Here is a 57,671-nt window from a genome sequence, read left to right on the forward strand (position 1 = left end):
TATCCGATAAGTTCTTATCGCTGGTAGTATGACCAGAATAAGGTAAAATATGTATATCTACATACCGGACTTTTTTCTACACTCAATAGGATAACAACTTGTACTCAAAAACTCAACCGTATTCACCTGCACAATAGTCCATGTAAACGCTTTTTTCCATATTTTTTATAAAAAATTCATTTTTATGCCTCTACAGCGAGCTCATTTCTCACAGCTTGACGAATTTCATCAATATCAAATGGTTTAGCAAAATGCATTAAAGCTCCTAAATCTTTTGCTTCTTGGATCATATCAAGCTCTCCATAAGCAGTCATTAAAATTACTTTAATACTCTCATCAATTTCTTTTACATGCTTTAAAATCTCTATACCATCCATGCCTGGAATTTTCATATCTAACACTACTAAATCTGGATTATCTTTTTTCACGATATCTAAAGCTTGAAATCCATTCGCTGCTTGGAATGTCTGATAACCTTCTTTTTGGAACACTTCATGTAATAACACACGAATCCCATATTGATCATCAACGATTAAAATTTTACCTTCCATAATTCCCAACCTTTCTGTGTAAGTACAAGATTTAAAGCTTCTTATATCTTAACGATTTAATTTCGCTATTCTTTGGCAAATTCCTTCCTATTCTTTCTTATTTTACCGTTTCCTATTTTGTTATGCTACCCTACGATTTCACCTTTCTAAAAAAATAAATTATAATGAAAGCCGGCAAACACGTACGAAGGGAGTAACATTATGTTAAAAATTTTTTCAACTCAATTAAGTGGTTATTTCTCCAGGGTTTCTCAAAAAGAAGAAATGAATATAGAAGATAGCGCTCGTTTACTTGCTCAAGCACTAGTTGGCGATGGTTTCATTTATTTACATGGTACAAATGAAATGGAGGGCGTTGTTGCCGAGGCACTATTCGGTGCTGAACCAATGAAGCAAGCAAAACGCTTATTTGAAAATGGTAAAGAAGCAGAAGTAACCTCTGCGGATCGTGTACTTCTTATTAGCCGTTTTTCAACAGATGAAGCGGTTGTAGAAATTGCAAAAAAACTACAAGAAGAGGGACACTCTATTGTCGGCATTTCTGCTCTTCAAGAAGGTACGGAATCACTCGAACGATATACAGACGTACATATTGATACAAAACTGTTAAAAGGTCTTATTCCAGACGATGAAGGTAATCGCTACGGATTCCCAAGTTTAATAGTAGCTTTATTTGCTTATCACGGGATTAAATTTACAATTGATGAAATGTTAAATGAATATTAAAAAAGCGCCTTATTTCAGGCGCTTTTTTTATTACTTGCTCTCTTTATTCGTAATAGAAGCTCTTACGAAGTCATGGAACAATGGTTGTGGACGGTTTGGACGAGAAACAAGTTCTGGGTGGAACTGTGCTGCCACGAACCAAGGGTGGTCTTTTATTTCAATGATTTCAACTAGACGGCCGTCTGGGCTTGTACCAGAGAATACAAATCCTTCTTTTTCCATATCCGGACGGAACTGATTGTTGAACTCATAACGATGACGATGACGCTCATATACAACCGGCTCATTATAAGCATTGTAAGCATTTGTTTCTTCAGCAAGCTTACATGGGTATAGACCAAGACGAAGTGTACCACCTAGGTCCTCTACATCTTTTTGTTCTGGTAATAAGTCGATGATTGCATATGGTGTGTCAGGGTTGATTTCAGAAGAGTTAGCACCTTCTAAACCTAATACATTACGTGCGAATTCGATTGATGCAAGTTGCATACCTAAGCAAATTCCTAAGAATGGAACTTTGTTTTCACGAGCATATTGAATCGCAACGATTTTACCTTCTACACCACGATCGCCGAAGCCACCTGGTACAAGGATACCGTCTGTATCGCCAACTAATTCTTTTACGTTTTCTGCTGTTACGTGCTCAGCATTTACCCATTTTACTTCTACATCTGTGTCGAATGAGTAACCAGCATGACGAAGTGCTTCTACAACAGAAATATAAGCATCTTGAAGTTCTACATATTTACCAACAAGAGCGATTTTTGTTTTCTTAGAAAGATTACGCACTTTGTTAACTAGAGCAGTCCACTCTGTCATATCTGCAGCTGGATTGTCTAATTTTAAGTGGTCACAAACGATTTGGTCCATGTTTTGTTCTTGAAGAGATAATGGAACCGCATATAAAGTATCTGCATCGCGAGCTTCGATAACTGCTTTTGTATCAATGTCACAGAATAATGCAAGCTTGTCTTTCATATCTTGAGAAACAGGCATTTCTGTACGAACAACGATAATGTTTGGTTGAATACCTAAGCTACGAAGTTCTTTAACACTATGTTGTGTTGGTTTTGTCTTCATTTCACCCGCTGCTTTTAAGTACGGGATTAACGTACAGTGAATGTACATTACATTGTCACGACCGATGTCGCTCTTAATTTGACGGATTGCTTCTAAGAATGGTAGAGACTCGATGTCACCAACAGTTCCACCGATTTCTGTAATAACAACATCCGCATTTGTTTCACGACCAGAACGATATACGCGTTCTTTAATTTCGTTAGTAATGTGAGGAATAACTTGAACTGTTCCTCCTAAATATTCACCGCGACGCTCTTTTTGAAGAACTGAAGAGTAAATTTTACCTGTTGTTACGTTGCTGTATTTGTTTAAGTTAATGTCGATAAAACGCTCATAGTGACCAAGGTCTAAGTCAGTTTCTGCGCCATCATCTGTTACGAATACCTCACCGTGTTGATATGGGCTCATAGTCCCTGGGTCTACGTTAATGTATGGATCAAACTTTTGAATCGTTACGTTTAAACCACGATTTTTTAAAAGTCTTCCAAGAGATGCTGCTGTAATACCTTTTCCTAAAGACGATACTACACCGCCTGTTACAAAAATATACTTAGTCATGAAAAAGCTCCCTTCTATTTTGCTGTTATATAATCACCGTTGCAAAGCGCAACGTATGTAGATAACACTGTATCCATCTTATTGTTAGACTCTTTTTATTTTCTAAACAAAAAACAAAAAAGAAAATTGCTCCCCTCATCACAAAAAGTAATAAGTAGGGAGCAATTTTCTTTTATATTTACACTTTAAAAGTATTATCGTCCTTTTTTAAAGAGCCCAAAAATGATTCTACATGGACGATAATGAAAAGTCAAGAACTACAGTTCTTCCTCTTCTTCTTCTTCAGTTTCGTCATACTCAAGTTCTTCTTCAGCGAAGTCGTCGTCATCTTCGTCTAAATCATCAAGATCGTCGTCATCTCCGTCTTCTTCTTCAAGAACCTTGTCCAAATCTTCTACATCATCTTCTTCTTCATTTACGTCTGCATCGTCGAAGTCATCTTCATCTTCTTCAATGTAGTCGTCAAAACCGTCTTCTTCAACTTTACGTTTCTTCTTCGGTTTTGGTTGAGGCAAGATTTCTTCATCAATTTGCTCGTATGGGTACCAGCTGCGTAGTCCCCAACGATTTTCTCCTAAATTAATGAAACGTCCATCGATGTTTAAGTCTGTATAAAATTGTGCGATTTTCGCATTAACTTGCTCTTGAGATAGTCCCAGCACTTGAGCGATTTCTTGAACCAACTCGTTGAATGTCGTTGCTTGTTTTTTATCCCCTAAAACGCTATGTACAACTTCAATCATTGAACATTCTTTTAGCTCTTCTGGTGAATATTGCTTAAAATCCACTTATGCGGCACTTCCTTTCATCAAATATAACATTATATATAACGGCCTGCTTAAAAAAATCCATACTATTCATTATAAACAAAAGTCGCACAAATATGCTACAAAAAAAACGGGAAACTTTTATAGGGTAGTAAAATTATAATTTGTCTGTTCCTTATTTCGGAAGCATATGGGCCCCTTGCAATACATACCTAATTTGCATTTCTGTATATTCTTCGAGCGTATACAGTTTTTGCAGCGCCCAGCGTCTAAATCCCCACATCTGTCCTTGTATAAAAATATTATGGGCAAGAAGCTGTATTTCTTTTTTATTTAATGTAAATGTTCCATTTTCCGTACACTGTTCTAAAATATTCTCGAACATTCCTACCATTTGAAACTCCTTTTCTAATACATACGGAAGTGATTCTTTCGGTAAAAAGCGTACCTCTTGATACATTATCAATACTTCTTCCTGTAATTCGTCCATCACTTTAAAGTAATTCGTTATTGCTATCTTTAAACTTTCTACACTCCCTTTTTCTGTACAAACTACTTCCTCTAATCTTTCTTTTACATGTTCATAAATACTATCACAAACTAAATACAAAACATCATCTTTTGTACGAATGTACTCATAAAGTGTCCCTATACTAAATCCAGCCGCTTTTGCAATTTCTCTCGTTGTTGTACGCGGAAATCCTTTTTGTTTAAACAGTTGCACCGCACCTTTAATCATTTGCTCACGTCTTAACGCAACTAATTTTTCATCTTTCACCGATGCATGTACATTATGTTTAACCATTCCCTTCACCTCTCTCTATTATTTTTTGGAAGGAAAAAGCGTAGGAAAATACCTACGCTTTCGTTCCTACTTCGTTAACATACGAGAAATTACAAGCCTCTGAATCTCTTGTGTTCCTTCATATATTTGTGTAATTTTTGCATCTCGCATATAACGCTCTACTGGATAATCTTTCGTATAACCGTAACCACCAAATACTTGCACCGCTTCAGTCGTCACCCTCATCGCTGTATCTCCTGCAAATACTTTTGACATCGCTGACTCTTTTCCATACGGAAGCCCTTCTGATTCAAGCCAAGCCGCTTGATATGTTAAAAGGCGTGCCGCTTCTACATCTGTTGCCATATCCGCAAGTTTAAAGCCAATCCCTTGCTGCGCCGCAATTGGTTTTCCAAATTGATGGCGCTCCCTTGCATATTCTACAGAAGCATCTAAAGCCCCTTGTGCAATACCAACAGCTTGCGCCGCAATACCGTTACGACCTCCATCTAATGTTTGCATCGCAACTTTAAACCCTTGCCCCTCTTCTCCAAGTAGATTCTCTACAGGAATACGGCAATCTTCAAACATAATTTCAGTCGTTGGTGAAGAGCGAATCCCTAGCTTGCTCTCCTTCTTCCCAACTGAAAATCCCGGTGTATCACTTTCTACAATAAATGCACTCGTACCGCGCTGCTTTGATTCAGGATCAGTTAGCGCAAAAACGACATAAATATCAGCAATACCGCCATTTGTAATGAAAATTTTTGATCCATTTAAAATATAATGGTCTCCATCTCTCTTTGCGATTGTCTTCATTCCACCAGCATCCGATCCAGATCCTGGCTCCGTTAAGCCGTATGCACCAATTTTCTTTCCTTCAGCCATCGGTCGTAAAAACTTTTGCTTTTGCTCTTCCGTCCCAAATTTAAAAATTGGCCATCCCGCAAGTGAAGTATGCGCGGACAGTGTTACGCCTGTTGAAGCACAAACGCGGGATAATTCTTCAATAGCGATTACGTACGCTAAGTAATCGCTTCCAATTCCACCGTACTCTTCAGGCCACGGAATACCGGTTAAACCAAGCTCTGCCATTTGATCAAATAATTCTCGATCAAATCGCTCTTCCTCATCACGCTCAGCTGCTGTTGGTGCCACTTCATTTTTAGCAAAATCTCGAACCATTTTTCTTATCATTTCATGTTCTTCTGATAGTTTAAAATGCATCTCCGTCTCCCCCTCGCCCTTTTATAAAGCACGGCTAATAACAAGTTTCTGTATTTCACTTGTTCCTTCATATATTTGCGTGATTTTCGCATCACGGAAAAATCGTTCTACTGGATAGTCTTTCGTATAACCGTAACCACCAAAAACTTGCACCGCCTCAATCGCGACTTCAACCGCTGTCTTAGAAGCAAATAATTTCGCAATAGATGCTTCTTTACCGCATGGTAATCCCTGTGCCCTAAGAGATGCCGCTCTATATACGAGTAACCTTGCTGCTTCGATACTTGTTGCCATATCTGCAAGCTTGAAGCCAATCCCTTGCTGCGCCGCAATTGGCTTCCCGAATTGCTCTCTTTCTTTTGCATAATCAATTGCACAGCCAAGCGCCGCTTCAGCAATTCCTAACGCCTGCGCACCGATTCCAATTCGCCCAACATCTAAATTCGCCATTGCCACCTTAAATCCTTGTCCTTCTTCCCCAAGTAAATTCTCAGCTGGCACTTTCATATCTTCAAAAGTAAGTTGTACTGTACGAGAACCGAGAAGTCCCATCTTATGTTCATCTTTTCCAATGATTAAACCAGGTGTATCTTTCTCTACTATAAATGCAGAAATACCACTTTTTCCTGCCTCTGGATTTGTAGAAGCGAATACAATGTATGTACTTGCTTCACCACCATTTGTAATAAACACTTTCGATCCATTAATAATATAATGATCACCTTTTTTCACAGCTCTTGATTTCAAACTCCCTGCATCTGATCCTGCATTTGGCTCTGTTAAAGCAAATGCACCTAAATATTCCCCAGTTGCAAGTTTAGAAACATATTTTTTCTTCTGTTCTTCTGTTCCGAAATATAAAATCGGATTCATTCCAACTGACGTATGTACAGCTAAAATTACACCAACTGTTGCACTTACCTTTGAGATTTCCTCAATTGCTAGAATGTAAGATATAAAGTCCATTTCTGCCCCACCGTATTTTGCAGGCGCTGGAATACCCATTAATCCAAGCTCACCCATCTTTTGCAAAATCTCTTTCGGGAACACCCCTTGTTCCATACTAGGAACAAAGGGAGCTATTTCCTTCTGTGCAAAATCCCGAACCATTTTCCTCATCATTTGCTGCTCTTCATTAAAACGAAAGTTCATATATTCCGCCTCCATTTGCTATATATCCTTTAAATAATTTGGTAAGACCACTATGTTGTAACAAAGGGGGCATTTATTCGTAAACGTAGAATCCACGACCTGTTTTACGCCCTAACCATCCTGCATTCACATACTTACGTAATAACGGACATGGGCGATATTTACTATCTCCTAATCCTTCATGCAACACTTCCATAATGTATAAACACGTATCTAAACCGATAAAATCGGCGAGTGTCAAAGGCCCCATCGGATGGTTCATACCAAGCTTCATGACTTCATCAATTGCTTCTTTCGTCGCTACACCTTCATATAACGTATAAATTGCTTCGTTAATCATCGGTAGCAAAATACGATTTGATACAAAACCTGGGAAATCATTCACTTCAACTGGTACTTTCCCAATTTTTTTCGTAATATCTTCAATTGCTTCATATACCGCATCATCGGTAGCCAAACCACGAATAATCTCAACAAGCTTCATAACTGGAACTGGATTCATAAAGTGCATACCGATTACTTTTTCCGGACGCTTCGTTACCGCTGCAATTTCTGTAATTGGCAGAGATGACGTATTCGTTGCTAAAATTGCGTGTTCTGGAGCAATTTCATCTAGATTCGCAAAGATTTTCTTTTTAATATCCATTTTCTCAACAGCTGCTTCAATAATAAGATCCGCTTCTTTCACACAATCTAAATCAAGCGTTACTGTAAGACGATTTAATGTGGCTTCCTTCTCTTCTTCCTTCATACGTCCTTTTTCTACTTGGCGTGCTAAGTTTTTCGTAATGATAGCCAATCCTCTATTTAATTGCTCTTGCTTTAAATCTTGTACCTTCACGTCATATCCTGCCATTGCACATACTTGTGCAATTCCTGATCCCATTTGCCCTGCACCAATTACAACAATGTTTTGTACACCCATTTTTTCTTCCCCCTTAATTGTTAATAAATTTTATACCCTCGAACTTTAATTAGTGAACTTCAATCATCACTGCGTCCCCTTGACCGCCACCGCTACAAATCGAAGCAATTCCAATTCCACCGCCGCGCTGCTTAAGTGCATGGATTAGTGTAACGATAATGCGCGCTCCGCTTGCTCCAATTGGATGTCCCATCGCTACCGCGCCGCCATTTACATTCAATTTTTCCGGATCAATTCCTGCGATTTCTGTACTTGCAATTGCTACCGCTGCAAAGGCTTCATTAATCTCGAATAAATCAATGTCTTCAATTGTCTTTCCTGTTTTTTCAAGCAATGCGTTAATTGCATAACCTGGAGTTCTTGGGAAATCTTTAGATTCCACTGCAATTGCTGTATGCGCCAAAATTGTCGCTAATGGCTTTCTTCCTTCTTGCTTCGCTCTGTCTTCGCTCATTAATACAAGTGCGGCACCACCATCGTTTAGTCCCGGCGCATTACCAGCTGTCACCGTCGCTGTCTTATCAAATACAGGTTTTAACTTTGCTAACTTTTCAATCGTTGTATCTTCACGTGGCGCCTCATCCTTTGCAACGACAATAGGATCGCCTTTTCTTTGCGGAATCGTTACTGGCACGATTTCCTCTTCAAAACGCCCTTCTTTATGCGCTGAAACCGCACGCTGATGGCTACGATATGCCCATTCATCTTGCGCTTCGCGAGAAATTCCATCTTCCTTTGCAACTTCTCCGCCATAAACGCCCATGTGTGTACCTGAAAATGCGCATGTTAAACCGTCAGCAACGTTTAAATCAATAACTTCGTTGTTGCCCATTCTGTATCCCCATCTTGCTCCACGTAAAATGTAAGGACTGTTACTCATCGACTCCATACCGCCAGCTACAATCAGTGATTGATCGCCAGTACGAATAATCTGATCCGCTAACGTAACCGCACGAAGCCCTGATGCACAAACTTTATTCACTGTTTCCGTCTGCACTTCCCAAGGGATTCCAGCAGCCCTCGCAGCTTGGCGCGATGGAATTTGTCCCTGCCCACCTTGAATAACCGTTCCAAATATAACTTCTTCAACATCACTAGCCGCAACATTTGCTCTTTCAAGCGCTGCTTTAATTGCAATTCCTCCAAGTTCCGTCGCTTTTACATCCTTTAAAGATCCTCCAAATTTTCCAACTGGTGTTCTTGCAGCACTTAAAATAACTGTTTTACTCATGTTTCTTTCCCCCATTTCATTTTTTAACACTGAGCGCTCGCTCGGTATCCCTACGTTGAGAAGAGGTGCAATCATTGCACCTCTTTCTAAAGTTGTATACATTCTTACAAACTACATCGCTTCTTTTTTCTGTCCGATAACAGATCGTTCTAAAATCTCTGTCACATCAAGAGTTTGAACTTTCTCTTCTACCTCTTTCGCTTTCGTTCCATCACTGATCATCGTTAAGCAATATGGACAACCTGTACCGATAATGGATGGCTGTACAGCTAATGCTTGTTCTGTACGAGCAACGTTAATACGAGAACCTGTTGTTTCTTCCATCCACATTAAGCCACCACCTGCGCCACAGCACATTCCAGTTTCACGGTTACGTGCCATTTCTACAAGATTCACTCCAGGAATCGCTTTCAAAATGTCACGTGGCGCTTCGTACACTTCGTTGTATCTTCCTAAATAACAGGAATCATGGTACGTAACTGTTTCTTCAATAGCGTGAACAGGCTTTAAGCGCCCTTCTTTCACCCACTGAGCTAACAATTCTGTATGATGATAGACTTCTGCTTGCAAGCCAAAGTCCGGATACTCATTTTTAAATGTGTTATAAGCATGAGGATCAATCGTAACGATTTTCTTCACTCCTGCCTTTTCAAATTCTTCGATATTCTTTGTCGCCATCTCTTGGAATACAAATTCATTTCCGAGGCGGCGTGGTGTATCTCCAGAATTCTTTTCTTTATTACCAAGAATTGCGAATGAAATGCCTGCTTCGTTCATTAACTTCGCAAACGATATCGCAATCTTCTGACTACGATTGTCGTATGATCCCATTGAACCAACCCAGAATAAATACTCGAATTCCTCCCCAGCTTTTGATTTTTCTTTTACAGTTGGAACTGTTACTTCGTCATCACCTTGGCGCCATGTTTCACGCTCTTTACGGTTCAGACCCCACGGATTCCCTTGACGCTCGATATTTGTCATCGCGCGTTGTGCTTCCGCGTCCATTTTTCCTTCTGTTAAAACGAGATATCGACGTAAATCAATAATTTTGTCAACATGCTCATTCATAACTGGGCATTGATCTTCACAGTTACGACACGTTGTACATGCCCAAATCTCTTCTTCTGTAATAACATCTCCGATTAAACTCGGATCGTAAGCGAGCGTTGTAGACGCTGATTCTTGTTGTCCTTTTCCAGCTGCCATCATCGCTAACTGATTTCCTTGTGTATTATTGAAGGCAACTACTGGAACCCACGGTGCTTTTGATGTTACCGCAGCTCCTTTATCAGTTAAATGATCGCGAAGTTTTAAAATTAAGTCCATCGGCGATAACATTTTTCCTGTTCCTGTTGCCGGACACATATTTGTACAACGGCCACACTCTACACAAGCGTATAAGTCAATAAGTTGATTTTGTCTAAAGTCTTCAATTTTACCAACACCAAATGTTTCTTGCGTTTCATCTTCAAAATCAATCTTTTCAAGCTTCCCTGGGTTTGAAAGACGACCGAAGAATACATTAGCTGGTCCTGCAATTAAATGCGCATGTTTTGATTGTGGAACATACACTAAAAACGTTAACAAAATTAGTAAATGCACCCACCAAGAAAAATAGAACACTGAAATGGCTACGGTTTCATTTATCCCGCTAAAAACGTAAGCGATTGCAGAAGCAATTGGTTCACTCCATGAAAGCTCCTCGCCATGCCATATAAGTCCCATACCGTTACCAAGTAGCACAGAAATCATTAAGCCACCGATAAAGATAAGAACAAGACCTGATTTGAAGTTACGTTTTAAACGAACAAGCTTTTCTACATAACGTCTATGAAAAGCCCAAAATACTGCAATTAAAATAACAAGTGTGACAATTTCCTGGAAGAATGTAAATGCAGGGTATAGTGGTCCAAGTGGAAGATGTGATCCTGGTGCGAGTCCTTTCCAAACGAAGTCAATTGCTCCAAATTGGACAAGAATAAATCCGTAAAAGAACATAACGTGAATGATGCCGCTTTTCTTATCTTTCAGCAGCTTTTTTTGACCGAAAACATTGACCTTAAGGAGATCCCAACGCTCTTTAAAACGACGGTCAAATTCAATTTTTTTTCCTAATTGTATGTAGGCCATTCTCGTCCGTATAAGATATACAAACAAATATCCTGCATAAGCAATAACAGCAATGGCAGCCAGCCAATTAATGATCAGTAAGCTATTCATTTTTATGCTACCCCTCTCTTTGTAAGCCCTCTTTCTTTTTTGAATCTTCAAAAATATATAATTTTCTGAATTATATCCCCTATCCCCATTATATAATGAGTGAGCATTCAGTCAACAGTTTTTTGTTATAGAACAACACATTTTTTCATAAAGCTGTTTATTTCGGTGAAACTATAAAGTGAAACTTTAATCAGCAGGGGTGGTTCATCCCCCGCTGATTATTAGTTGAACCAATCGGGCTTTTACGGGCAGTTGATTTCCAAACTAGCTTCTGCTTATTCATCAATTTTTGAAATAGGAAGCTTACTGCCCGTTAAAGCGGGATAAAGTGAACCTTTAATCAGTACAAGATCTATCCTCTAAAGAAATTTATAATAACAGCCGTGCTACCCGTATCATTTGTAACACACTGAAGGTGAAAAGAATGCGAAGGAGGGAATTCACTAATGCTCTACTTATCTCTTTTGTTAATATCCGTTGCTCTTTGGATTACAATTGACCTTTCATACGGGAGACTTCTTCATTTAAAACGAGTAAGCTCTCGCACTTTCCCTTTACGTCAAAGTGATTTTCACCTTTATACATACGGGAAAGATTTGTATGACGCTTTATTTACTGATATAAAACAAGCACAGCATCACATTCATATTTTATTCTTCATTGTAAAAAACGATAAAATCAGTCGTGAATTTTTAAAATTGCTGATTGATAAGGCTCAGGAAGGAATTGAAGTACGACTTTTACTTGATCGATTTGGCAGCCATTCTTTATCAAACGAAGCTATTCGCTCCCTGCAAAAACATGGTGTATCTTTTTCATTTTGTCATAAGGTAAAATTTCCTCTGCCTTTCTTTTCTGCCAATCAACGAAATCATAGGAAAATTACAGTGATTGATGGGAAAACCGGCTATATCGGGGGATTTAATATCGGTGAAGAGTATCTAGGGCATAATGAATATTTAGGATTATGGCGAGACTACCATTTACGTCTTACAGGAGAAGGGGTTCAAGATTTACAAAAGCAATTTTTGCATGACTGGTTTGATGATACGAAACAAAATTTATTAGATGCTTCTCTTTATTTTCCAAAACAAAACCCAGGTACCATCCTGCATCAATTTATTCCGACTGATGGGGCTTATTTACAGCATACTTTTTTACATTTAATTAACGCGGCAAAAAAAGAAATCTGTATCGGTACACCATATTTCATTCCTGGAAAAAAAATTATGAATGCCTTATTAAAAGCAAGAGAAAGAGGGGTTCAAATCACAATTCTTGTTCCAGAAAAAGCTGATCACCCTCTTGTTCGAGAAGCCAAATTTCCGTACTGCCGAAAATTAATACAGGCTGGTTGCAATATTTATGCATTTCAACAAGGTTTTTTTCACGCCAAAATTATTATAGTAGACGATGATATTTGCGATATCGGAACAGCAAACTTTGATATGAGAAGTTTATATATTAACCATGAAATAAACTGCCTGTTATATAATAAACATTTCATTCAAACAGTAAAAAAGAAATTCCATGAAGATCTAGAGAATGCATCTGTACTTTCCTATAGCGATGTAAACCCGCCTTCTCTTATCGATAGAGGAAAGGAATGGATTGGAACAATGTTTGCTTTCTTTTTATAGGAAAGACAATGAATAAAAGAGGTGTATCTCATATGCTTATACGGTTTGGATATGTCTCACATGCAATGGCACTCTGGGACTGTTCTCCTGCCAAAACAATGACGTTTACAAGCTTTAAGAAACTCAGCAAGCAAGAGCGAGAAGACAAACTGTACCATGTTATAAGGCAAAATTTAGAGCACACAATACGTATCCTTCATTACAATATAGCGCATGAAATCCCACTATATCGCCTATCGTCTTCCATCGTCCCACTTGCAACACATCCCGAAGTCGAGTTTGACTATATTGGGGTATTCACACCACTTTGGCGTAAAATAGGGGCTTTAATTAAAGAACACAATTTACGAATAAGTTTTCATCCAAATCAATTTACGCTATTTACAAGCGACAAGCCACATATTACTACTAACGCTATTACGGATATGACTTATCATTATAAAATATTGGATGCTATAGGCATTGCAGATTCTTCTTACATTAATATTCATGTAGGTGGAGCCTATGGAAATAAAGAAAAGGCAATTGAGCGCTTCCATGAAAACATAAAAAAACTTCCTACACATATAAAAAAACAAATGACTCTTGAAAATGATGATAAAACATATACAACCGCTGAAACTTTATCAATTTGCCAAAAAGAAAATATTCCATTTGTATTTGATTATCATCATCATATGGCCAATCTTTGCGAGGAACCACTAGAAGAGTTGCTTCCTGCAATTTTTGAAACTTGGTCACATACAAATATTTCTCCTAAAGTTCACATTTCCTCCCCGAGATCGGAAAAAGAATTTAGGGCTCATGCTGAATATATCGATTTAGAGTTTATTAAGCCTTTCTTACACATTGCAAAAAAACACAATCATAATTTCGATATTATGATTGAAAGTAAACAAAAAGACTTAGCATTATTCCAATTAATAGATGAACTTTCTGCTATAAGAGGAATTAAAAGAATAGGTGGTGCAATGTTACAGTGGTAAATTGTAACTTTGCACCATTTTTTCAAAAAAGTAATTTTTATAGTAAAAAACATCCTATTTTATATGCTATTATTTAAATTAGCATTCCCTCGAGATTCAACTTTATTGAAACGGAGTCATAATATGATTAATCAAAAAAAATATGTACAATTTGTCATAATATACATATCTATATTTGCTCTTTGGATACTCTTTATTCCAAATGAGTCGCATATAAAGGAGATTGGAATTCTTTTCTTATTCTGTTTCGCTGCACTTTTTTCTTGTCACTGTTTATATAAAGCTATTAAGAGAATGAAACGCAGTGATAAACTATTTTGGATTTTATTACTATGTACTTGCCTATGTGGGTTAGTTATGGAGATAACCCTATTTCTTAGTTCACTTTCTATACATGATCAATCTATATTTTCATATAAAGCATTACCTTTTTTTATCATACAATATATTTTGCTCTTTGTTGGATTTGCTATAAAGTTTATAAAAAATTATTCTATTAAGGGGCTTTCTCAATTTTCATTCGATAGCATCTTTATTATTATTATGAACATTTATTTCACCTTAACTTTTATCTTAGACCTTTCAAGCTTCCGCATGTTAACAAAGGATACTTGGATTTTAATTGGGTATTTCATTGCACAATCATTAGTAATTTACGCCGTTATTAGCCTATATAGAAGAGAACAATATTCTTCTAGTAGAATTGCATTAATTATCGGTTTCACTATTATACTCGTATACGGTTATATTCATCTGTTTCAATTGAATTTTGGGATGAAAACTTCTGCTGAAATTAATTATTTAATACACACTGCTTCTATTTTATTAATTGGACTTTCTTCCATACTATATATTTTAGATAAACCAATGCAGCATGAAACGAAAACAAAATATTATCGATTCGATTATGTACGTTTTATACTACCTTATTTTAGTATAATTATTACTTTTTCTTTTATTATCATTCAACCTTGGGATGATAAATTCATGTTAATCGGTCTCGTATTATCACTTATTTTGTTATTCTTGCGGCAACTTTACATGTGGAAAGATAATCAAGCACTAATTCATACATATGAACAGTTGACTACACAACTAGAGGACGAAGTTGAAGAAGGTGCATTTGCATTATCAAAAAGTGAACAACGTTATAAATCTTTATTCGAGGACCATCCCGATGCCGTTTTCTCTTTAAATATGAATGGCATTTTTCAACAATCTAATAAGGCGTGCGAAAGCTTATTTACTGCCTATTATTGCGAAGTGGCAAGCTATTCTCTGGTACACTTCATTGATTCAAAAGACCACGAACTACTAAAGAAGGCTTTACAAATTACAAAGGAAGGTAGGCCACAAACGTTAGAAGTTCGTACAAAAGAACAAGAAGGCTATTATTATTATCTCCATATTACACTTATCCCTACTTTTATAAACAAAGAAGTGGTCGGAATGTTTGGGATAGCACGTGATATTACCACCTTATATGAAAAACAAAAACAAGTAGAACATTTAGCCTTTCACGATGCACTTACTGGATTACCAAATCGTCGAAAGTTCGAAAAAGATTTAAAAGCCATTTTAAATACAGCCCAAACTAACGCAAATGATGTCGCCGTCATATTCCTTGATTTAGATCGATTTAAAAAAATTAACGATAGACTTGGCCATGACGTTGGAGATTTATTATTAATTGAAGTAGCAAAAAGATTACGCGGTTGCTTGCGTTCAAAAGATATCGTCGCTCGCCAAGGTGGAGATGAGTTTACAATTCTATTACCAGAAATGTACTCAGAAAAAAGTGCAATTTTTATAGCTGAACAGATTTTAACTATTTTAAACAAACCATTCTTCATTCAAGGCGAAGAACTTTCTATTACACCAAGTATCGGAATTGCGATGTACCCTGATTATGGAACTGATGTAAATGAGTTAATGAAAAATGCTGATATGGCTATGTATCGTGCGAAAGCAAATGGAAAAAACAGATTTGTTTTCTTCTCAAAAGAAATGAGTATCGCTCAAAATGAAATTCAATTCTTAGAAGGTGAACTTTCAAAAGCATTACAACAAAATGAATTTTTCCTTGAATACCAGCCACAAGTAAGCACAAAAACAAAACAAATTATCGGTTTTGAAGCATTAATACGTTGGAAGCATCCAAAACTCGGTATCGTATCTCCTGCCCAATTTATCCCTCTAGCAGAGGAAACTGGTTTTATTATTGAACTTGGCAATTGGATTTTACGTACTGCTTGTTTAGAGGCAAAAAGATGGCATAATCAAGGTTTCTCTCATTTAAAAGTTGGTGTAAATTTATCTGTTGTTCAATTTAACCATGCAGATTTAATCCCAACTATTTCAAAGGTATTGGAAGAAACAGAACTGAAACCAGAAGCACTAGATATTGAAATTACGGAAAGCATCGCAATTAATCAAAATCAATCTGTAGTTGCAAAACTAGAACAACTTCAAAATCTCGGTATTCAAATTTCAATCGACGACTTTGGAACTGGTTATAGTTCTTTAGCTTATTTAACAAAATATCCAATCAACACATTAAAAATCGCTCGAGAGTTTATTTGTGGAATTACAACTAGCCCTTTAGAAGAAGCAATTGTCTCTTCCATTATTACACTATCAAAACAACTAAATTTAGAAGTGATTGCAGAAGGTGTAGAAACGGAAGAAGAATGGGAATTTTTACATAAACAAAATTGTGATCACATTCAAGGATTCTTTATTAGCAAACCTGTTTCTAGTAAAGACGTTTGGATGTTACTCCATAAAAAAACAACCGCCTAAGTAAGACGGTTGTTTTTTAATATTCAAAAGGTAAATCTTTAGCTAATTGTACCTCTTGATCGTTATGAGAAATTATATGGCTTTTCTCTAATGCCGTATCGCCTAATGAAATACCCCATGCCATCGCTAACGTTAATAAACTACCAATAAGTAATTTCTTCATATTCCATCACCCACATTTTTTATTTTAATATATCATGAAAATTTATATCTATTATATGCAATTATGCATACCCATTTTTTAGGATATTTATCTGCTGATCTTATTTACGAGCGCTTCTTTATATGCATGCATTTCTAATATATCAAAAAAGAAACTTGCCTTTTTATATGCATCTTCAACCTCTGCCCCATCGTACTCCAACTTCCCTAGGCATTCACCTTTTTGATAATATAGCTGTCCAATTAATGCCATACTATTAATTCGGCATGATATTTCAATCGCTTTATTTACTTGATAAAGTGACTCTTCATATTGATTATCTAAATATAATGCTTTCGCATGATTATATCTTACCTTCACTTCAAATTCTTCATTATCATGCAATACCTCTAATTGTTTTAATATATCTTCAAATAACTCAATACTCTTCTTAAAATAGCTATTTTCAGCATAAATATTTGCAATCGCATTTTCTATATAAAGATTTTGGTATACGTCTATTCCAGCTAACTGTTGATTTAACAATTTTTTTAATTCTAAAATACAATATTCGTAATCGATTTTCTTTAATATGTAAGCTGCTACATGATATTGCCATTGAAGAAATTGCTGGAATTCAGGATGATATTCTTCCTTTTTCAGCTCATTCCATACTTTATTATAAATTTCTTTATATTTCTTTTGCTTACAAAGCATAATGATTTGATCTTTAAACTGTTTTTTTCTTTCAATATCGGAATAAATGAGTACCTCATAAAAATGAATAATAGGAACTTGTAATTTTGCTGCGATACCTTGCAATATATCCATACTTGGGTATACCGCACCCGATTCAATTCTACTCACTTCCGATTGATGACATATATTATCGGATAACTGTTTCTGTGTTAATCCTCTCATCACCCTAATTTTCTTAATTTCACTTCCTAATTTTTCTGCGTGCATACTTACTCACCATCCCATTAGAACAATCTAATTTTTTGAGTTGTCATACCACTACAATAATGTGAATTCGACAATTTTTGATATGAAATAATGCATAATATATATAAAATTCGGCAAATTTTTCATACAATTCATCTCACATACAATAATAGATTAGGAGTGTTATAGATGAATTATAGAAAACTTGCTAGTGCTTTCGTTACATTCGGTCTTCTTTGCCCTTTATCAACAGAAGCTATTCATGCTCAAGAATTAGACAAAAGTGCAGTCAAAGTTGAAATTGCTCAGCCTGGTTTAACAATCGGGAAATTAACACAACCTCAAAATGATACGAAAGAAAATATTGCTAAAAAGTATTTAAAAGGTGAGGTAAATGGGGCGAAAGCTCAACAAGAACAAGTCACTACTGAAAAAAATGTAGATTTCCAACCTACAAATAAAGAAACCAAAGAAAATCAAACCGAAGTTCGCCTTGCACAAACATATAAAAACTATAAAATATATGGCCAAGATCTCATTGTAAAAGTAGATAAAAATGGAGTAATCACAACTGTTAGTGGTAAAGTTGTTCAAAATTTAAATCAACAACCTAATCTTACTATAACAAATTTTTTGTCGAAAAATGAAGTAAAATCTAAATTACGCGATATAGTTCAAATTCCAAGTGATGCAGTTGAGACAGAATTCTCTAGCGAAACCGTTGTTTATAAGAAAAAAGATGGCTATTATACATTCGCAACTGTTATTACATTTACTTATGAAAACAATGAACAAATTATAAACGGCAATGCTATCGTTGATTTAAAAACTGGCGAAGTACTTTTCCAAGAAAAATTCATTAAAAACAAAGAGAATAAGACTATAAATCAAGTAACATCACCTAGATTATCCCCTGCAAGTGAGCAAGGAACTGGGAAAAATGCACTTCAAGAAAACATCTCTTTCAATATTGCCAAAGGAACTGATGGAAAATTTTATTTAGCGGATTTATCACGCGGAAATGGTATTTATATTTATAATGCAAACTACGCCGATTCCCTTGGAGGATATAGTCAAGCTGGTTATCCAGGGACACTAATTTCAAGTAGTACTCCTAATTTTGCAGATAAAGAAGCCGCGGGCGCTATGAAGAACATGAGTGATATTTACGATTACTTTAAGAAAGAACATAATCTAAAAAGTTACGACAATAAAGATTCAAAAGTTGTTGCTAGTGTACACGGTTTTGATTCTACTGAAGTTAGTGATGGTGTAAAAGAAGACTATGTAAATGCATTTTGGCATCCCGCTTGGAACCAAATGGTATTTGGTGATGGTTTAGACGGAAAACTAACATCCGCTCTTGATGTAACAGCTCATGAATTTGGACATGCTGTATTCAGTGGCACGACGAAAAATAAAGTCGTGAGATATCCAAGCGCTGAAACATCTGCACTAAACGAGGGATTAGCGGATTTCTGGGGTACACAAATCGAATATTACGTAAAGAAAGATAAAGGAAACTGGATTATGGGCGATACATTAGGTGGCCTAACAATTCGTGATATCCCAAGGGAAATTGGTGACGGCGGTCATAAACTATATACAAATTTACAAGATTTCTATAACGATGGTAATAATCAAGAATCACACGTGAATTCTGGTATTATCAGTCACGTATTATATCAATTAGCTGAAGGTAAAACATATAACGGTGTTGCTGTTCAAAAACAAGGAAATGAAAAAGTAAGTAAAGTTGTTATGCGTGCATTGCAAAATTATGCAACTTCCGCTGAAGACTTTGAATCACTTCAATCTCATATCGTACAAGCTGCAAAAGATTTATATGGCACTGCCTTATCAAATGAATTTGCAAAGGCATTTGAAGCACACGGTTACAAACCATTACAAAAAGTAAATCAAGTAATAGAAGTACAATAATTATAAAAAGAAGGTTACCTCTCATAGGTAACCTTCTTTTTATATCCAACCCTTTTCTTCCGCAATTGTAATTGCCTCAATTCTATTTTTCGCATCAAGCTTCGCTAATACTTCAGAAATATAATTACGTACTGTACCCGGCGAAAGATAAAGTGCCTTCGCAATTTCGTTTGCCGTCTTTCCTTCTTTCGCAAGCAACAGTACTTCCTTTTCGCGATCTGACAACGGATTTTGCTCCTGCCATAAGCCAAACATTAAATCTTGGGAGACCTCTCGTTTCCCCTTCATTACATTACGAATTGCTGCCGCTAAATCTTCACTTGGGCTATCCTTTAATAAATAGCCGTGCACACCAGCTTTCATTGCTCTTTCAAAATATCCCGGCCGTGCAAATGTTGTTAAAATCATTACTTTGCATGATGATTTTTCTTTCTTTAAAGTCTCAGCGACATCCAATCCACTTTGAATCGGCATTTCAATATCCATAATACTTACATCTGGCTTTAACGATTCAATTAATTCTAACGCCTCTTCCCCGTTCGCAGCTTGCCCAATTACTTCGATATCATCTTCTAGATCAAGCAGGGCCCCTAATGCACCACGAAGCATCCGCTGGTCTTCTGCAATAATAATTCGAATCATGCCCTCACCTCATCTTTTCCTGTTCTAATAACAACTGGAACTTTTACCGTTAATAACGTCCCTGGATTGATTGTACCTAGTTCAACAAATCCATCAATAAGAGCAATTCGTTCTTTCATGCCGCGAATACCATTTCCATCATGATTTTGATCTGTTAAACCGATTCCGTTATCTTCTACTTTCAAAATCAGTTCACCTTGTGATTCTAATACAGAAACTGCGCACCGCGTTGCCTTACTATGTTTTACAACATTTGTAACGGCCTCACGTAAACACATCCCGACAATATTTTGTTCAATTGGTGATAACGAGCTCGATCTTGCTTCTTGCCTCACTTCTAATTCAATATTAGCTGCTTGTAAGATCGCTTTTATTTGCTCTAGCTCTTCTTCTACCGTAATCATACGCATATCAGAAATTAATTCTCTCAGCTGTTTTAAGGCTGTACGAGACGTTTGTGTAATTTCCTTCGCTTCCGCACTTGCACGCTCTGGATTTTTCACAATTAACTTCTCTACAAGCTGGCTTTTCAAAGTAATAAGAGATAACGTATGCCCTAATGTGTCATGAAGATCTCTTGCAATCCGCTGCCGTTCTTCACGTTTTACTAAGTCTTTAATTTGCTCGTTCGCCTGATCCAATTGATTTCTTAACATCTTTTTCTGATTAAAATTGCGCATACCAAATGGCGTAAGAAGCATTAAAATAAACATTGGAACGATATTTACTAAACTTGTAGTTGTTAGTTGATTCATATTTACAAATAAAAATGCTCCAAGCATGATAACTAACGAACATAACAGCACTCGAAATACTTTCTTATTTGGCGCAAATCCCATCGCACTTGCTGTGAAAAAGCCAAAAAATATCATAAAAGGATTATAAAATAAAGCAAATAAAAAGATGAGTACCATTTGAATACACGCCCAAAAAACAAACGTCCTCTGAACAAAATAAAGCTGACGGTATGTGACAATAAAAATTATCAACATACCGCTTCCTATTACAAGCTTCCATCCTGATGCCTGCGCTAAGTGATAAATTGGAAATAATAGATAAACAAACCACATATACGGGAAGAATCCCATATGTTTCGGAAAAATCTCAATCCTCTTCTTCTCTATCATTTATACCGCTTCCTGTCTTTTTCTTATATATATTGATACTACAACAAATATAAGGAAATAACCTCCTAATACCGCTATATTTTCCCATCCAATTGATTTTCCAGCTACAATATCCCACGCACCACTTCCGAAATGGTATGTCGGTGTCCATTCACCAATCGTTCTTAATATTTTGGGGAATACTTCAATCGGCATCCATAACCCGCCAACTATAGCTAAACTCATATTTAAAATATTTGCTAAGCCAGCAGCTGCGTCCGCCTTCTTAATGGAACCTATTACTGTTCCTAACGCTAAAAATGGTGTTACCCCTAACAATAACCATAATCCCGCACCAATCCATTGCCCTATCGTTAACTCAACATGATTAATTAGTATCCCTGCAATAAAGATAACTAATATTGAAAAAGCATTTACTACTGTTTGAGCGATAATTTTTGCTGTTAAATATGCTCCCTCTGGAAGCGGTGTAATTTTTAGAAGATGTGTCCATCCTTGCCCTCTTTCCTGAGAAAGTCTCACACCGAAACTAAAGAGTGCAGTCCCTACAATACTGAAAGTTGCCATCGAAATTAAATAATGTGCTTTCCACGCATCTCCGTTTTGTGGTACTTGAACAACATTTGTGAAAATGTAGTAAAACATAACAGGCATTAATAATGAGAAAAAGATAAATAATTTATTGCGGAATGTACGTAAAATTTCTATTTTGCATTGCATCCATAATGCTCTCATGCGATTTCCTCCTTCTGATTTGCGACAAACTGTTCGAATGCTTCATCAAGACTTCCACGTTCAACTGAAACATCTGTTACAGGTAAACTCTTTTGATAAATGGCTTTTAAAGTTGCATCCGTATCCTCCGTTGTTAAAATGAAGCGTCCTTCGCTTGACTTTACTTCTGTTACATTTGGTAATTCCTTTAGTAATTTTGTAGGAATGCTTTCCTTCGAGTAAAATGTGATTGTTTTTCGCGAAATCGTCGCTTTCATTTCGTCTGGTGTACCATCTGCGATAATCTTTCCGTTCGCAAATAATAAGATACGATTTGCTAAAGCATCTGCTTCTTCTAAATAATGCGTCGTTAAAATAATTGTTTTCCCTTCACTTGCTAACTTTCGAATCGTTTCCCAAAACATTCTTCGAGACGTAATATCCATTCCGACTGTCGGCTCATCTAAAAATAACAAATCTGGATTTCCCGCAAGTGCAAGCGCAAAATTCAACCTTCTTTTTTGCCCACCTGATAACTTCTCACATCTTTGCTTTCGCTCTGATTCTAAATTTGATAACTGCATTAACGTTTCTTTCGCTATAGGATTCGTATAATAACTACGGAATAACTCGATTGCCTCTTCCACCGTAATACTATCAATGACACTTACTTCTTGCAGCATCGCACCGAGGCTATTACGAACATCTCTATGCTTTGGACTCTTTCCAAATATAAAGACCTTACCTTCTGTCGGGTCCTTTAATCCAAGCATCATCGACATCGTCGTTGTTTTCCCCGCACCATTCGGACCAAGTAACGCTACTATTTCCCCTTTATTTACATGAAATGAAACATTATTTACTGCGTTTTTATGTTTAAATGTTTTAGAAACACCATTTACTTCAATAATCTTTTCCATCTCTCCACCCCCGCTGTTTCTTATATTTACATTGTATTACTTGGAAAACTTAGGAAACAGTATGATGCGTCATGACATCGATATGACAATTGTCATGTATTCTTTATGAGAGGAATCAACCCGCATACCGCAAGCGAGTAGCAGGACGAAAATAAACATGATACAATCGGATAAGATATATATTCGAGGAAGGACAGTGGTTTTCATGATTATTCGTAATGAACAAGATTTAGAAGGCTTACGAAAAATCGGCCGCATCGTTGCGCTTGCACGTGAAGAAATGAAAAAAGAAGCGAAGCCAGGTATGACAACGAAAGAGCTTGATTTGATCGGTAAAAAAGTATTAGATGAGCATGGTGCTATTTCTGCACCTGAAAAAGAATATGATTTCCCAGGTGTAACTTGCATTAGTGTAAATGAGGAAGTTGCTCATGGTATTCCAGGAGATCGCGTATTAAAAGAAGGCGACTTAGTAAACGTCGATGTATCTGCTGCACTTGATGGCTATTATGCAGATACAGGTATCTCATTTGTTCTTGGAGAAGACGAAGCAAAAGAAAAGCTTTGCCAAGCAGCAGTTGATGCATTTTGGGCAGCAATGAAAAAGGTTAGAGCTGGCTCAAAACAAAATCAAATTGGTCGTGCTGTTTCAAACTTCGCACATAAAAGTGGATACAATGTTATTCAAAACTTAACTGGTCACGGCATTGGTCTTAGCTTACATGAAGCACCAAATCACATTTTAAGTTACTATGATCCAATGGATAATGCGCTTCTAAAAGACGGTCTTGTTATCGCTGTAGAACCGTTCATCTCTATGAAAGCTGATCATATTATTGAACGTGGTGACGACGGCTGGACATTCGTTACACCTGATAAAAGTCTTGTTGCACAATGTGAACATACGGTTGTCGTAACGCGCGGCGAACCAATAATTTTAACAGAAATCTAATACCAAAAACGGCTGTTTTGTAGATTTATTCCACATAAAACAGCCGTTTTTATTTTTGGGAAAATATGTGAACTACTGTTGAACTCTTTATCATTTAAGTATATAATCTTTAGCGGAGGTTACTTAAGCTTATCTTTACTAAAAAGATATTGTAACTAAAAACACCTTCTTTCTTATTGTTTAAACAGTCTCAAAAATGACCGTAGTAACGTGTTAGTCGAATATTCTGTAATTCTTATATTCCTCTAACAATGTAAGAAACTATCATCTTTCAACTTCGGTCCACTAATCGCACAACTCTCTTTAGACAAAATAAATGACTATTTTCAAAGTACATATTGTCTTCATTCTGACCAAAACCAACCCTATCTAGCTTTTTATCTCCACATAACTTTAAGGCAAAAATAAGCCTTCACAAAGGGATACACTACATTGGTTAGTATGTATCGTAAAACTTACCTTTATAACCATTCTTTTTTACTAGATATACATGAAAACTATCTCACATATAAAGGTCTGATATCATTCTTTATATCAGTATTTTTTTCGACATTTTTTGTCGAATTGTGTATATTTCCATAGAACTGTGTAAATATACATTTTGTTTTACGTTAAACAATTTTACTTTGAACATAATCCTGTTTGTCTGAGAACGCGTATAGAAACGGAGGGATAGCAAAAATAAATAGCTTATAACAAATACTTTTAATATTCCATTTGTTCATGTGGAATAAGTCCCCAATGGACAAATGAATGTTCAGAGGAGGAAAAATGAAAAAACTTTTCAATGTATGTTTAATTGTATTCGTACTATTTTCGCAACTTGCTAGTTTTCCATACAATCAAGTAAAAGCGGAAACCTTAACAGGAGATTCCTTATTTGACACTGTTGAAATGAAAGATGCAACGAATCATATTATTGACGAAGCAAAAAATCCTAACAATTTAATAAAGATAGGATCAATCATTCAAGTAGAATACGCTTGGTCAATAAAGGATCAACAAGCTGCACACGCAAATGATACAGCAGTAGTTCAAATACCACTTGCATTAAAAGTATCTAAAGATTTGCAAGGAGATTTAGTAACAGATCAAAAAAATATTGGTCAATATTTTATAACAGCTAAAGATAATAAATTAAAATTAATATTTAATAATCAAGTAGAAAATTTGAAAGACGCTAAAGGAAAAATTAAAGGTAACTACTCAGCCACCTTTCGGTGTCTTTTTTAAATTTTACTAGTTTCATATGCCTCCCATTTGTAAATACTGAGTATATCAAACAGGGGAGGTGAATCTTATGGTCGATCGAAAAATTATTTTAGATACATATAAAAAAGGACCTGAAGCTGTTATTTCTTTATTTGAAGAAACATTTTCTAAGTTAGAAAAACGTATACAAGAACTAGAAAATGCTTCAAAAAAAAACTCCAAAAATAGTCATAAGCCACCTTCTACAGATGGTTTGGGTAAGCCCGTTACAAAAAGTTTGCGCAAACCGTCTCATCGTCAAACGGGTGGCCAGTTGGGCCACAAGGGACATACTCTTGGTTTGACAGCGACTCCAGATCATACGATTACACATTCTCCTACATATTGTACTTGTTGTCATACTTCCTTGAACCACGAGCCTGTAAAAGGGTATCGCATTCGCCAAGTGTATGACTTACCACCTATTCAGATCGAAGTGACAGAACATAAAGTAGAACAGAAAGAATGCCCACATTGCCATTCTATCCAAGAAGCCCAATTTCCTTCGACAGTATCTCGTCCTGTTCAATATGGTCCAAATATAAAAAGACTGATTCCCTATTTAACGCATTATCAATGCATTTCTTTGAAGCGAACAAAAGAATTCTTTCAGGATTGTTTTGGACATTCTATAAGCGAAGGAACCCTGGTAAATCATACACAGGCTTTCGCTTCTCAATTGCAGCCATTCATAAAAGAAGTAAAGGAAAAGATTCTGCAGTCTCCTGTTGTCCATTTTGATGAAACTGGTATGCGTGTAGAAAACAAAACACAATGGTTACATACTGCCAGTACACCGGAGGTGACATTGCAACATATTCATCAAAAACGTGGAAAAGAAGCAATGGATGCTGGAGAAATCTTGCCATCTTTTTCTGGAATTGCGATGCATGATGGTTGGAAATCGTATGATGCGTATACAGATTGTCGTCACGTTTTATGTAATGCCCATCTCTTACGAGATTTACAAGGAATTATAGATAGTACTGGAGAACAATGGGCACAACAGATGCAGAAATTTCTAACGCAAGCGTTGACGATGAAAAAGCAATCCGAAGGTACCATGCCAAAAGCGACGCAAAAGAATCTGTTTATTATGTATCAATCCATATTGAAAGAACAACAGATTCTTTCCACGAAACAAAAGAAGAAAGGAAAGCAGACGCCTTCTCAAAATTTATGGAATCGCTTCGTCAAGTATTCTGACAGAATTCTAGCGTTTTTAGAACATCCAGCCATTCCATTTGATAACAATCAAGCAGAACGGGATATTCGGATGACGAAAGTAAAACAGAAAGTGTCTGGGACTTTCCGAAGTAAGAAAGGCGCAGAATCTTTTTGTCAGATACGAAGCTTTATGAGTACCATGAAAAAACAAAAACAATCGGTCTTACAAGCGATAAACCAAGTCATAGAAACTAGAACGGTTCCTTGGAATAACACGACTTCATAAGAGAATTTCTCTATTTGGCATAGATTCTTTCTCTGATTGGAGTATTTTCTTTTCATGTTTTCGAATCGGAAACATGTATTTGGCCTGTTTTTTTATTTGAAGAAGCTGAGTAGTTACAAAAATAGTTTACTTACAGGTGGCGTCACTTTAACAAAAGTTGATGATGTTGATGGCACTATTCTTGAAGGTGCAGAATTTATAATCGTTGACGCTCATGATACTAAAAAGGTAATTCGCAAAGGTTTAACGACTGATAAAAACGGTAAAATTTCTGCTTCTGATTTACGTCCTGGAGACTATCAATTTATTGAAGTAAAAGCTCCAAAAGACTATACCTTAAGCAAAGACCCTATTCCGTTCACTATCGAAAAAAGTCAAAAAGAGAATATTACTGTTACTGCTACTAACAGTTTAAAGAAAGGTGCAGTAACATTAACAAAAATTGACGACATCGATCGTACGATGCTCGAAGGTGCAATCTTTAAGATTGTGGATATGAATGGTAAGGAAGTTCATACGAATCTTGTTACAGATAAAAACGGTAAAATTTCTGTTTCTGATTTACGCCCTGGAGACTATCAGTTCATTGAAACAAAAGCTCCTGAGCACTATGTATTAGATGAAACAACGATTCCATTTACAATTGAAAGAAGTCAAACGAAAGAAATCAATGTTACAGGCAAAAATGCTTTGAAAAACGGTAGCGTTGAACTAACAAAGATTGACGATATTGATATAAATACAAAACTTGCTAACGCCGTATTTAATTTATTAGATGCAGACGGAGAGCTAGTTAAAGAAGACTTAAAAACAAATGATGAAGGTAAAATTGTTGTTGAAAACCTACGTCCTGGTACGTATCAATTCGTTGAAACAATTGCTCCTGAACATTACGATTTAGATAAAAAACCTATCGTATTTACAATTAAAAAGAGCCAAACTGAAACTCTTCATGTCACTGCTACAAATGCTTTAACAAAGGGTGCAGTTAAACTTTCTAAAGTTGATGATGTTGATGGCACTGTTCTTAAAGATGCAGTATTTAAAATTGTTAATATGAATGGTGATGTAGTTCATAAAGACCTTGTTACAAATGAACAAGGAATAATCGAAATTAACGACCTACGTCCTGGTGATTATCAATTCATCGAGACAACGGCTCCGAAACACTACGATTTAAACAAAGAGCCAATTCCATTCACAATTACAAAGAGCCAAGCTGATCCTATCTCCGTTACAGCTACAAATAGCTTAACGAAAGGCGCTGTGGAACTTTCTAAAGTGGATGATGTAGATGGTACTGCTCTTAAAGATGCGGTATTTAAAATTACTGATCTGAATGGTAACGACATTCGTACTGAGCTTACAACAGATGTACACGGAAAAATTTCTGTTTCTGATTTACGTCCTGGGGACTATCAGTTTGTTGAAACGAAAGCTCCTGAACACTATAAATTAGATAGTACACCTATTAAGTTTACAATTAAGAAAAGCCAAAAAGAAAAGCTCCAAGTTACTGCTACAAATAGCTTAACTGAAGGTGCTGTAGAATTAGTAAAAGTGGATGATATAAATCCAGATACAAAACTTTCTGATGCAGTGTTTAACATCATCGATGCGAAAGGTAAAATTGTTCGCACTGATTTAACTACTGATAAAGATGGTAAGATTACTGCTACGAACTTACGCCCAGGAGACTATCAATTCATTGAAACGAAAGCTCCGAAAGATTACGATTTAAATAAAACACCTATTAGCTTCACTATCGAAAGAAGTCAACTAACTCACGCTTCTGTTACTGCTAAGAATGGCCTAACAAAAGGTGGCGTGGAATTAACGAAAGTTGACTCTATAGATAAGAAAGAAATGCTAGAAGGTGCGGTATTTAAAATTACTGATCTGAACGGTAACGACATTCGTACGAATTTAGTTACCAATAAAGACGGAAAAATCATCGCTAAAGACTTACAACCAGGAGACTATCAATTTATTGAAACAAAAGCTCCTAAACATTACGACTTAAATGAAGAACCAATTAAGTTCACAATCGAAAGAAGTCAAACAAAGCATGTCTTCGTTACAGCTATTAATAGCTTAACGAAAGGTAGTGTTGAGTTAATTAAAGTTGATGATGCCAAGCAAAACACAACACTTGAAGGTGCAGTATTTAAAATTGTTAATAAGGATGGACACGATGTTCGTACCGATTTAACTACTGATAAAAACGGCCGTTTAGTTGTGGATGAATTACCGCCAGGAGACTATGAGTTTATCGAAACAAAAGCTCCTGAACACTACGACTTAAACAAAACACCTATTAAGTTCACAGTTAAAAAAGGCCAAGAAAAAATCGCCTCTGTTACTGCTACGAATAGCTTAACTAAAGGCGCAGTTGAATTAACTAAAGTTGATGACATCGATGGTACTACTCTTGAAGGAGCAATCTTTAAAATTGTAGATATGGACGGCAAGGATGTTCGTTCTGATTTAACTACTGATAAAGATGGGAAGATTTCTGTTTCTGATTTACGTCCGGGAGATTATCAGTTCATTGAAACGAAAGCTCCTAAGCATTATGACTTAAATCAAAATCCTATCAAGTTTACTATTGAAAAGAGTCAAACTGCTAAAGCTTCTGTTACTGCTACTAACAGCTTAACTAAAGGCGCAGTTGAATTAACTAAAGTTGATATTGATCACCATGGAACACTTGAAGGTGCCATTTTCAATATTTTAGACCAAGATGGAAAAATCATCCGAGAAGGTTTAAAAACAGACCAACACGGAAAAGTAATCGTAAATGATTTGAAACCTGGTAATTATCAATTAGTAGAAACACAGGCTCCTAAAGGCTATCAATTAGATGCATCACCAATAAACTTTACAATTGATAAAGCCCAAGCTACACCACTACAAATTACAGTTTCAAATAAAAAGATTGAATCTTCGTCAGGTGGAGATGACAAGCCAGTTACTCCTCCAAATAAAGAAGAGAACAAAGGCAATGAAACATCTGAGAAACACGAAAACGGAACTTCCGAAGAAACATCGAATAAAACAGATAACAAACAGCAAGATGATCGAAATACGGATAAACACCTTCCAAATACAGGTCATAAAGAAGACCCTACACAAACAGTAGGTATCCTTCTTCTACTAGCTGGATTATTAAGTATTTTGGCTACAAAACGCAAAAAAAATTATTAATAATTTTTTCACATCTAATCAATCTCTCAATTGATTGGATGTTTTTTTATACAAAAAGGACGATACATAAAGTATCGTCCTTTTAACGGGGTGAGGCTGCCCAAAAGTACGGAAAACCTTTGAACAGCCTCTTATTTTCATATGGATGCCTTACATATATCACTGATAATAATTATGAAATGCGGAAACATAATTACCATCAACTGATTCAAACATGAGAAATGAAACCCTACAGTGGTTCCATTTCTCTACATAATCTAAAGTTTGGGTACACTAGATTCATGCAATGTAGGAGCTTTCAGAGTAGAAAGCGAACCTTCGTTTAAAATGATAGCATACATATCTTCCTCAAAAATATACAAATATGCATATATTGTTTTTATTTATCAATGTCAGAATATTGAAAAATAAAAGACTCGAAGGTAAAATAAAGTCATTATCCGTCTTCTTTTGTCAGTCACAGAGAATAGAAGAATAGGAGAGGAAAAAATGAGAAAATCATTGAAACAAAAAATAGTAAGCTCTTTGCTTGCTGTATCACTCGCTGTTAGCTTAGCTCCAATTGGGCAAGCAAAAGCGGATTCCACGTCAGAGGTTACACAAACTCCATCTATTACAAAACAGATTGATCCAAACCGCGCAATTGAACATGTTCGTTTCTTATCTGAAACAATTGGTCCTCGCCCCGGTGGAACAAAATCCGAAGAATGGGCTTCTCGTTACATTGGTATGCAGCTTAAATCAATGGGCTATGACGTAGAATATCAACCATTTCAGGTGCCCGATCAATACGTTGGATTCATTGAATCACCACTATCAACAAAACGTAATTGGCAAGCTGGTGCTGCTCCTAATTCACTAATTTCTACAGAAGCTGTTACAGCTCCCCTTATCTTTGTTCAAGGTGGGACAAAATTAGAAGATATTCCAAATGAAGTAAACGGTAAAATTGTTTTATTTGAAAGAGGAACGACAGTTACAGACTATAATAAACAAGTTGAAAATGCTGTTAGCAAAGGTGCAAAAGGTGTTCTTTTATACAGTTTAATTGGCGGACGCGGAAATTATGGACAAACCTTCAATCCCCGCCTAACGAAAAAGCAGTCTATCCCTGTCTTTGGTCTTGCTTATGCGCAAGGAAATGCATTTAAAGAAGAAATCGCTAAAAAAGGGACAACAATTCTTTCCCTAAAAGCGAGACATGAATCTAAATTAACATCTCTAAATGTTATCGCCAAAAAGAAACCAAAAAAGAGTACAGGTAATGAGAAAGCAGTCGTTGTAAGCTCGCACTATGATAGTGTTGTCGGAGCACCTGGCGCAAATGATAATGCTTCTGGAACTGGATTAGTATTAGAACTAGCTCGTACTTTTCAAAATGTAGAAACTGATAAAGAAATTCGCTTTATTACCTTTGGTTCTGAAGAAACTGGATTACTTGGTTCGGATTATTACGTGAATAGTCTATCCCAGAAAGAACGCGACCGTATTTTAGGTGTCTTTAACGCCGACATGGTTGCAACAAATTATGATAAAGCAAAGAATTTATACGCTATGACACCTGATGGCTCTACAAACTTTGTAACAGACGCTGCCTTGCAAGCAGGTAAACAACTAAATAATGACCTCGTCCTACAAGGTAAATTCGGTTCTAGTGATCATGTTCCATTTGCTGAAGCTGGTATTCCTGCTGCTCTATTCATTTGGATGGGTGTCGATAGTTGGAATCCATTAATCTATCATATTGAGAAGGTATACCATACACCTCAAGATAACGTATTAGAAAACATTTCACCTGAACGAATGAGAATGGCATTAGACGTTATCGGAACAGGAGTTTATAACTCGCTTCAAAAACCTGTTCCTCAAACTGAACAGAAAGCTGCTTAATCATTTAAAAGACCACTGATTTTATCAGTGGTCTTTTATTGAGAAAAAATATATATGCATAAAAGCATATTTTATCCTACCCATTATCGTATACAATATTAAATGTAACAACACCGATTACAACTAATAAGGAGGCTTTTTCTATTATGAAAAAAATGATTTTAGCAGGTGCATTAACTTTAGCAGGAATTACTGGAGCTACTGCGTTTATTCCTGAAACAAAAGTCGCTGCTGCCGCTCAAGAACAAAGCTTTACAAAATTTTATTCTTTGCAAACTGGAGGTAGTTCTGAACAAGAACCTATTTTCCTTCAAAAAGGACAAGAACTAACAATTCATCCTAACAGCAAAACTCCTAGTTACAGTGTTTATGACTCAAATCATAACCTAATTGGACGTTATTCTGATGGTTACGGCCGAATTTTCACTGCAAAAACAGATGGAAATATGTATGTTCAATTTCATGCACCTTACGTTTACTATAGTCCTGTTAGTTTTTCTGTTACTTATACTATTCAATAAAAAAGAGGTCCTTTATAGGGCCCCTTTTATTTCTCTTGCCAATTCACTTTTACGAATCCATCTTTCACTTTTAATCCACTTATATTCAATACATACTCTTCATTTGCTTTTAAAGTAACTGTAAAACTACCTTTTTTCGATTCACAGATTTCCTTTAACTCTTTTATGCCTTCTCCTCGTCTTTCATACACGCTAAAGCATAAGTTCCCTCGTTTTGCATCTGTCTCATAAGAAAATGTCACTTCTGTGTCCTTCTCATACTGAAGTTCAATATCTTTACCGGCAATATCCCATGATGAGAATTTCGCCTCGTAACTTGTCTCCCCTTGCTTCTCATTTTCTAAATATATATCTCCTGCTTTCCACGCGTCATCTAACGTTTGTGCAAAAGCAAAACCACTAAGTAATACAAACATTGTACTTGCCAATATCGCAACTAATGTTACTTTCTGTTTTTTAACAAAGTTCATCTTATATTCTCCTTCAACTTTCTTTTTACTTCTTCTTACCATATATAACAAAAAACCGATAAAAAATGGAAATATAACCGCTAAGACACTCCATCCTTTACTCATTTGATGTGCTTTAGCATCTGTATATACCCATGATGCAACACATATTAAAAGTGCTATAAAAGCTAAAAACATCGTCACTCCAGCTACTTCAAATAGTACAAACGGATTAGCGAACTCTTTCATGTAATTTATACTCCTTCTTTAAAAATGACTGTATTACAACATATATCGGAATGTATACATGCATCATAATCACAATGGCTATTAACATAGGAATTTTATAATCCAAATGAGTGACAAATTGTTCTATAACAATTGTTAACAAAACAATCCAAATGGTGTGAATACAAATCATCCATTTCCTCTCTAACTTCTGAGCCTTTCGCACGCCCTGCTTCGTGTTATTTATTAGCTCTTCGCTTGGGGTTATCTCTTCTGCTAAACTGCTCTTTATTTTCTGTTCAAATTTATCTTCCTTCATGAACGAACCCCTCCAAATGTTCTCGCATTTTCTTTTTCCCATAATTAAGCCGATACTTTACCGTACCAATCGGTGTATTTAATATTTCGCTCATTTCTTTATAAGAGTATTGTTCATAATAGTAGAGTACGAGCACGGTTTTATATTTTTCATTCAATAGCTGTATAAATTCCCGTATCATTTCCGCTTCCACTTTTTGAATAAATTCTTCTGATATATTCACATCATCTGCGAAATCTATTTCTCCACCATCCTCTTTATGAAACAAATCCAATATTCGATCTTTCCACCTTTTTTTCTTACGATAAAAATCATAAAACGTACGAACACAAATTGTAGTAATCCATTTTTTATAATTCTCCACGTAAGAAAGTTGGTGCCGCGATGAAAAAACTTTTATCCATGTCTCTTGAAAAATATCTTCCGCGTCTTCTTTCGTCTTTGCTAACTTATAGCATAAGGAATATATTTGCTTCTTATATATATCAATTAATTCTTCTACCTTTTCTTCCATCATAAGCCTCCTGTCATTTATATAAGACGACGCAAATTCCCTTTTTGTTTGATAAAATTTTATTTTTTTATTATCTCCACATAAAAAGGCAATCACAACATCGTGTGATTGCCTTTTATTTAAAAACGAAAGTCCGCTTCCGCTTTTCTTAATTACATTTTTTCTGGTGCAGATACTCCTACGATTGCTAATGCATTTTGAAGTGTAGTGCGTACTGCTTTCATTAACTCGTAACGAGCTTTACTTAATTCTAAATTATCTTGGTTTAATACTTTTTCTGCATTGTAGAAGCTGTGTAATGTTGCTGCTAATTCAAATGCATAGTTTGTAATACGGTGTGGTAGACGTTTTTGTGCTGCATCCGCAACTACCGCTGGGAATTCACCAAGTTTTTTCAGTAACTCTACTTCTTTTTCAGAAGTAACAAGTTTGTAGTTAACGTCTCCGCCTGTAGCTAATCCTAATTCTTCACCTTGGCGAAGGATGCTGCATACGCGAGCGTGAGCGTATTGTGCATAGTATACTGGGTTTTCATTAGATTTTGATACAGCTAAGTCCATATCGAAGTCTAAATGAGAGTCACCGCTACGCATTGCGAAGAAGTAACGCATTGCGTCCACGCCTACTTCTTCCATAAGCTCACGAAGTGTAACTGCTTTACCCGTACGCTTACTCATCTTCATTTTTTCACCATTTTGGTATAGTTGTACCATTTGGATGATTTCTACTTCAAGCGTGTCTTTATCGTAACCAAGTGCTTGAATAGCAGCTTTCATACGTGGAATATAACCGTGATGGTCAGCACCCCAAATGTTAATTAACTTATCGAAACCACGCTCTAATTTATCACGATGATACGCGATATCTGGCGTTAAGTATGTGTAAGAACCGTCATTTTTAATTAATACACGGTTTTTATCGTCACCGTAAGTCATTGAACGGAACCAAGTTGCACCGTCTTCTTCAAAAATCTCGTCGCGCTCTTTTAATACAGCAAGTGCTTGATCAATTTTCCCGTTTTTGTATAATGATGTTTCTGAGAACCATACATCAAATTTAACGCGGAAGCTTTCTAAGTCTTTTTGAAGTTTTGCTAATTCATATTTTAAACCGTACTCACGGTAGAATTCATAGCTTTCTTTTTCATCAGCTTTCGCATAACGATCACCGAATTCTTCTGCTAAACGTTTACCAATTCCAATGATATCCGCACCATGGTATCCGTCTTCTGGCATTTCTTTTTCTAAGCCTAAAGCTTGCATGTAACGAGCTTCAACAGAAAGAGCTAAGTTATGAATTTGGTTACCAGCGTCATTAATGTAGTACTCACGAGATACATCGTATCCTGCTTTTGCTAATAGGTTACATAAAGTGTCACCTACTGCCGCACCTCGTGCATGTCCTAAGTGAAGGTCACCTGTTGGATTCGCAGATACGAACTCAACTTGTACTTTTTCACCTTTACCAGTATTCGTTTCACCGTAAGCTTCACCAGCGTTTACGATTGCTGGAATTAAATCTGTTAAGTAGCTATTATCCATATAGAAGTTAATAAAACCAGGACCAGCGATTTCGATTTTTTCAATAGAAGCTTTTGCTTTATCGAAGTTTGCAACTAGTTCTTCTGCAATCATACGAGGTGCTTTTTTCGCAACGCGTGCAAGTTGCATTGCCATATTTGTAGAGAAGTCACCATTTGTTTTATCTTTTGGAGATTCTAATACAACGTTTGGAATCTGTTCTTCTGTCGCTAATTCTGCCTTTAATACAGCAGCCTGAATTTCTTCTTTAATCAATCCTTTTACCTGTTCTAAGGAATTCATTATTTTGCCTCCTTCAAATTAATTGTAATAGTATATCTGCCAGCTTCTTGTTCACTTAGAAGCAATGCGTACGTTAAGAAGAGTTGTCCTTTTTTCTTTTCATCCGACCATTTAAAAAGAACGTTATCAGTCTTTGTTTGCAATGCAAACGTACCAAGTTCACTCGTATACGTACCAGTTGTCCATTCACCTTTCACATGCGTCTGACGCATAGAAACAGCACCTGAACGCATAATGAGAACTTGTTCATCTTGAATTTTAATAATTGTTTTCACTTCGCCTTGTTCGTTCGGCTCCTGGAATGTTACATATGTACCTTGACCTTTTACATAGTATTGACCATTTGCTTCAAAAGCAACGGTTTCCTTCCTCGCCCCTTCACGGATTTCTGTTACGAAATGAACGTGTACCGGCAAGCCTGCAAGTTGTTTCTCCACGTCTTGCACACCTTTCAAATGTTATAGATATTAAATACTACTTATAATAAATCACTTTTCCTATCATATCAAAAAAAGACTCTGTCTGTCTGCTGAAAAATCAGGAAAACTCCATTTCAAAAAATAATTCACTTCTACTTTATTTCATATGATAAAATATTTTTTAAATCTAAATATTCTTTCAATTAAAGAGGTGAATGTAGTGATACCAACAAAGTTAAAAAAGGGTGCTGAAATACGAGTGATTTCACCATCGTGTAGTTTAAGTATTGTTTCAAATGAAAATAGAAAACTTGCTATAAAAAGATTAACTGACATGGGCTTTCAAGTTACATTCTCAAAATATGCTGATGAGATAGATCGATTTGCTTCCTCCTCTATTTCTTCCCGCATTCAAGACCTCCATGAAGCATTTCGAGACTCTAATGTAAAAGCTATTTTAACTACACTTGGCGGATACAACTCAAATGGTTTATTGAAACATCTCGATTATGATTTAATTCGTGAAAACCCGAAATTTTTCTGTGGTTATTCTGATATTACTGCCTTAAATAATGCAATTTACGCAAAAACAGGGCTTGTTACATATTCAGGACCCCATTTCTCTTCGTTTGGAATGGAGAAAGGGCTCGGGTATACAACCGATTACTTTTTAAAGTGCTTAACTTCTAATGAGCCTATTGAAGTCCTTCCATCTGAAACATGGAGCGATGATTCTTGGTATATAGATCAGGAAAATCGAGAATTTATTAAAAATGAAGGATATGTTTCAATTCAAGAAGGAGAAGCTACGGGAGATATTATCGGTGGCAATATGAGCACATTTAACTTACTGCAAGGTACACCATATATGCCAAATTTAAAGGAGAAAATTTTATTTATTGAAGAAGATAGTTTAACTGGAACATCTACTCTTAAAACTTTTGATCGTTATTTACATTCCCTTATGCAGCAGCAAGGTTTTGAATACATAAAGGGAATCGTTATAGGAAAGATGCAAAAAGGTGCAGAATGTACGATAGAAGACATTCAAGAAATGATTGCTTCAAAACCTGAACTTGCACATATCCCTATCATTGCAAACGCAAGTTTCGGGCATACAACCCCGATTTTCACTTTTCCAATTGGTGGACATGCAAAAATTATTTCTCACAAAGAGAAGACATCTGTCACTATTTTAACGTACTAAAAAAGGAGCGAATGAGTCGCTCCTTTTATGGTTTTTCTATTTTTTCCAACGCTTTTTGCGGAATGGATTCTTTCGGGATTTCAGCCCATCCTTTTCCTTGCATACCTTTTGCATAAATTTTTATAAACGCCCCCGTATGCAATTCACGGTTCATCATTCTTTTAATAACCTGTAACTTTCCATCTTCTGTATACCCTTTAAAAGTATACAAGTATTCTCCGTCTTTTTTCTCACCTTTATCTATAACCGCATAATAATCTTGTATTTCTTTATTTGAAAAGAAGTTGTCTACAAAAGCATGTACACCTTCTGTTTTTGTGTTCAAATAATACGCTGTTCCACCTAGAATAATGGCGAATACAGCTAAAACTTTAATTACCAATTTCATACATGAACCTCCTGTTTGCACTTCTTTCTCGCTAGTATTATATCTATACTTGTATTATACGGAAAAGAGCATACTATACTCTATCTAAAAGTCTTACACTTTCCTTACATTATTGTAAGGGATTTTTTCTTACAACCAGTTCCCAAGAAAAAATTTTTCCGTTTCATACACTTTTATATTATTATTGAATGATACGAATTTTTATTACAAAAATCAAAGGAGACAGTTTTCAAATGGCTATCTTGCAAGGTTTAGCACTATTACTTGTTGTACTTTGTCTATTTACACTTTTCAGTTACCGTGCGCCTTACGGAATGAAGGCGATGGGCGCTTTAGCTAATGCAGCAATTGCAAGTTTTCTTATTGAAGCATTTCACCGTTATATAGGTGGAGAAATGTTTCATAATGACTTTTTACAATCAGTAGGAGAAGCTTCCGGTAGTATGAGCGGTGTCGCAGCAGCGATTTTAGTCGCATTAGCAATCGGTGTTTCCCCCGTATATGCTGTTTTAATTGGTATCGCTACTAGTGGATTTGGTATTTTACCAGGATTTTTCGCTGGATACGTTTGTGCCTTCGTCGTGAAATTTCTCGAAAAGAAATTACCAGCTGGTGTGGAATTTTTAGCAATCCTATTTATCGCTGCACCAATCTCACGCGGAATGGCAATGCTTATGGATCCGCTCGTTAACGCCACACTTGGTAAAATCGGTTCTATGATTTCAGTTGCAACTACAGAAAGTCCTATCATTATGGGTATTATGCTTGGTGGATTAATAACAGTTATTTCTACCTCTCCACTGAGTTCTATGGCACTAACTGCAATGCTTGGATTAACAGGTTTACCAATGGCAATTGGTAGTCTGGCTGTAGCAGCTTCAGCCCCAATGAACTTTATTTTCTTTAAACGCTTAAAAATTTGTTCAAAGAAAGATACAATTGCTGTAGCAATCGAGCCTTTAACACAAGCCGATGTTGTTTCAGCAAATCCGATTCCAATTTATGCGACAAACTTCGTTGGCGGTGCACTTGCTGGTATTATTACCTCTCTGTTCCAGCTCGTTAATAATGCACCAGGAACAGCATCACCAATCCCAGGACTTCTTGTCTTATTCGGATTTAATGACGTTGTAAAAGTAACAATTGCTGCTATATTATGTGGAATCGTTACCACTATTGTCGGATACATCGGATCTATTGTGTTCCGTAAATATCCAATCCGCTCTGCTGATGAAATTCGCGGAGTTACTTCGGAAGAGAAGGTTGCATAAGAAAAAGAGCTATTCCCATCGTTTAGGAATAGCTCTTTTTTGTGTCGCGTAACAGTAAATGAAATTATATCGGCGGTTTTTTAATATATCAGCGCAACTCGAATTATATCGGCGATTTTTTTAATATATCGGCGCAACTCGAATTATATCAGCGATTTTTTTAATATATCGACTTACCGACACATAACAAAAAAATAAGAGCCCTCTAATCATATAGAGAGCTTTTAATTTATCTAGCTGCAGCGGCTAGAATGATCGGTGGCTTCGCTTCTTCCTTCGAGGCAAAAAGCGCCTTTTGCAGGAAAGAACCTTAGCCACCGGGCCTAAACAGTCGGCTTCACTTTTATTTCACCCAACCGAGCAGCATTTCCCGCACGAATTTGCTTGCTGCGACTGGTGTTTGATCACTATGGTCGTAGACTGGAGCTACTTCTACCAAGTCTGCTCCAACTACATTTATATTTGAATTTGCAATTGCTACGATGGAATCTAATAATTCTTTAGATGTGATACCGCCAGCTTCTAACGTTCCTGTTCCTGGAGCGTGAGCTGGGTCTAATACATCAATGTCGATTGTGACATAGACTGGGCGGCCAGCAAGTTTCGGTAATACTTCTTTTAACGGTTCTAATACGTCAAATTTGTATAAGTTCATACCTACTTCTTTCGCCCATTCAAATTCTTCCTTCATTCCAGAACGAATTCCGAAAGAATATACGTTTTCCGGACCAATTAAATCACACACTTTACGAATTGGTGTAGAGTGGGATAAAGGCTCCCCTTCATACGATTCACGTAAATCAGTATGAGCATCCATGTGGATGATTGCTAAATCCGGATATTTTTTTGCCATTGCCTTAAAAATTGGCCAAGACACTAGGTGCTCACCGCCGAGACCTAGTGGAAACTTATCGGCATCTAAAAGTTTTGATACATACTCTTCAATCATGTCTAAGCTGCGTTGTGCGTTTCCGAATGGTAATGGGATATCACCCGCATCAAAATATTTTACCTCTTCTAGTTCACGATCTAAATACGGGCTATATTCTTCAAGACCGATTGATACTTCACGAATACGTGCAGGGCCAAAACGAGATCCCGGACGGTAACTTACTGTCCAATCCATAGGCATCCCATAAATAACTACCTTTGACTCTTCAAAACTTGGATGACTTTTAATAAATACTTTACCTGAATAAGCTTCATCAAAACGCATATTCTTTTCCTCCTTATGTGGAACTTAAGGTATCCCAACCTTTCACTATTTCTCAAATTTGGAGCGAATTGCTCCTCTTTCTCGATTTACCGGGTCTTCTTTTTAACAACAAGAAGACGATTTTCTCTACAGAAGTGTAAGTAGCTAGCATGTTCAAGTCTTCTGGACAAACACCTTAAATGAGCTACTTACACTTTATTTGTTTGATACAATTCTCTTACTTAATTAAATCGCCAACAAATTTCGGTAATGCGAATGCTGCATTGTGTAATTCTTTTGTGTAGTATTTCGTTTCGATTTCGTGGAAACGCTCTTCACTTACTTCTAATGGATCATGTTTTTTAGATCCAATTGTGAACGTCCAAAGACCACTTGGGTAAGTTGGAATGTTTGCTGTGTATAAACGAGTGATTGGGAAGATCTCTTTTACGTCTTTAAACACAGTTGTAATTAACTCTGGTGTGAACCAAGGGTTGTCCGTTTGTGCAACGAAAATACCATCTTCTTTTAACGCTTTTGAAATTCCAGCGTAGAAGCCTTTTGTAAATAGGTTTACTGCTGGTCCTACTGGCTCAGTAGAATCTACCATAATTACATCGTATTCATTTTCGCTTTCTGCGATATGTAGGAAACCGTCTCCTACTTTTACTTCTACACGCTCATTATCTAATGCGCCTGCAATTGATGGTAAGTATTGTTTAGAGTACTCAATTACTTTTCCATCGATTTCAACAAGAGTTGCTTTCTTTACACTTGGGTGTTTTAACACTTCACGAATAACACCACCATCACCGCCACCAACAACTAATACGTTTTCAGGGTTTGGATGTGTAAATAAAGGTACGTGCGCTACCATTTCGTGATAAACGAACTCGTCCTTTTCTGTTGTCATAACCATGCCATCTAAAATAAGCATGTTTCCGAACTCTTCCGTTTCAACCATATCAAGTTTTTGGAATTCTGTTTGCTCCGTATGTAATGTGCGGTTAATACGCGCCGTAATCCCAAAATGTTTTGTTTGTTTTTCAGTGAACCATAGTTCCATCGTACAATCACGCCTTTCAATGCAAATTTATAATAGGGACATCATTAATGTCCCCTAACAAAAATAAAACAAAACATCCAAAATGTATAGTTAAAAGGACAAAAATACCGAAAATATATTTTAGTCAGAGGGTTCTAACATATGTGCGGAAAGGGTTTGCACCGTAAAAGGAAAGAAAACCCTTTCTTAAGAAAGGGCTTTTGTCTCTATTTCTACTGGTTTACGAATTGGAATTAGGATCATAATACAACCAACTAACACCACAATTCCACCTACTAAAAACGGACTTTGTGGTGAAACAGTATGACCGATAATTCCTGATAAAATCGGAGCAATCGCACCACCTAACCAACGAACAAAGTTATAAACACCTGACGTAACAGATCTTTCATAAGGTGAAATATCCATTACATAACTTGTGTATAATGCATTGTTTAAGCCAGACGCCAATCCTGATAAAACGATAAGAGTAATTTGTAACCACATAATTTTCACAAAGAATAGTGCAATTAAGAAAATCGCAAATACGAGTAAACTACCCTTCAATAATGTTTTGGGTTCATATTTCCCTTCTAGCTTATGTGCTAAAATTGCAGAACCGTAAGCTAACGCGAGTCCCCATCCGCAAAATACAAAGCCTAATTGAATAGCTGATAAATGCATAATAAGTGGTGAATATGCTAACACGACAAAAAATCCGTAGTAGTATAGCATCCCTGAAATGGCACCTTGCATAAATGGTTTATACTTCACCAGGTTAAGTAATTCCCCTACGCCAGCAGCCTTACGCTTCACTTTTCGTTCTGGTTCTTTTACAAAAAAGAATACTAAAATAAATGCTAAGAAAATTAAAATACTCGTCGCGAAAAACGGATAACGCCAAGAATGACCACCTAATATCCCGCCTAATAACGGTCCGCCAGCCATACCTAAGCCGATAGCTGCTTCGTATAATCCTACTGCTTCATGAACTTCTTTACTTAATGCAATCAATAAAGTCATCGCCGTCGCGAAGAACATCGCATTCCCTAATCCCCATCCAGCGCGGAAAAGAGATAATTGAGCAATCGTTTGTGACATACCACATATAAACGCAAATACAGTCACAATCGCAAGACCGATTGTCATCATCCGTTTATCACCAAATCTCGATGCAAATATACCAGCTGGTAACATCATAATTGCCATCGTTAAAATATAAGCGGTAAATAACATTTCAACTTGCCAATGCGATGCACCAATTTTCTCTGCAATAATCGGCAAAATTGGGTCGACTACTCCTATACCCGAAAAGGCAAGGAAGGTAGCCACCACTGTAATCAATCTCCCTAGTTTTTGTTTGCTCTCCATTTTGATTACTCTCCTTTTGTGCTCTCTAAAAATGTTACTGCACGATGTAAACTATCTTCTAGTTCTGCCTTTACACGTTGCATTTGCTCCATTTTTTCGTCTAACGTTTGCACTTGTTTTTCAAGCATATCTTTAATTTCTTGAATCACTTCACGATCACGAGGATTTTCGCTATTTCTTCTTTGCTCCATTCTTTCTTTTAGTGATAAGAAATGCTGCATTTCTTGAAGTGTGATTCCTAGCACTTCTTTCGCTTCTACAATTCTTTTAATTCTGGAAATATCCTCATCCGTATACAGACGGATATTTCCCTCACTACGTTCTGGGGGATGAATTAAACCAATTTCCTCATAATAACGAAGTGTACGTTTTGTTAAACCGACTTGCTTTGTTACTTCATCAATTTTATACATGTTTCTTCCTCCCTTCACTTGATTATTACATTTTACGTTAACGTTAACTTTTCTGCAACTGTTAGACTTTTGTAAATGTTTGTCATATTCAATTGTATTTTCCCTAAAGCAGTTTCATAATAAAAGAAAAGAGATAATAAGGAGAATTTCACATGAGTAAACCACTTATTTTCGCTCACCGCGGAGTAAAAGGAACACATCCCGAAAATACGATGATTGCCTTCCAAGAAGCAGAACGCATTGGTGCTCACGGAATTGAACTCGATGTCCACTTATCAAAAGATGGTGAACTTGTCGTAATTCACGATGAAACCGTCGATCGTACAACAAATGGCGTTGGACTTGTTTCTGAAAAAACGGTAGAGGAACTACAATTATTGGACGCTGGTAGCTATAAAGACCCTTCTTTCCATGAAGCAAAAATCCCAACGTTACGTGAGGTTTTCATTTGGCTTTCCACAACGAACTTACAACTAAATATTGAATTAAAGACAGATGTTATTCATTACCCAAATATTGAGGAAAAAGCTGTTGCACTTGTGCGTGAATATCATCTTTCTAATCAAATTGTATTTTCATCATTTAACCATGACTCTGTTTCATTATTAGCAGAAATTGCTCCTGAAATCCCAAGAGCAATTTTATATGATACACCACTTGCTGATCCAATTTCCGAAGCGAAACATAGAGAAGCAAGTGGATTACATCCAAACTTCCAGTTATTAACGAAAGAATTTGTGCAGTTAGCACAAGAGCAAGGATATGTTTTCCGTCCATATACAATTAACGAATACAAAGATTTACAAACTATGATTGATTATGGTGTAGATGTCATCATTACCGATTGGCCAGCACGTGCCTTTGAGCTCCTTTCTTAATGGAAGGAGCTTTTTATTTTCGAAATTTCATTGTTTAAAATAAACGAAAACCCTCAATACTAATACAATAACGCTTGTATTAATGAGGGGCTGAAAAAAGATGGATCAGACTATGAATCCAAAACTTAAAAAATATAAACGTCTTTTCTTCACCGCAATGTTTTCGTGCGTCCTTTTCTTCGTTTTTTCTTTTTTTGTTATTATTATAGTTGCAAAAATTATGGGACCTCCTCCTGTTGCGGTCCCGCAAACAAGCGTCTTTTACGCAAACGATGATACTGTTATTGGACAAAGTAACGAAATTCAAAAACGTTACAATGTCTCTCTTAATGAAATTTCACCTTATGTAAAAGAAGCGACCCTTTCTATTGAAGATCAAAGATTTTATAAACATCACGGCTTCGATGTGAAACGGATTGCAGGTGCAATTGTTGCTGATTTAAAAGCGATGGCAAAGGTACAAGGAGCTAGTACAATTACACAACAATACGCGCGTAATCTGTATTTAGATCATGATAAAACGTGGAAACGAAAATTATTAGAGGCAATGTACACTATCCGCCTTGAAGTAAACTATAATAAAAATCATATTTTAGAAGGATATTTAAATACAATTTATTACGGACATGGCGCTTATGGCATCGAAGCTGCGTCCCGTCTATATTTCGATAAAACGGCAAAAGAGTTAACATTAGCAGAAGCTAGTATGCTGGCAGGTATCCCGAAAGGGCCAAGTGTCTATTCTCCCTTTTTGAAAGAGGATCGCGCTAAAGGACGACAAGCTCTCATATTAGATGAAATGGTGAAGCAAGGATATATTACGAAGCAACAAGCAACCTTAGCGAAGAAAGAGACACTAACTTTTGCCTCATTAGATACGAAAAAAGTAGCAGAGGTCGCACCATATTTCCAAGATGCTGTACAAGCTTCGCTTCTTCGTGATGTTGGATTAGACGAACAAGCTTTACAACGAGGTGGCTTACGAATTTATACAACGCTAGACCCTAAACTACAAGCTGTAGCAGAACAAGCTGTAAAGGATCATATACCTGACACAACAAACATACAAACTGCTCTCGTCTCTATGAATCCAACGACAGGTGAAGTGGCTGCTCTTGTTGGCGGAACCGATTATACTACGAGTCAATTTAACAGGGCTACACAGGCCATTCGTCAGCCTGGTTCTACATTTAAGCCATTTCTATATTATGCGGCATTAGAACGAGGATTCACGCCTGCTACGCGCTTAAAAAGCGAATATACTGTATTCACCTTAGGTGACGGCGTTTCAAAGTATAAACCGAAGAACTATAAAGATTATTATGCCGATGATTTCGTAACGATGGCACAAGCTCTCGCAGTCTCTGATAACATTTATGCTGTGAAAACGAATTTGTTTTTAGGAGATGACACGCTAGCAAAAACAGCGAAACAATTTGGAATTAAAAGTGCATTAAAAGATGTGCCTTCTCTAGCTCTCGGTACATCACCAGTAAAACCAATTGAAATGGTTAACGCTTATAGCATGTTCGCAAACGGTGGAAAAGAAGTAAAACCTACTTTTATTCGCCGCATTATGGATCATGAAGGAAATATATTATACGATGCTCATTTAGAGAGTAAACAAGTTCTCGACAAGAGTAAAGCGTTTGTAATGGAAGAAATGATGACTGGTATGTTTAATAAGAAACTAAGCAGTTATGCTGCTGTAACTGGCCAATCGATGTTATCCAAACTATCAAGAACATATGCCGGCAAATCTGGTTCTACTGAAACGGATAGTTGGATGATCGGATTTACTCCGCAAATCGTAACAGGGGTATGGGTCGGATATGATCAACCTAAATCTATTTCAAACGTAGCAGAACAGGGGTATGCGAAGAAAATATGGACTGATACGATGGAGAAGGGCTTAGATGGACAGCCTAAAAAAGAATTTAAACAACCAAGTGACGTCGTAGCGGTTAATATCAATCCAGAGAACGGTAAAATTGCTACAAAAAATTGTCCTATTTCTGTGAAAATGTATTTCGCTAAAGGTACCGAACCGACTGAATATTGTATGGATCACGTCGATGATAAAGAAGAATTTGAAAAAACGACTGAAGAAAAGAAAAAAACAAGTTGGTGGAAAAAATATCTTCCTTGGTAAAAAAAATAGCTGACGGGCATCCGTCAGCTATTTTTTATTCACTTAATAATGCACGGCGCAATTCTTCACTAGATTCGTTCCAAATCGCTTCATTATGTTCTTTCAAGAACGTACCAAGTACCTTTTTAGATGATTCATCCATATGGTCAACCATAATGTGACGCTTCAATGATTTATCCATTTTATTTACGTGTTCTGGAAGTGATTTATATCCGCGGCGAATCTCACGGTCAACTGTCATTTCACAAGCTGTTACACCTGCGTAATACGCACCTGTCGCAGTTCTTTCAATTGTTACCCAAACAAGCCAAAATGGTTTTCCATTTGGAACTTCATCTTTATTTGTTAAAAACTTAATACCTTTTTCTACTGTACTACGCGCATGCATCGCACCGATATCAACGAATGCAGTCTTCTCTAGTACATCAACAAATACGGGTGAAATGTTTTCTAAGCTTAATGCTCCAACACCAAATCCACCATGTCCATCTGTTGAATCATTTTTCACGATATTAAAACCGATTTTTTTCTTTTTCTCTGTCATATGTAAAATCCTCCTCACTTAAAAATTATAAAAGGCCAAAAATAGGCGCAATGATGCTGTCTAAAAATACAAATACATGCGGAATAACTACCTGGAAAATAGGTTGAATTGTGTAATTACTAAGCGGTGTAATAACGAGAATTAATAACGCAATTGCCCCGTATTTTTCATACTGTGTCATTTTCGCGCGAATATTTGCTGGCGCTAAATCTTCCACTACGCGATACCCATCAAGTGGCGGGATTGGTAATAAGTTAAATACAAGTAAAACGATATTCAGCATAATAAAAATCTGGAAAAATTGAGCTAACGTATCTGCCACTGCAGATGGAATTGAGTATAATACACCAAATTTTAATAAGCTATACCAAATAATTAAACCAATTGCACTTAAAATTAAGTTACTAATCGGCCCTGCAATTGACACTAATATACCTGCCAGACGCGGTCTTTTAAAGTTATATGGATTAACAGGAACTGGTCTTGCCCAACCGAATCCAAGAATTAATACTGCAATCAAACCGATAGGGTCTAAATGGGCCATCGGTGATAACGTTAAACGCCCTTGTCTCTTTGCTGTATCGTCCCCAAATTTATATGCAACATATGCATGTGCAAATTCATGAACGGATAGTGCAATAATAATTGCCATTGCTACTAACGGAATTTCGTGCAATGGATATCTAAATAACTGATCCATACTTCATCTCCTCTTCCATATGTCAAAAAAAGAAATTATTTGTTTTTTCGATTGTTCTTCCCCATAATCCGCTATAATAAGAGTGTAACTTACATAAAAGGAGCGATTGTACATGCCATACGTAACAGTGAAAATGCTAGAAGGACGCACAGAAGAACAAAAGAAAGCTCTTGCTGAGAAAGTAACAGCAGCAGTAAGCGAAACAACAGGTGCTCCTGAAGAAAACATCGTTGTTTTCATCGAAGAAATGTCTAAAAACCATTATGCAGTTGGCGGAAAACGCTTAAGCGACAAATAATTTCAAGTTTTTTCATAAGAGGCAGCCATTAGCTGCTTCTTATTTCTTTCCTTCTAACAACTCAATAATTCTCTCTTTATATTTTCCTTTTCTTCCATCTTCATAGATTAAATCATGTGGATAGAATAGCTTTTGATCCGTTCTTTTCTTACCTGTAATCGCCTCAACAATATCCGACTCACGTGAAAGCTCTCTAAGCTCTCCGTTTGGCATAAGAAGTAGGATTGGTAGACGCTCTTCTTCTTCTCCTGCACGATAAAAGTCATACGGTAAGTCTGATGTTGAATCAACTACTAAATAATACTCCGGATCAAGTCCAATCTTTTTAAATAAACTACTTAATTCCATCCAATTATCTAAACCGTGTTTATCTGTAAACTCTACATATTTAAATAGATTTCGATTCATAAAACGGCGGCATAAATCGCTTAAAATTGGATCTTCTTCTTCCTGCCATACTTGGAAGTAGTAATACATAACGTTCTCGTCTAACTTTAAATAATCCTCTACTGTTACTTCTTCTTCAAATAAAGAATAGAAATGAACAGGATGATTTTTAAATGTATAATACTTCTCGTGCAGTGATTTCGCACGGTGTAAAATCTTCGTTAAAATAACTTCTGCACTTCGCGTTACCGGGTGGAAATATACTTGCCAATACATTTGATAACGACTCATAATGTAATGCTCAACAGCATGCATACCACTATTTTTAATGACTACTTGATTCCCATACGGACGCATTACACGCAGTATACGTTCCATATCGAAGTTTCCGTACTTTACGCCTGTAAAATAAGCATCTCTTAATAAATAATCCATACGATCCGCATCAATTTGACTCGAAATCATACTAATCGCTAATTTATTAGTAGACGTTTTTGCAATTACATCTGCTACCTTTTGTGGAAACTCCTTATCAACACGACTTAATACATCATTAATCTCCGTATCGCCAACGATAATCTTTTGCGTAAATTTCTCATGATCTAATGAAAATACTTTTTCAAACGAGTGAGAAAATGGGCCGTGGCCGACATCATGAAGTAATGCCGCACATAAACATAACAATCTATCTTCAGCATTCCAATTTGGTCTGCCATCAAACACATCATCAATCATACGACGAATAATTTCGTATACACCTAACGAATGAGTAAAGCGACTATGCTCTGCACCGTGAAATGTAAAAAATGTCGTTCCAAGCTGCTTAATACGGCGCAAGCGTTGAAATTCTTTCGTTCCGATTAAATCCCAAATAACACGATCACGCACGTGCACATATTTATGTACTGGGTCTTTAAACACTTTTGTTTCGCTGAGTTTGTCGTTTAAATATACCACTTTCCGACATCCCCCTTTCTTTACTACATTCTTACTTTATATTATAAACGAAATGAGAAACAGAAAGAAATGAAAGACTGTATTAATTCCCTTTATAAAAAGAAAAAATCACCTTTACCGAAGTAAAAGTGATTTCCTTTATACATTATTTACCTAAAACGAATTCAGCAACTTCGTCTAAGATCATATCTTTCCCAAGTGGGAAGTAACCTTTGTTTAAGTCTTCATTTTTAATTGTAAATACGTGGTTGTTTTTAACAGCGTTCATGTTTTTCCAAATTGATTCTTCTTGGAATTCTTTCAAGCGCTGAGAACCGTCACCAGTTGTAAACACGAATAAGTAATCTGGGTTGTAATCAATTAAAGCTTCTTTTTGTACTTGTACTAACGGTTTATCAGTTGGTGTACCTTTAACTGCTGGTAGTTTTAAATCATTAAAGATTACGCTACCGTAACCGTAGTCACCGTATACACGGAAAGCATTTGGATATGCAGCCATTTTCATAAATGTTGCTTCACCAGTTTTAGCGACGATTTTGTCATGTAATTTGCTTGCTTTTTCATCATACTTTTTGAACCATTCTTTTGTTTCTTTTTCTTTACCAAAGATTTGACCTACTTCTTCAAATTTTGGACGCCATTGATCTAATGGAGTGTTTAACATAACTGTTGGTGCAATTTTAGATAATTGATCATAAATCTTTTCTTGACGATTATTTACAAGAATTAAATCTGGTTTTGCAGCAGCTACTGCTTCGATGTTAATTTTATCGCCCCAAGCAGAACCAACTGGTTTAACGTCTTTTAGTTTCTTTTCAATATGTGCATCAATTTTTTCTTGAGATGTATTAGCAGTAATAACCGGTTTCATACCGAAAATTAATAATTCTTCTGTTGAACCACTAAGGTCAGCAATTTTCTTTGGGTTTGCAGGAATTTTAATTTCCCCTTTTGCATGTTTTACAGTGCGCTCTTCAGTCTTTGCATCTGATTTCTTTTCTTCTTCTTCTTTGTTAGAACAAGCTGCAAATAGTACAGAAGTCACAACTAGTACCATTGCTAATAGTGCCATTTTAAAATTCTTCATGTTCCCACTCCTTCTAGCTGTATTTATCTTATAAGTTACAACGAACTATAAGAAACAAAGATAACAATTAATTAATATATATTTATTAATTGTTGTTAATAACCCATTCTAACGGGCGTTCAACTTCCCATTCTTATATAAGAAGCTCAACGTCCATTAGAAGTCCCCCTCTTCACGAGGGGGGTTCTACTTATGCTTTTTTACGCAATTGATTACTAATCATCGCTAAATCATATGTTAAACAAATTGGCTTACAGTTTACTGGACATGGAACGATTTGAGCTTCAATCTCAAATACGTTACGAAGTGTTTCACTTGTCATAACTTCATCTGGCGTTCCTTGTTTCATTAACTTACCTGCTTTTAATGCAATCATATGATCTGAGAAACGGGAAGCGTGATTTAAGTCATGGATAACCATAACAATCGTTCTACCTTCTTCTTCATTTAACTTTTTCAATAAGTTTAATACTTCTAATTGATGAGCCATATCTAAGTACGTCGTTGGTTCATCCAATACAAGTAATTCTGTTCCTTGTGCAAGAGCCATTGCAATCCAAACACGTTGACGTTGACCGCCTGATAGCGCTTCTGCTGGACGATTCGCAAATTCTTTCATTCCTGTCACTTCAAGTGCCCAGTTAATGTAGCGATAATCCTCTTCTTTCAACGTGCCAAACCCTTTTTGATGAGGGAATCTTCCATATGACACAAGCTCAAATACAGTAAGACCCGTTGGCACTTCTGCAGTTTGTGGTAAAATCGCCATTTTCTTTGCAATTTCTTTCGTTGGCTGTTTCTCAATTGCTTTTCCGTCAAGATAAACAGTACCTTGCTTTGCCTTCAAAATACGAGACGCCGTTTTTAATAATGTGGACTTCCCACAACCATTTGGTCCAATAATTGTTGTAATTTTCCCTTCCGGAATTTCAACTGTTAATCCATCAATAATTAAACCTTCATTATAGCCAACCGATACCGCATCCACCGCTAAAGTTGCCATACGAAAAGCCTCCCTTTATTTTGTCCTCATAAGTAAATAAATAAAATACGGTGCACCAATTACAGAAATAACAAGACCGACTGGTATTTCTGAAGTTGTTAGTACACTTCTTGAAATTACGTCTGCGAATAAAAGTAAAAACGTTCCTATTAGCGCAGCTGTGGGCAACATAATTTGATGTTTACCACCAACAAGGCGCCTTGCTAAATGCGGGGCCATTAAACCGATAAAGCCAATTCCGCCGGCAACAGCAACAGATGCCCCCGCTAAACAAACTGCAATAAATAATAATTTACGTCTTTCTTTTTCTACGTTTACACCAAGGCCAACTGCTGTAGAATCGCCTAGGTTCATTACATTTAATATGTGTGCTTTACTTATAGCAAGCGGTAAGAAAATAACCATCCATGGAAGTACACTTAATACGAATTTCCAATCTGTACCCCATAGACTTCCCGCCAGCCAAATCGTAGCAAAACGAAAATCGTTAGATGTCATCTTCATAGAGAAAATTAAACTAACAGCTCCAAATCCAGCTGCAACGGCAATACCGACTAGTATTAATCGAGTCGATGAAACGCCGTCTTTCCATGCTAGTAAATAAATAATTACCGCTGCTAATATCGCTCCAACTAGTGCGAAGAATGGGAGAATGAATACAGATAAAAATGTACCAGTCCCTACTTTCCCGAAGAAGAAGTAGACGAATATAACAACTGTTAATCCCGCTCCAGCATTAATACCTATAATACCTGGATCAGCAAGCGGATTTCGTGATAAACCTTGCAAAATCGCGCCTGACATAGCTAAAGCAGATCCGACTAGTATAGCAATTACCATACGCGGCATACGGAATTCAAATAAAATAACAGACTGATCTTCAGCCCCTAGTCCAACCAATGACTTTAATACGTCCATTGGCGGGATTTTAAAAGTTCCTGTATTTAAACTAATAAGAAATATAGAAACGATTAGTCCTACTAAAATCGTTAATATAGAAATGTTCTTTTTTGTTAAGACACTCGTCCTCACATCTTTCCTCTCCCTTCATTACGTGCTAAGTAGAGGAAGAATGGAACCCCAATTAGCGCTGTAATTGCTCCAATTGGCGTTTCAAATGGCGGGTTAATAACGCGAGATAACATATCTGCACATTCAATTAACAGCCCACCTAAGACCGCAGAACATGGAATAACCCATCTATAGTCCGAGCCTACGAGGAAACGAGTCATATGCGGAATTACAAGACCAACAAATCCAACTGATCCTGCCATGGAAACTGCGGAACCCGTTAAAACAAGAACAAGTACTGTTCCGATAAATTTAATCAATGTCGTATTTTGACCAAGTCCAATCGCAATTTCTTCACCGAAGCTCAAAATTGTAATATATCTCGACATCATAATTGCGATAAAAAGACAAATAAGGCCAATTGGCACTAACATATTAATACTTTGCCATTTCACTCCAGCGACTCCGCCTGCATTCCACATACTCACCTCTTGGGCAAGATTGAAATACAATGCGATTCCAGATGAAATTGCCCCTAATAAAGCACTAATAGCTGCACCTGCTAAAGCTAATTTCACAGGTGTTAATCCACCTGGTGAAGAAGATCCAATTCCATATACAATGCTTGCACCAAACGCAGCTCCAATAAAAGATGCGATAACAAACATTAAATAAGGTGAATTAGGGAAAAATGCATACATAATTGCAATTCCAAATACAGCTCCATCTGTAATCCCCATTAACGATGGTGAAGCAAGTGGATTTCGCGTCATACCTTGCATAATTGCTCCTGATACCGCTAAAAAGGCACCTGCAACTACGCCCCCTATTGCTCTAGGCATGCGAAGCTCTTGAATTACGTTATGATGTGTAATAGACCCATCAAACTGAAATACAGCTTGCCATACAGTCTTTAAACTAATATCTGCAGCCCCAAAAGAAATAGAAACTGCCATGCTTAAAGCTAACAAAATTGTACCCGCTACTAAAATAATAGAAGCGATGAGCGGTCTGCTCTTAATCTCTTTAACATTCTCTTCTTGCTGTTCTATACTGCTTGCGCTCGCTTCCATCCCTCAACCATCCTAACCAACAACATATATTTATTGAAATGAAATTTATTCTCAAATAGTAATAAAAAAATTAGGTGAATTGTTATTTCCCTGATAATGATTCTCAGAATCAGACACTTCTATTCTACCTATCGCTTTAAAAGACTGTCAACCATTATTTTGAAATATAAATTTATACAAATTGGTATTTTAATACAAAAGTTATGTTCATCCTTTAGAAAATGTTCGTCCACACAAGAGTACTTTCGCAGAATAAATCATTCCTCTTATGGGCATAAAAAAAGAAGAGTAATCTTTTCACTCTTCTTTTTCTTACTTATTTAACTTTGCTTCAATTTTCACGATTAACTCATCTTCTGTTGGAGCCGCAACTGGACGGTTATTTACAAATGCGAATGATTTTTTACGACCAGGACCACAGTAAGACTGACATCCAACTTCAATCGTTGCACATGAATCTACTTTTTTTAACTTCGGAACTAACGTTTTAATGTTCGTTGCCTGACAGTCATCGCACACGCGAAACTCGTTTCCCATTACATAACACTTCCTCTATTTTAAACTTTTCTCAAGTACATTTAAAAATAAACACTAAATGGTATTTTACCGCTCTTTGAAGCTCGTTGCAAGTTTCCCTACAAAGCCTATTCTCTACATAATGATACATATTTATATGCTCTCCTACAGAAGCGCTCACCATTCATGGGAAAATTTTTACCTTTCATCGAAATCTACCATATTTTTAAAAGCTTTGTATAAAAGTTTATTTTTTTGCCCATTATAAAAATAGGAAGTTCATAAAAAGAAAGGGAGTTGAATCTATGAAAGTAAGACAAGATGCTTGGACAGATGAGGATGATTTATTACTTGCTGAAACGGTACTTCGTCATGTTAGAGAAGGAAGTACGCAATTAAATGCATTTGAGGAAGTAGGGGATCAGTTAAATCGTACATCTGCTGCTTGTGGTTTCCGCTGGAATGCTGTTGTTCGCTATAGCTATGAACAAGCTCTTCAACTAGCAAAAAAACATCGTAAAGATAAAATGCGTGCTGCAAGCGGTGAACAAGCGAAAAAACGTTTACTTTATACACCACCAGCTTCAGATTCGATAACTGATTATGAAGAATTAGTACAAGAAGAATCAATCGTACAATATAAAGAAGCTATTCCATATCAAGAATCTACTGCTCCTGCTGCAAGAAGCTCTATGACAATGCAAGATGTTATTTATTTTTTACAAACAGTCGGATCTTCAAATATAAAAGTGACAGCTCTTGAAAACGAGAATACGAGATTGAAACAAGAAATTAAAGCACAAATCCTTCGGAATGAGGAACTAGAAAAGAAACTAGAAAAATTAGAAAAGCAATCTCATACTGTACAAGAAGATTACGAAACACTTATGAACATTATGAACCGTGCTCGTAAATTGGCAGTCATGGATGACGAAGAACGTTCTCAAACATCTTTCCGAATGGACCGAAACGGTAATTTAGAAAAAATTGCAGAATAAAAAGGATGCATGTAATGCATCCTTTTTATTCTTTCACCTTTAAGCTCCCCCTTTATATGTGAGAAAACTCCATTCTTCATTTTTTGCTATAATAGAGATTGTCATTTTAAAGATAAGGGGTTAGTTATATGAGCAATTCCCGTTCCATTTTATCTCAGCCAGAGTGGCGCATTGTAGATCAGTCTAGTTTGGGACCAACATTCCATGCACTTCAGTCATTCGCAATGGATGACACATTATGCACAAGCATTGGAAATGGCAAGTCAGCCGCAACAATGCGTTCTTGGGTTCATCACAATACAATTGTCCTTGGCATTCAAGATTCACGCCTTCCGCATTTAGAAGAAGGTATTTCTTTTTTAAAACAACACAACTTCAATGTTATTGTTCGTAATTCTGGCGGGCTTGCAGTCGTGCTTGATGAAGGTGTTTTAAACGTATCACTTTTATTCCAAGAAACAGAAAAAGGTATCGATATTGATCTTGGATACGATACGATGTGGCATTTAATTAAGGAGATGTTAAAGGATTACAACGTTACTATCGAGGCAAAAGAAATTGTTGGCTCTTACTGTCCTGGTAGTTATGACTTAAGTATTCGCGATCAAAAATTCGCTGGTATTTCACAACGTCGTATTCGCGGCGGTGTCGCTGTCCAAATTTATCTCTGTGCTACCGGAAGTGGCTCTGAGCGTGCCGCACTCGTTCGTGATTTCTACAACCTAGCAATTCAAGGGGAAGAAACACGCTTTACGTACCCTGAAATTGTACCAAGTACGATGGCCTCACTCTCAGAATTACTTGGCGAAACCATTACAGTACAAGATTTAATGATGCGTCTTTTAAAAACATTGCAGCAATTCGCTCCAAAGTTAACACCATCTCAATTAACAATAGATGAGATTCCTTTATATGAGACGAATTTACAACGTATTATTGATCGTAATAATAAAGCACTTGGCTTAGAAAAATAAAGACCGTCGCTATTATAGCGACGGTCTTTATTTCAATTCATTATAGAATTAAAGTGCTTGAGCTGCTGTAATTAAAGCTAACTTGTACACTTCTTCTTCGTTACATCCACGAGACAGATCATTTACAGGCATGTTTAAGCCTTGTAAGATTGGTCCTACTGCTTCGAAGTTACCTAAACGTTGAGCGATTTTGTAGCCAATATTACCAGCTTCTAAGCTTGGGAATACGAATACGTTAGCATCACCTTTAATTGTAGAACCTGGAGCTTTTTTCTCAGCTACAGATGGTACGAATGCAGCATCGAATTGGAATTCTCCATCTAAAGTTAACTCAGGAGCCATTTCTTTTGCAATGCGAGTTGCTTCTACAACTTTTTCTGTTTCTGGAGATTTCGCAGAACCTTTTGTAGAGAAGCTTAACATAGCAACGCGTGGATCAATGCCGAATAACTCAGCAGTTTTCGCACTTTCGATACCGATTTCAGCTAAATCTTGGCTGTTTGGTGCAATGTTAATTGCGCAATCAGCGAATACATATTTCTCCTCTTCACGTACCATGATGAATACGCCAGAAGTTTTTGTAACGCCTGGTTTTGTTTTAATAATTTGAAGTGCTGGACGAACTGTATCAGCTGTAGAGTGAGCTGCACCACTTACTAAACCGTGTGCTTTGCCCATGTATACAAGCATTGTACCGAAGTAGTTTTCGTCTTTAAGGATTTTGCGAGCGTCTTCTTCAGTTGCTTTACCTTTACGGCGTTCAACGAAAGATGCTACCATTGCATCCATTTCTTCGTATGTAGCTGGGTCGTAAATATCAACGCCTGCTAATGTTAAATTCATGCTAGCAGCTTTTGCGCTAATTTCTTCCTTATTACCAACTAAGATTGGTTTTACTAACTCTTCTTTTGCTAAACGCTCTGCAGCGCCTAAAATTCTTTCATCAGTTCCTTCAGGAAGTACGATAGAAATGCCTTTTCCTTGAACTTTTTCTTTTACTGTTGTAAATAAGTTGCTCACGAATAAACCCTCCTACATATGTTAAAAAAACTCTATCTTTAAGAATACTGCTTTTCTTCTATATTTTAAACTTATAGCTCCCAAAAAATAGATAAAATAAAAATGATTATATTTTCATAAAATTCAGCCGTTAAATTCACCTTGCTTAAACACTTAAATGTGACAATTTTATGCGCCAAGGTTTTATATAGATGATTTTAAAACTATATATGCTATAGTTAACGTGTAAAACTATCATTAACTGAGGTGAATAGAATGAGTGAAGCAACAACAACGTTAGATGGCTGGTATTGTTTACATGATTTACGTTCTATTGATTGGGCTGCATGGAAAACATTATCTAGCGACGAACGCGGACAAGCAGTGTCTGAATTTTTAAATGTCGTTGAAAAATGGAACGAAGTAGCTACTGCGAAAAAAGGTAGTCACGCAATGTATACAGTTGTTGGCCAAAAAGCTGATATTATGCTTATGATTTTACGTCCAACAATGGAAGAGTTAAATGAAATTGAGACAGAATTGAATAAAACAACTTTAGCTGAATATATGGTTCCTGCATATTCTTACGTATCTGTTGTTGAATTAAGCAACTACCTTCCAGCTGATGAGGATCCATACCAAAACCCGCAAATTTTAGCTCGTTTATATCCTGAATTACCGAAAGCAAATCATATTTGCTTCTATCCAATGGATAAGCGTCGCCAAGGTGATGACAACTGGTACATGCTTCCTATGGAAGAACGTAAAAAAATGATGTACAGCCATAGTAAAATTGGTCGTCAATACGCAGGTAAAGTACGCCAAGTGATTTCAGGATCTGTTGGATTCGACGATTTCGAATGGGGCGTAACATTATTCGCTGACGATGTTCTTCAATTTAAGAAACTTATATACGAAATGCGCTTCGATGAAGTAAGTGCTCGTTATGGTGAATTTGGAACATTCTTCGTTGGAAACATTTTACCAGACGAAAAAGTAGAGAAATTTTTACACATATAAATGGTGAAAAGGAACGAAATTCGTTCCTTTTTTTATTCTTCTCTATATTTATCCTCAAAAATCTCCTTTTTTCTG

Annotated in this window: 51 protein-coding genes and 2 pseudogenes; 19 read left to right on the forward strand and 34 right to left on the reverse strand. The window is 36.5% G+C overall.

Features of this window, described 5'->3' with window-relative positions; genetic code table 11:
* Positions 1–182: 182 nt before the first annotated feature.
* Positions 183–551: a sporulation initiation phosphotransferase Spo0F gene (spo0F, locus tag MHH55_RS27410; RefSeq protein ID WP_000398594.1), complete on the reverse strand. Its 369-nt coding sequence runs from the start codon at positions 549–551 to the stop codon at positions 183–185.
* 201 nt (positions 552–752) lie between these two features.
* On the opposite strand from spo0F, the gene MHH55_RS27415 reads away from it, so the two are divergent.
* Positions 753–1,277, forward strand: a complete 525-nt coding sequence (locus MHH55_RS27415) for a DUF2529 domain-containing protein (protein ID WP_000912402.1) — start codon at positions 753–755, stop codon at positions 1,275–1,277.
* A gap of 30 nt (positions 1,278–1,307) precedes the next feature.
* On the opposite strand, the gene pyrG is transcribed toward MHH55_RS27415, so the two are convergent.
* From pyrG to MHH55_RS27455, 8 genes are all read right to left on the reverse strand, one after another.
* Positions 1,308–2,915 (reverse strand): CTP synthase, encoded by a 1,608-nt coding sequence (pyrG, locus tag MHH55_RS27420; RefSeq protein ID WP_000170459.1) that lies wholly within the window; start codon positions 2,913–2,915, stop codon positions 1,308–1,310.
* A gap of 257 nt (positions 2,916–3,172) precedes the next feature.
* On the reverse strand, positions 3,173–3,703 hold the full coding sequence (gene rpoE / locus MHH55_RS27425) for a DNA-directed RNA polymerase subunit delta (RefSeq protein ID WP_074554316.1): 531 nt from the start codon (positions 3,701–3,703) through the stop codon (positions 3,173–3,175).
* Positions 3,704–3,857: 154 nt separating this feature from the next.
* Complete coding sequence (locus MHH55_RS27430; protein ID WP_000238605.1) at positions 3,858–4,487, reverse strand: TetR/AcrR family transcriptional regulator; 630 nt, start codon at positions 4,485–4,487, stop codon at positions 3,858–3,860.
* 66 nt (positions 4,488–4,553) lie between these two features.
* Positions 4,554–5,693 carry an acyl-CoA dehydrogenase AcdA gene (gene acdA / locus MHH55_RS27435; protein WP_000545544.1) on the reverse strand — a complete coding sequence of 380 codons (1,140 nt, stop codon included), beginning with the start codon at positions 5,691–5,693 and terminating at the stop codon, positions 4,554–4,556.
* A gap of 21 nt (positions 5,694–5,714) precedes the next feature.
* The gene (locus tag MHH55_RS27440) at positions 5,715–6,845 is read right to left on the reverse strand and encodes an acyl-CoA dehydrogenase (RefSeq protein WP_074554312.1); all 1,131 of its coding nucleotides are present in this window, start codon (positions 6,843–6,845) and stop codon (positions 5,715–5,717) included.
* Positions 6,846–6,918: 73 nt separating this feature from the next.
* On the reverse strand, positions 6,919–7,770 hold the full coding sequence (locus tag MHH55_RS27445) for a 3-hydroxybutyryl-CoA dehydrogenase (RefSeq protein ID WP_047792085.1): 852 nt from the start codon (positions 7,768–7,770) through the stop codon (positions 6,919–6,921).
* A 49-nt stretch (positions 7,771–7,819) separates the two neighbouring features.
* On the reverse strand, positions 7,820–9,103 hold the full coding sequence (locus MHH55_RS27450) for an acetyl-CoA C-acetyltransferase (protein WP_002026635.1): 1,284 nt from the start codon (positions 9,101–9,103) through the stop codon (positions 7,820–7,822).
* A gap of 9 nt (positions 9,104–9,112) precedes the next feature.
* The gene (locus MHH55_RS27455) at positions 9,113–11,224 is read right to left on the reverse strand and encodes a heterodisulfide reductase-related iron-sulfur binding cluster (RefSeq protein ID WP_001086776.1); all 2,112 of its coding nucleotides are present in this window, start codon (positions 11,222–11,224) and stop codon (positions 9,113–9,115) included.
* A gap of 446 nt (positions 11,225–11,670) precedes the next feature.
* On the opposite strand from MHH55_RS27455, the gene cls reads away from it, so the two are divergent.
* From cls to MHH55_RS27470, 3 genes are all read left to right on the forward strand, one after another.
* Complete coding sequence (gene cls / locus MHH55_RS27460) at positions 11,671–12,864, forward strand: cardiolipin synthase (protein WP_000966423.1); 1,194 nt, start codon at positions 11,671–11,673, stop codon at positions 12,862–12,864.
* A gap of 32 nt (positions 12,865–12,896) precedes the next feature.
* Positions 12,897–13,850 carry a UV DNA damage repair endonuclease UvsE gene (gene uvsE, locus MHH55_RS27465; protein ID WP_002184090.1) on the forward strand — a complete coding sequence of 318 codons (954 nt, stop codon included), beginning with the start codon at positions 12,897–12,899 and terminating at the stop codon, positions 13,848–13,850.
* A gap of 123 nt (positions 13,851–13,973) precedes the next feature.
* Positions 13,974–16,652, forward strand: a complete 2,679-nt coding sequence (locus tag MHH55_RS27470; protein WP_002184091.1) for a DUF4084 domain-containing protein — start codon at positions 13,974–13,976, stop codon at positions 16,650–16,652.
* 16 nt (positions 16,653–16,668) lie between these two features.
* On the opposite strand, the gene MHH55_RS27475 is transcribed toward MHH55_RS27470, so the two are convergent.
* Both MHH55_RS27475 and plcR read right to left on the reverse strand, forming a co-directional pair.
* Positions 16,669–16,815 (reverse strand): quorum-sensing peptide PapR, encoded by a 147-nt coding sequence (locus tag MHH55_RS27475; protein ID WP_000734730.1) that lies wholly within the window; start codon positions 16,813–16,815, stop codon positions 16,669–16,671.
* An 87-nt stretch (positions 16,816–16,902) separates the two neighbouring features.
* Positions 16,903–17,760, reverse strand: coding sequence for a transcriptional regulator PlcR (gene plcR / locus MHH55_RS27480; RefSeq protein WP_000542909.1), 858 nt, complete (start codon positions 17,758–17,760; stop codon positions 16,903–16,905).
* Positions 17,761–17,928: 168 nt separating this feature from the next.
* On the opposite strand from plcR, the gene MHH55_RS27485 reads away from it, so the two are divergent.
* The gene (locus tag MHH55_RS27485) at positions 17,929–19,680 is read left to right on the forward strand and encodes a M4 family metallopeptidase (protein WP_075676704.1); all 1,752 of its coding nucleotides are present in this window, start codon (positions 17,929–17,931) and stop codon (positions 19,678–19,680) included.
* Positions 19,681–19,719: 39 nt separating this feature from the next.
* On the opposite strand, the gene MHH55_RS27490 is transcribed toward MHH55_RS27485, so the two are convergent.
* Genes MHH55_RS27490 through MHH55_RS27505 form a run of 4 tightly spaced genes read right to left on the reverse strand, consistent with a single transcriptional unit; the run spans position 19,720 to position 23,083 of the window.
* Complete coding sequence (locus MHH55_RS27490; RefSeq protein ID WP_000619237.1) at positions 19,720–20,322, reverse strand: response regulator transcription factor; 603 nt, start codon at positions 20,320–20,322, stop codon at positions 19,720–19,722.
* The gene (locus MHH55_RS27495; protein ID WP_000570607.1) at positions 20,319–21,449 is read right to left on the reverse strand and encodes a sensor histidine kinase; all 1,131 of its coding nucleotides are present in this window, start codon (positions 21,447–21,449) and stop codon (positions 20,319–20,321) included. The genes MHH55_RS27490 and MHH55_RS27495 overlap by 4 nt, the downstream gene beginning before the upstream one ends.
* Positions 21,450–22,184 (reverse strand): ABC transporter permease, encoded by a 735-nt coding sequence (locus MHH55_RS27500; RefSeq protein WP_001202429.1) that lies wholly within the window; start codon positions 22,182–22,184, stop codon positions 21,450–21,452.
* Entirely contained in the window at positions 22,181–23,083 is a 903-nt protein-coding gene (locus tag MHH55_RS27505; protein ID WP_071740957.1) for an ABC transporter ATP-binding protein, read from the reverse strand. The genes MHH55_RS27500 and MHH55_RS27505 overlap by 4 nt, the downstream gene beginning before the upstream one ends.
* A gap of 157 nt (positions 23,084–23,240) precedes the next feature.
* Here MHH55_RS27505 and map point away from each other — a divergent pair, with 157 nt between their 5' ends.
* The 6 genes and pseudogenes from map to MHH55_RS27535 all read left to right on the forward strand — a co-directional run bounded on the left by map (position 23,241) and on the right by MHH55_RS27535 (position 32,357).
* Positions 23,241–24,035: a type I methionyl aminopeptidase gene (gene map, locus MHH55_RS27510; RefSeq protein ID WP_047792083.1), complete on the forward strand. Its 795-nt coding sequence runs from the start codon at positions 23,241–23,243 to the stop codon at positions 24,033–24,035.
* 771 nt (positions 24,036–24,806) lie between these two features.
* Positions 24,807–25,232 (forward strand): annotated as a pseudogene (locus MHH55_RS27515) (Ig-like domain-containing protein); the annotation flags it as partial.
* A gap of 103 nt (positions 25,233–25,335) precedes the next feature.
* Positions 25,336–26,739 carry an IS66 family transposase gene (tnpC, locus tag MHH55_RS27520; RefSeq protein WP_100910632.1) on the forward strand — a complete coding sequence of 468 codons (1,404 nt, stop codon included), beginning with the start codon at positions 25,336–25,338 and terminating at the stop codon, positions 26,737–26,739.
* 117 nt (positions 26,740–26,856) lie between these two features.
* Positions 26,857–29,946, forward strand: a pseudogene (locus MHH55_RS27525) (SpaA isopeptide-forming pilin-related protein); the annotation flags it as partial.
* Between the two features lie 489 nt (positions 29,947–30,435).
* A complete protein-coding gene (locus tag MHH55_RS27530) occupies positions 30,436–31,836 on the forward strand; it encodes a M28 family metallopeptidase (RefSeq protein WP_071740959.1) in 1,401 nt (466 codons plus the stop codon).
* A 146-nt stretch (positions 31,837–31,982) separates the two neighbouring features.
* Positions 31,983–32,357, forward strand: coding sequence for a hypothetical protein (locus tag MHH55_RS27535; RefSeq protein ID WP_000738221.1), 375 nt, complete (start codon positions 31,983–31,985; stop codon positions 32,355–32,357).
* Positions 32,358–32,383: 26 nt separating this feature from the next.
* Here the strand turns inward: MHH55_RS27535 and MHH55_RS27540 are convergent, their stop codons facing one another.
* From MHH55_RS27540 to MHH55_RS27560, 5 genes are all read right to left on the reverse strand, one after another.
* Positions 32,384–33,055, reverse strand: coding sequence for an anti-sigma factor (locus MHH55_RS27540; RefSeq protein ID WP_071740960.1), 672 nt, complete (start codon positions 33,053–33,055; stop codon positions 32,384–32,386).
* The gene (locus MHH55_RS27545) at positions 33,039–33,353 is read right to left on the reverse strand and encodes a hypothetical protein (protein ID WP_000656685.1); all 315 of its coding nucleotides are present in this window, start codon (positions 33,351–33,353) and stop codon (positions 33,039–33,041) included. Before MHH55_RS27545 ends, MHH55_RS27540 begins: the two co-directional genes overlap by 17 nt.
* Positions 33,340–33,867, reverse strand: a complete 528-nt coding sequence (locus tag MHH55_RS27550; RefSeq protein WP_071740962.1) for an RNA polymerase sigma factor — start codon at positions 33,865–33,867, stop codon at positions 33,340–33,342. Before MHH55_RS27550 ends, MHH55_RS27545 begins: the two co-directional genes overlap by 14 nt.
* Positions 33,868–34,019: 152 nt before the next feature.
* Positions 34,020–35,690, reverse strand: coding sequence for an arginine--tRNA ligase (gene argS, locus MHH55_RS27555; protein ID WP_071740963.1), 1,671 nt, complete (start codon positions 35,688–35,690; stop codon positions 34,020–34,022).
* The gene (locus MHH55_RS27560) at positions 35,690–36,127 is read right to left on the reverse strand and encodes a DUF1934 domain-containing protein (protein WP_000414867.1); all 438 of its coding nucleotides are present in this window, start codon (positions 36,125–36,127) and stop codon (positions 35,690–35,692) included. The genes argS and MHH55_RS27560 overlap by 1 nt, the downstream gene beginning before the upstream one ends.
* A 202-nt stretch (positions 36,128–36,329) precedes the next feature.
* Here MHH55_RS27560 and MHH55_RS27565 point away from each other — a divergent pair, with 202 nt between their 5' ends.
* Positions 36,330–37,316 carry a S66 family peptidase gene (locus MHH55_RS27565; protein ID WP_071740964.1) on the forward strand — a complete coding sequence of 329 codons (987 nt, stop codon included), beginning with the start codon at positions 36,330–36,332 and terminating at the stop codon, positions 37,314–37,316.
* Between the two features lie 25 nt (positions 37,317–37,341).
* Here MHH55_RS27565 and MHH55_RS27570 read toward each other — a convergent pair whose 3' ends face one another.
* Complete coding sequence (locus tag MHH55_RS27570) at positions 37,342–37,704, reverse strand: YxeA family protein (protein WP_000779921.1); 363 nt, start codon at positions 37,702–37,704, stop codon at positions 37,342–37,344.
* 233 nt (positions 37,705–37,937) lie between these two features.
* On the opposite strand from MHH55_RS27570, the gene MHH55_RS27575 reads away from it, so the two are divergent.
* On the forward strand, positions 37,938–38,975 hold the full coding sequence (locus tag MHH55_RS27575) for a PTS sugar transporter subunit IIC (RefSeq protein ID WP_000996319.1): 1,038 nt from the start codon (positions 37,938–37,940) through the stop codon (positions 38,973–38,975).
* Between the two features lie 343 nt (positions 38,976–39,318).
* Here MHH55_RS27575 and speB read toward each other — a convergent pair whose 3' ends face one another.
* From speB to MHH55_RS27595, 4 genes are all read right to left on the reverse strand, one after another.
* Positions 39,319–40,191 (reverse strand): agmatinase, encoded by an 873-nt coding sequence (speB, locus tag MHH55_RS27580; RefSeq protein ID WP_001209831.1) that lies wholly within the window; start codon positions 40,189–40,191, stop codon positions 39,319–39,321.
* A gap of 217 nt (positions 40,192–40,408) precedes the next feature.
* The gene (speE, locus tag MHH55_RS27585) at positions 40,409–41,236 is read right to left on the reverse strand and encodes a polyamine aminopropyltransferase (RefSeq protein WP_000424696.1); all 828 of its coding nucleotides are present in this window, start codon (positions 41,234–41,236) and stop codon (positions 40,409–40,411) included.
* Positions 41,237–41,422: 186 nt separating this feature from the next.
* The gene (locus tag MHH55_RS27590) at positions 41,423–42,586 is read right to left on the reverse strand and encodes an MFS transporter (RefSeq protein ID WP_000444228.1); all 1,164 of its coding nucleotides are present in this window, start codon (positions 42,584–42,586) and stop codon (positions 41,423–41,425) included.
* A 5-nt stretch (positions 42,587–42,591) separates the two neighbouring features.
* Positions 42,592–42,999: a MerR family transcriptional regulator gene (locus MHH55_RS27595; RefSeq protein ID WP_000276577.1), complete on the reverse strand. Its 408-nt coding sequence runs from the start codon at positions 42,997–42,999 to the stop codon at positions 42,592–42,594.
* A gap of 152 nt (positions 43,000–43,151) precedes the next feature.
* On the opposite strand from MHH55_RS27595, the gene MHH55_RS27600 reads away from it, so the two are divergent.
* Both MHH55_RS27600 and MHH55_RS27605 read left to right on the forward strand, forming a co-directional pair.
* Positions 43,152–43,877 carry a glycerophosphodiester phosphodiesterase gene (locus MHH55_RS27600; protein WP_017656744.1) on the forward strand — a complete coding sequence of 242 codons (726 nt, stop codon included), beginning with the start codon at positions 43,152–43,154 and terminating at the stop codon, positions 43,875–43,877.
* A 100-nt stretch (positions 43,878–43,977) separates the two neighbouring features.
* On the forward strand, positions 43,978–46,029 hold the full coding sequence (locus tag MHH55_RS27605; protein WP_000372959.1) for a transglycosylase domain-containing protein: 2,052 nt from the start codon (positions 43,978–43,980) through the stop codon (positions 46,027–46,029).
* Positions 46,030–46,063: 34 nt separating this feature from the next.
* Here the strand turns inward: MHH55_RS27605 and MHH55_RS27610 are convergent, their stop codons facing one another.
* Together MHH55_RS27610 and MHH55_RS27615 are read right to left on the reverse strand one after the other, a co-directional pair.
* Positions 46,064–46,573: a YwhD family protein gene (locus tag MHH55_RS27610; RefSeq protein ID WP_000136678.1), complete on the reverse strand. Its 510-nt coding sequence runs from the start codon at positions 46,571–46,573 to the stop codon at positions 46,064–46,066.
* 25 nt (positions 46,574–46,598) lie between these two features.
* Positions 46,599–47,273 carry a site-2 protease family protein gene (locus tag MHH55_RS27615; protein WP_000372445.1) on the reverse strand — a complete coding sequence of 225 codons (675 nt, stop codon included), beginning with the start codon at positions 47,271–47,273 and terminating at the stop codon, positions 46,599–46,601.
* Positions 47,274–47,385: 112 nt separating this feature from the next.
* Here MHH55_RS27615 and MHH55_RS27620 point away from each other — a divergent pair, with 112 nt between their 5' ends.
* Complete coding sequence (locus MHH55_RS27620) at positions 47,386–47,571, forward strand: 2-hydroxymuconate tautomerase (protein WP_001147171.1); 186 nt, start codon at positions 47,386–47,388, stop codon at positions 47,569–47,571.
* A 39-nt stretch (positions 47,572–47,610) separates the two neighbouring features.
* On the opposite strand, the gene MHH55_RS27625 is transcribed toward MHH55_RS27620, so the two are convergent.
* The 6 genes from MHH55_RS27625 to MHH55_RS27650 all read right to left on the reverse strand — a co-directional run bounded on the left by MHH55_RS27625 (position 47,611) and on the right by MHH55_RS27650 (position 53,626).
* A complete protein-coding gene (locus MHH55_RS27625; RefSeq protein ID WP_000262730.1) occupies positions 47,611–48,915 on the reverse strand; it encodes an HD domain-containing protein in 1,305 nt (434 codons plus the stop codon).
* A gap of 145 nt (positions 48,916–49,060) precedes the next feature.
* On the reverse strand, positions 49,061–50,002 hold the full coding sequence (locus MHH55_RS27630) for an ABC transporter substrate-binding protein (protein WP_000787717.1): 942 nt from the start codon (positions 50,000–50,002) through the stop codon (positions 49,061–49,063).
* A 190-nt stretch (positions 50,003–50,192) separates the two neighbouring features.
* Positions 50,193–51,005, reverse strand: coding sequence for an ABC transporter ATP-binding protein (locus MHH55_RS27635; RefSeq protein ID WP_000212068.1), 813 nt, complete (start codon positions 51,003–51,005; stop codon positions 50,193–50,195).
* 15 nt (positions 51,006–51,020) lie between these two features.
* The gene (locus MHH55_RS27640; RefSeq protein WP_001260757.1) at positions 51,021–52,037 is read right to left on the reverse strand and encodes a FecCD family ABC transporter permease; all 1,017 of its coding nucleotides are present in this window, start codon (positions 52,035–52,037) and stop codon (positions 51,021–51,023) included.
* A complete protein-coding gene (locus MHH55_RS27645) occupies positions 52,034–53,089 on the reverse strand; it encodes a FecCD family ABC transporter permease (protein WP_000388293.1) in 1,056 nt (351 codons plus the stop codon). Before MHH55_RS27645 ends, MHH55_RS27640 begins: the two co-directional genes overlap by 4 nt.
* A gap of 312 nt (positions 53,090–53,401) precedes the next feature.
* Positions 53,402–53,626, reverse strand: coding sequence for a DUF1450 domain-containing protein (locus MHH55_RS27650; protein WP_000526071.1), 225 nt, complete (start codon positions 53,624–53,626; stop codon positions 53,402–53,404).
* 284 nt (positions 53,627–53,910) lie between these two features.
* On the opposite strand from MHH55_RS27650, the gene MHH55_RS27655 reads away from it, so the two are divergent.
* Both MHH55_RS27655 and MHH55_RS27660 read left to right on the forward strand, forming a co-directional pair.
* Positions 53,911–54,603, forward strand: a complete 693-nt coding sequence (locus MHH55_RS27655; protein WP_000868358.1) for an RsfA family transcriptional regulator — start codon at positions 53,911–53,913, stop codon at positions 54,601–54,603.
* A gap of 128 nt (positions 54,604–54,731) precedes the next feature.
* Positions 54,732–55,577 carry a lipoate--protein ligase family protein gene (locus tag MHH55_RS27660; RefSeq protein ID WP_000071944.1) on the forward strand — a complete coding sequence of 282 codons (846 nt, stop codon included), beginning with the start codon at positions 54,732–54,734 and terminating at the stop codon, positions 55,575–55,577.
* A gap of 48 nt (positions 55,578–55,625) precedes the next feature.
* On the opposite strand, the gene pta is transcribed toward MHH55_RS27660, so the two are convergent.
* Positions 55,626–56,597 carry a phosphate acetyltransferase gene (pta, locus tag MHH55_RS27665; protein ID WP_000067215.1) on the reverse strand — a complete coding sequence of 324 codons (972 nt, stop codon included), beginning with the start codon at positions 56,595–56,597 and terminating at the stop codon, positions 55,626–55,628.
* A gap of 255 nt (positions 56,598–56,852) precedes the next feature.
* Here pta and hemQ point away from each other — a divergent pair, with 255 nt between their 5' ends.
* A complete protein-coding gene (gene hemQ / locus MHH55_RS27670) occupies positions 56,853–57,596 on the forward strand; it encodes a hydrogen peroxide-dependent heme synthase (protein WP_001287595.1) in 744 nt (247 codons plus the stop codon).
* The last annotated feature ends 75 nt before the right edge of the window (positions 57,597–57,671 follow it).

This window comes from Bacillus sp. FSL K6-2944, assembly GCF_038005385.1.
Taxonomy (GTDB): domain Bacteria; phylum Bacillota; class Bacilli; order Bacillales; family Bacillaceae_G; genus Bacillus_A; species Bacillus_A cereus.

Bases quoted from the DNA above. Each gene is read 5' to 3' on its own strand.
- hemQ (WP_001287595.1), top strand. From the start codon at position 56,853: ATGAGTGAAGCAACAACAACGTTAGATGGCTGGTATTGTTTACATGAT.
- MHH55_RS27645 (WP_000388293.1), bottom strand. From the start codon at position 53,089: ATGGAAGCGAGCGCAAGCAGTATAGAACAGCAAGAAGAGAATGTTAAA.
- MHH55_RS27550 (WP_071740962.1), bottom strand. From the start codon at position 33,867: ATGGAAGAAAAGGTAGAAGAATTAATTGATATATATAAGAAGCAAATA.
- MHH55_RS27630 (WP_000787717.1), bottom strand. From the start codon at position 50,002: ATGAAGAATTTTAAAATGGCACTATTAGCAATGGTACTAGTTGTGACT.
- MHH55_RS27485 (WP_075676704.1), top strand. From the start codon at position 17,929: ATGAATTATAGAAAACTTGCTAGTGCTTTCGTTACATTCGGTCTTCTT.
- plcR (WP_000542909.1), bottom strand. From the start codon at position 17,760: ATGCACGCAGAAAAATTAGGAAGTGAAATTAAGAAAATTAGGGTGATG.
- MHH55_RS27440 (WP_074554312.1), bottom strand. From the start codon at position 6,845: ATGAACTTTCGTTTTAATGAAGAGCAGCAAATGATGAGGAAAATGGTT.
- MHH55_RS27570 (WP_000779921.1), bottom strand. From the start codon at position 37,704: ATGAAATTGGTAATTAAAGTTTTAGCTGTATTCGCCATTATTCTAGGT.
- MHH55_RS27505 (WP_071740957.1), bottom strand. From the start codon at position 23,083: ATGGAAAAGATTATTGAAGTAAATGGTGTTTCTAAAACATTTAAACAT.
- MHH55_RS27445 (WP_047792085.1), bottom strand. From the start codon at position 7,770: ATGGGTGTACAAAACATTGTTGTAATTGGTGCAGGGCAAATGGGATCA.
- speB (WP_001209831.1), bottom strand. From the start codon at position 40,191: ATGCGTTTTGATGAAGCTTATTCAGGTAAAGTATTTATTAAAAGTCAT.
- uvsE (WP_002184090.1), top strand. From the start codon at position 12,897: ATGCTTATACGGTTTGGATATGTCTCACATGCAATGGCACTCTGGGAC.
- spo0F (WP_000398594.1), bottom strand. From the start codon at position 551: ATGGAAGGTAAAATTTTAATCGTTGATGATCAATATGGGATTCGTGTG.
- MHH55_RS27595 (WP_000276577.1), bottom strand. From the start codon at position 42,999: ATGTATAAAATTGATGAAGTAACAAAGCAAGTCGGTTTAACAAAACGT.
- MHH55_RS27530 (WP_071740959.1), top strand. From the start codon at position 30,436: ATGAGAAAATCATTGAAACAAAAAATAGTAAGCTCTTTGCTTGCTGTA.
- pyrG (WP_000170459.1), bottom strand. From the start codon at position 2,915: ATGACTAAGTATATTTTTGTAACAGGCGGTGTAGTATCGTCTTTAGGA.
- tnpC (WP_100910632.1), top strand. From the start codon at position 25,336: ATGGTCGATCGAAAAATTATTTTAGATACATATAAAAAAGGACCTGAA.
- MHH55_RS27540 (WP_071740960.1), bottom strand. From the start codon at position 33,055: ATGAAAGAGTTCGCTAATCCGTTTGTACTATTTGAAGTAGCTGGAGTG.
- MHH55_RS27655 (WP_000868358.1), top strand. From the start codon at position 53,911: ATGAAAGTAAGACAAGATGCTTGGACAGATGAGGATGATTTATTACTT.
- MHH55_RS27430 (WP_000238605.1), bottom strand. From the start codon at position 4,487: ATGGTTAAACATAATGTACATGCATCGGTGAAAGATGAAAAATTAGTT.
- MHH55_RS27590 (WP_000444228.1), bottom strand. From the start codon at position 42,586: ATGGAGAGCAAACAAAAACTAGGGAGATTGATTACAGTGGTGGCTACC.
- map (WP_047792083.1), top strand. From the start codon at position 23,241: ATGATACAATCGGATAAGATATATATTCGAGGAAGGACAGTGGTTTTC.
- MHH55_RS27490 (WP_000619237.1), bottom strand. From the start codon at position 20,322: ATGATTCGAATTATTATTGCAGAAGACCAGCGGATGCTTCGTGGTGCA.
- MHH55_RS27660 (WP_000071944.1), top strand. From the start codon at position 54,732: ATGAGCAATTCCCGTTCCATTTTATCTCAGCCAGAGTGGCGCATTGTA.
- speE (WP_000424696.1), bottom strand. From the start codon at position 41,236: ATGGAACTATGGTTCACTGAAAAACAAACAAAACATTTTGGGATTACG.
- MHH55_RS27605 (WP_000372959.1), top strand. From the start codon at position 43,978: ATGGATCAGACTATGAATCCAAAACTTAAAAAATATAAACGTCTTTTC.
- acdA (WP_000545544.1), bottom strand. From the start codon at position 5,693: ATGCATTTTAAACTATCAGAAGAACATGAAATGATAAGAAAAATGGTT.
- MHH55_RS27545 (WP_000656685.1), bottom strand. From the start codon at position 33,353: ATGAAGGAAGATAAATTTGAACAGAAAATAAAGAGCAGTTTAGCAGAA.
- MHH55_RS27615 (WP_000372445.1), bottom strand. From the start codon at position 47,273: ATGGATCAGTTATTTAGATATCCATTGCACGAAATTCCGTTAGTAGCA.
- MHH55_RS27635 (WP_000212068.1), bottom strand. From the start codon at position 51,005: ATGGCAACTTTAGCGGTGGATGCGGTATCGGTTGGCTATAATGAAGGT.
- MHH55_RS27600 (WP_017656744.1), top strand. From the start codon at position 43,152: ATGAGTAAACCACTTATTTTCGCTCACCGCGGAGTAAAAGGAACACAT.
- MHH55_RS27535 (WP_000738221.1), top strand. From the start codon at position 31,983: ATGAAAAAAATGATTTTAGCAGGTGCATTAACTTTAGCAGGAATTACT.
- MHH55_RS27475 (WP_000734730.1), bottom strand. From the start codon at position 16,815: ATGAAGAAATTACTTATTGGTAGTTTATTAACGTTAGCGATGGCATGG.
- MHH55_RS27495 (WP_000570607.1), bottom strand. From the start codon at position 21,449: ATGATAGAGAAGAAGAGGATTGAGATTTTTCCGAAACATATGGGATTC.
- MHH55_RS27455 (WP_001086776.1), bottom strand. From the start codon at position 11,224: ATGAATAGCTTACTGATCATTAATTGGCTGGCTGCCATTGCTGTTATT.
- argS (WP_071740963.1), bottom strand. From the start codon at position 35,690: ATGAATTCCTTAGAACAGGTAAAAGGATTGATTAAAGAAGAAATTCAG.
- MHH55_RS27620 (WP_001147171.1), top strand. From the start codon at position 47,386: ATGCCATACGTAACAGTGAAAATGCTAGAAGGACGCACAGAAGAACAA.
- MHH55_RS27650 (WP_000526071.1), bottom strand. From the start codon at position 53,626: ATGGGAAACGAGTTTCGCGTGTGCGATGACTGTCAGGCAACGAACATT.
- MHH55_RS27415 (WP_000912402.1), top strand. From the start codon at position 753: ATGTTAAAAATTTTTTCAACTCAATTAAGTGGTTATTTCTCCAGGGTT.
- MHH55_RS27470 (WP_002184091.1), top strand. From the start codon at position 13,974: ATGATTAATCAAAAAAAATATGTACAATTTGTCATAATATACATATCT.
- MHH55_RS27575 (WP_000996319.1), top strand. From the start codon at position 37,938: ATGGCTATCTTGCAAGGTTTAGCACTATTACTTGTTGTACTTTGTCTA.
- MHH55_RS27500 (WP_001202429.1), bottom strand. From the start codon at position 22,184: ATGAGAGCATTATGGATGCAATGCAAAATAGAAATTTTACGTACATTC.
- MHH55_RS27450 (WP_002026635.1), bottom strand. From the start codon at position 9,103: ATGTATACAACTTTAGAAAGAGGTGCAATGATTGCACCTCTTCTCAAC.
- MHH55_RS27610 (WP_000136678.1), bottom strand. From the start codon at position 46,573: ATGACAGAGAAAAAGAAAAAAATCGGTTTTAATATCGTGAAAAATGAT.
- cls (WP_000966423.1), top strand. From the start codon at position 11,671: ATGCTCTACTTATCTCTTTTGTTAATATCCGTTGCTCTTTGGATTACA.